60 protein-coding genes and 2 tRNA genes (2 of these 62 running past the window's edge) are annotated in these 54,171 nt (G+C 63.5%); 29 read left to right on the top strand and 33 right to left on the bottom strand.

What is annotated here, in order from left to right; genetic code table 11:
- Positions 1 to 31, top strand: partial view of a hypothetical protein gene (locus LDH74_RS05160; protein ID WP_226041459.1) — the final stretch only. The gene continues 776 nt to the left of window position 1, outside the view; the window shows 31 of its 807 coding nt (coding positions 777-807); its start codon lies off the left edge, out of view; it ends in the stop codon at positions 29 to 31.
- Between the two features lie 28 nt (positions 32 to 59).
- On the opposite strand, the gene LDH74_RS05155 is transcribed toward LDH74_RS05160, so the two are convergent.
- Complete coding sequence (locus tag LDH74_RS05155) at positions 60 to 593, bottom strand: hypothetical protein (protein WP_226041458.1); 534 nt, start codon at positions 591 to 593, stop codon at positions 60 to 62.
- A gap of 139 nt (positions 594 to 732) precedes the next feature.
- Here LDH74_RS05155 and LDH74_RS05150 point away from each other — a divergent pair, with 139 nt between their 5' ends.
- From LDH74_RS05150 to LDH74_RS05140, 3 genes are all read left to right on the top strand, one after another.
- Positions 733 to 1,185, top strand: coding sequence for a hypothetical protein (locus LDH74_RS05150; protein ID WP_226041457.1), 453 nt, complete (start codon positions 733 to 735; stop codon positions 1,183 to 1,185).
- 77 nt (positions 1,186 to 1,262) lie between these two features.
- A complete protein-coding gene (locus LDH74_RS05145) occupies positions 1,263 to 4,919 on the top strand; it encodes a PAS domain S-box protein (RefSeq protein WP_226041456.1) in 3,657 nt (1,218 codons plus the stop codon).
- A gap of 88 nt (positions 4,920 to 5,007) precedes the next feature.
- On the top strand, positions 5,008 to 5,469 hold the full coding sequence (locus LDH74_RS05140; protein WP_226041455.1) for a hypothetical protein: 462 nt from the start codon (positions 5,008 to 5,010) through the stop codon (positions 5,467 to 5,469).
- Here the strand turns inward: LDH74_RS05140 and LDH74_RS05135 are convergent.
- Both LDH74_RS05135 and LDH74_RS05130 read right to left on the bottom strand, forming a co-directional pair.
- Positions 5,454 to 6,122 (bottom strand): O-methyltransferase, encoded by a 669-nt coding sequence (locus LDH74_RS05135; RefSeq protein WP_226041454.1) that lies wholly within the window; start codon positions 6,120 to 6,122, stop codon positions 5,454 to 5,456. The genes LDH74_RS05140 and LDH74_RS05135 overlap by 16 nt on opposite strands.
- A gap of 99 nt (positions 6,123 to 6,221) precedes the next feature.
- A complete protein-coding gene (locus LDH74_RS05130; RefSeq protein WP_226041453.1) occupies positions 6,222 to 7,175 on the bottom strand; it encodes a mechanosensitive ion channel domain-containing protein in 954 nt (317 codons plus the stop codon).
- 152 nt (positions 7,176 to 7,327) lie between these two features.
- Between LDH74_RS05130 and LDH74_RS05125 the strand changes: the two genes are divergently transcribed.
- On the top strand, positions 7,328 to 7,774 hold the full coding sequence (locus LDH74_RS05125; RefSeq protein WP_226041452.1) for a dCTP deaminase: 447 nt from the start codon (positions 7,328 to 7,330) through the stop codon (positions 7,772 to 7,774).
- Positions 7,775 to 8,076: 302 nt separating this feature from the next.
- Here LDH74_RS05125 and LDH74_RS05120 read toward each other — a convergent pair whose 3' ends face one another.
- The 5 genes from LDH74_RS05120 to LDH74_RS05100 all read right to left on the bottom strand — a co-directional run bounded on the left by LDH74_RS05120 (position 8,077) and on the right by LDH74_RS05100 (position 13,378).
- On the bottom strand, positions 8,077 to 9,171 hold the full coding sequence (locus LDH74_RS05120) for an ATP-binding protein (RefSeq protein ID WP_226041451.1): 1,095 nt from the start codon (positions 9,169 to 9,171) through the stop codon (positions 8,077 to 8,079).
- Between the two features lie 137 nt (positions 9,172 to 9,308).
- Entirely contained in the window at positions 9,309 to 10,109 is an 801-nt protein-coding gene (locus LDH74_RS05115) for an enoyl-CoA hydratase-related protein (RefSeq protein ID WP_226041450.1), read from the bottom strand.
- Positions 10,109 to 11,680: a long-chain fatty acid--CoA ligase gene (locus tag LDH74_RS05110; RefSeq protein WP_226041449.1), complete on the bottom strand. Its 1,572-nt coding sequence runs from the start codon at positions 11,678 to 11,680 to the stop codon at positions 10,109 to 10,111. Before LDH74_RS05110 ends, LDH74_RS05115 begins: the two co-directional genes overlap by 1 nt.
- Before the next feature lie 390 nt (positions 11,681 to 12,070).
- Positions 12,071 to 12,397 carry a DUF5518 domain-containing protein gene (locus LDH74_RS05105; protein ID WP_226041448.1) on the bottom strand — a complete coding sequence of 109 codons (327 nt, stop codon included), beginning with the start codon at positions 12,395 to 12,397 and terminating at the stop codon, positions 12,071 to 12,073.
- Between the two features lie 156 nt (positions 12,398 to 12,553).
- On the bottom strand, positions 12,554 to 13,378 hold the full coding sequence (locus LDH74_RS05100; RefSeq protein WP_226041447.1) for a DUF6159 family protein: 825 nt from the start codon (positions 13,376 to 13,378) through the stop codon (positions 12,554 to 12,556).
- A gap of 129 nt (positions 13,379 to 13,507) precedes the next feature.
- Here LDH74_RS05100 and LDH74_RS05095 point away from each other — a divergent pair, with 129 nt between their 5' ends.
- Positions 13,508 to 14,128, top strand: coding sequence for a universal stress protein (locus LDH74_RS05095; protein WP_226041446.1), 621 nt, complete (start codon positions 13,508 to 13,510; stop codon positions 14,126 to 14,128).
- Positions 14,129 to 14,372: 244 nt separating this feature from the next.
- Here the strand turns inward: LDH74_RS05095 and LDH74_RS05090 are convergent, their stop codons facing one another.
- Complete coding sequence (locus tag LDH74_RS05090; protein ID WP_226041445.1) at positions 14,373 to 14,855, bottom strand: universal stress protein; 483 nt, start codon at positions 14,853 to 14,855, stop codon at positions 14,373 to 14,375.
- On the opposite strand from LDH74_RS05090, the gene LDH74_RS05085 reads away from it, so the two are divergent.
- Positions 14,845 to 15,009 carry a hypothetical protein gene (locus tag LDH74_RS05085; RefSeq protein ID WP_226041444.1) on the top strand — a complete coding sequence of 55 codons (165 nt, stop codon included), beginning with the start codon at positions 14,845 to 14,847 and terminating at the stop codon, positions 15,007 to 15,009. The two genes, LDH74_RS05090 and LDH74_RS05085, sit on opposite strands and share 11 nt — an antisense overlap.
- 260 nt (positions 15,010 to 15,269) lie before the next feature.
- Here the strand turns inward: LDH74_RS05085 and LDH74_RS05080 are convergent.
- From LDH74_RS05080 to LDH74_RS05050, 7 genes are all read right to left on the bottom strand, one after another.
- Positions 15,270 to 15,343: transfer RNA gene (locus LDH74_RS05080), tRNA-Thr, on the bottom strand.
- 12 nt (positions 15,344 to 15,355) lie between these two features.
- Positions 15,356 to 15,871, bottom strand: a complete 516-nt coding sequence (locus LDH74_RS05075; protein ID WP_226041443.1) for a GNAT family N-acetyltransferase — start codon at positions 15,869 to 15,871, stop codon at positions 15,356 to 15,358.
- The gene (pgk, locus tag LDH74_RS05070; RefSeq protein WP_226041442.1) at positions 15,840 to 17,063 is read right to left on the bottom strand and encodes a phosphoglycerate kinase; all 1,224 of its coding nucleotides are present in this window, start codon (positions 17,061 to 17,063) and stop codon (positions 15,840 to 15,842) included. Before pgk ends, LDH74_RS05075 begins: the two co-directional genes overlap by 32 nt.
- Positions 17,064 to 17,164: 101 nt before the next feature.
- Positions 17,165 to 17,773: a CBS domain-containing protein gene (locus LDH74_RS05065; RefSeq protein WP_226041441.1), complete on the bottom strand. Its 609-nt coding sequence runs from the start codon at positions 17,771 to 17,773 to the stop codon at positions 17,165 to 17,167.
- An 84-nt stretch (positions 17,774 to 17,857) separates the two neighbouring features.
- Positions 17,858 to 18,628, bottom strand: a complete 771-nt coding sequence (locus LDH74_RS05060; protein ID WP_226041440.1) for a GTP cyclohydrolase III — start codon at positions 18,626 to 18,628, stop codon at positions 17,858 to 17,860.
- 76 nt (positions 18,629 to 18,704) lie between these two features.
- Positions 18,705 to 19,031, bottom strand: a complete 327-nt coding sequence (locus tag LDH74_RS05055; protein WP_226041439.1) for a DUF5785 family protein — start codon at positions 19,029 to 19,031, stop codon at positions 18,705 to 18,707.
- Between the two features lie 32 nt (positions 19,032 to 19,063).
- Complete coding sequence (locus tag LDH74_RS05050) at positions 19,064 to 21,280, bottom strand: PAS domain S-box protein (RefSeq protein WP_226041438.1); 2,217 nt, start codon at positions 21,278 to 21,280, stop codon at positions 19,064 to 19,066.
- A 509-nt stretch (positions 21,281 to 21,789) separates the two neighbouring features.
- Between LDH74_RS05050 and LDH74_RS05045 the strand changes: the two genes are divergently transcribed.
- The 5 genes from LDH74_RS05045 (at position 21,790) to LDH74_RS05025 (ending at position 25,317) form a co-directional block, all read left to right on the top strand.
- Positions 21,790 to 21,987, top strand: a complete 198-nt coding sequence (locus tag LDH74_RS05045; protein WP_226041437.1) for a hypothetical protein — start codon at positions 21,790 to 21,792, stop codon at positions 21,985 to 21,987.
- A gap of 534 nt (positions 21,988 to 22,521) precedes the next feature.
- Positions 22,522 to 23,166, top strand: a complete 645-nt coding sequence (locus tag LDH74_RS05040) for a helix-turn-helix domain-containing protein (protein ID WP_226041436.1) — start codon at positions 22,522 to 22,524, stop codon at positions 23,164 to 23,166.
- Between the two features lie 75 nt (positions 23,167 to 23,241).
- Positions 23,242 to 23,634, top strand: a complete 393-nt coding sequence (locus LDH74_RS05035) for a HalOD1 output domain-containing protein (RefSeq protein ID WP_226041435.1) — start codon at positions 23,242 to 23,244, stop codon at positions 23,632 to 23,634.
- Between the two features lie 556 nt (positions 23,635 to 24,190).
- A complete protein-coding gene (locus tag LDH74_RS05030; RefSeq protein WP_226041434.1) occupies positions 24,191 to 24,361 on the top strand; it encodes a hypothetical protein in 171 nt (56 codons plus the stop codon).
- Positions 24,362 to 24,762: 401 nt separating this feature from the next.
- On the top strand, positions 24,763 to 25,317 hold the full coding sequence (locus LDH74_RS05025) for a DoxX family protein (protein ID WP_226041433.1): 555 nt from the start codon (positions 24,763 to 24,765) through the stop codon (positions 25,315 to 25,317).
- Between the two features lie 164 nt (positions 25,318 to 25,481).
- On the opposite strand, the gene mct is transcribed toward LDH74_RS05025, so the two are convergent.
- Positions 25,482 to 26,657: a succinyl-CoA:mesaconate CoA-transferase gene (gene mct, locus LDH74_RS05020; protein ID WP_226041432.1), complete on the bottom strand. Its 1,176-nt coding sequence runs from the start codon at positions 26,655 to 26,657 to the stop codon at positions 25,482 to 25,484.
- A gap of 162 nt (positions 26,658 to 26,819) precedes the next feature.
- On the opposite strand from mct, the gene glmS reads away from it, so the two are divergent.
- The 7 genes from glmS to LDH74_RS04985 all read left to right on the top strand — a co-directional run bounded on the left by glmS (position 26,820) and on the right by LDH74_RS04985 (position 34,296).
- A complete protein-coding gene (glmS, locus tag LDH74_RS05015) occupies positions 26,820 to 27,275 on the top strand; it encodes a methylaspartate mutase subunit S (protein WP_226041431.1) in 456 nt (151 codons plus the stop codon).
- 8 nt (positions 27,276 to 27,283) lie between these two features.
- A complete protein-coding gene (locus LDH74_RS05010) occupies positions 27,284 to 28,723 on the top strand; it encodes a methylaspartate mutase subunit E (protein ID WP_226041430.1) in 1,440 nt (479 codons plus the stop codon).
- On the top strand, positions 28,720 to 30,003 hold the full coding sequence (locus LDH74_RS05005; protein WP_226041429.1) for a methylaspartate ammonia-lyase: 1,284 nt from the start codon (positions 28,720 to 28,722) through the stop codon (positions 30,001 to 30,003). Before LDH74_RS05010 ends, LDH74_RS05005 begins: the two co-directional genes overlap by 4 nt.
- The gene (gene mch, locus LDH74_RS05000; protein ID WP_226041428.1) at positions 29,996 to 31,063 is read left to right on the top strand and encodes a 2-methylfumaryl-CoA hydratase; all 1,068 of its coding nucleotides are present in this window, start codon (positions 29,996 to 29,998) and stop codon (positions 31,061 to 31,063) included. The genes LDH74_RS05005 and mch overlap by 8 nt, the downstream gene beginning before the upstream one ends.
- Before the next feature lie 54 nt (positions 31,064 to 31,117).
- Complete coding sequence (gene citE / locus LDH74_RS04995; protein ID WP_226041427.1) at positions 31,118 to 32,161, top strand: L-malyl-CoA/beta-methylmalyl-CoA lyase; 1,044 nt, start codon at positions 31,118 to 31,120, stop codon at positions 32,159 to 32,161.
- 266 nt (positions 32,162 to 32,427) lie between these two features.
- The gene (locus tag LDH74_RS04990) at positions 32,428 to 33,840 is read left to right on the top strand and encodes an SLC13 family permease (protein WP_226041426.1); all 1,413 of its coding nucleotides are present in this window, start codon (positions 32,428 to 32,430) and stop codon (positions 33,838 to 33,840) included.
- A 186-nt stretch (positions 33,841 to 34,026) separates the two neighbouring features.
- Positions 34,027 to 34,296, top strand: coding sequence for a hypothetical protein (locus LDH74_RS04985; protein ID WP_226041425.1), 270 nt, complete (start codon positions 34,027 to 34,029; stop codon positions 34,294 to 34,296).
- Positions 34,297 to 34,692: 396 nt separating this feature from the next.
- Here the strand turns inward: LDH74_RS04985 and LDH74_RS04980 are convergent, their stop codons facing one another.
- The 4 genes from LDH74_RS04980 to LDH74_RS04965 all read right to left on the bottom strand — a co-directional run bounded on the left by LDH74_RS04980 (position 34,693) and on the right by LDH74_RS04965 (position 37,142).
- Positions 34,693 to 35,688: a hypothetical protein gene (locus LDH74_RS04980; protein ID WP_226041424.1), complete on the bottom strand. Its 996-nt coding sequence runs from the start codon at positions 35,686 to 35,688 to the stop codon at positions 34,693 to 34,695.
- Positions 35,681 to 35,878: a DUF4177 domain-containing protein gene (locus LDH74_RS04975; protein ID WP_226041423.1), complete on the bottom strand. Its 198-nt coding sequence runs from the start codon at positions 35,876 to 35,878 to the stop codon at positions 35,681 to 35,683. The genes LDH74_RS04980 and LDH74_RS04975 overlap by 8 nt, the downstream gene beginning before the upstream one ends.
- A 398-nt stretch (positions 35,879 to 36,276) precedes the next feature.
- A tRNA-Ser gene (locus LDH74_RS04970) sits at positions 36,277 to 36,360 on the bottom strand.
- 41 nt (positions 36,361 to 36,401) lie between these two features.
- Positions 36,402 to 37,142 carry a hypothetical protein gene (locus LDH74_RS04965; protein WP_226041422.1) on the bottom strand — a complete coding sequence of 247 codons (741 nt, stop codon included), beginning with the start codon at positions 37,140 to 37,142 and terminating at the stop codon, positions 36,402 to 36,404.
- A 110-nt stretch (positions 37,143 to 37,252) separates the two neighbouring features.
- On the opposite strand from LDH74_RS04965, the gene LDH74_RS04960 reads away from it, so the two are divergent.
- Complete coding sequence (locus LDH74_RS04960; RefSeq protein ID WP_226041421.1) at positions 37,253 to 37,471, top strand: hypothetical protein; 219 nt, start codon at positions 37,253 to 37,255, stop codon at positions 37,469 to 37,471.
- A 136-nt stretch (positions 37,472 to 37,607) separates the two neighbouring features.
- On the opposite strand, the gene LDH74_RS04955 is transcribed toward LDH74_RS04960, so the two are convergent.
- The 5 genes from LDH74_RS04955 to LDH74_RS04935 all read right to left on the bottom strand — a co-directional run bounded on the left by LDH74_RS04955 (position 37,608) and on the right by LDH74_RS04935 (position 41,774).
- Positions 37,608 to 38,210 (bottom strand): uracil-DNA glycosylase, encoded by a 603-nt coding sequence (locus LDH74_RS04955; protein ID WP_226042503.1) that lies wholly within the window; start codon positions 38,208 to 38,210, stop codon positions 37,608 to 37,610.
- A 218-nt stretch (positions 38,211 to 38,428) separates the two neighbouring features.
- A complete protein-coding gene (locus tag LDH74_RS04950) occupies positions 38,429 to 39,433 on the bottom strand; it encodes a helix-hairpin-helix domain-containing protein (protein WP_226041420.1) in 1,005 nt (334 codons plus the stop codon).
- Positions 39,434 to 39,744: 311 nt separating this feature from the next.
- On the bottom strand, positions 39,745 to 40,035 hold the full coding sequence (locus LDH74_RS04945; RefSeq protein WP_226041419.1) for a hypothetical protein: 291 nt from the start codon (positions 40,033 to 40,035) through the stop codon (positions 39,745 to 39,747).
- On the bottom strand, positions 40,032 to 41,108 hold the full coding sequence (locus LDH74_RS04940) for an Mrp/NBP35 family ATP-binding protein (RefSeq protein ID WP_226041418.1): 1,077 nt from the start codon (positions 41,106 to 41,108) through the stop codon (positions 40,032 to 40,034). Before LDH74_RS04940 ends, LDH74_RS04945 begins: the two co-directional genes overlap by 4 nt.
- Before the next feature lie 342 nt (positions 41,109 to 41,450).
- Complete coding sequence (locus LDH74_RS04935) at positions 41,451 to 41,774, bottom strand: hypothetical protein (RefSeq protein WP_226041417.1); 324 nt, start codon at positions 41,772 to 41,774, stop codon at positions 41,451 to 41,453.
- Between the two features lie 128 nt (positions 41,775 to 41,902).
- Here LDH74_RS04935 and LDH74_RS04930 point away from each other — a divergent pair, with 128 nt between their 5' ends.
- From LDH74_RS04930 to LDH74_RS04920, 3 genes are all read left to right on the top strand, one after another.
- Positions 41,903 to 42,226 carry a DUF5783 family protein gene (locus LDH74_RS04930; protein WP_226041416.1) on the top strand — a complete coding sequence of 108 codons (324 nt, stop codon included), beginning with the start codon at positions 41,903 to 41,905 and terminating at the stop codon, positions 42,224 to 42,226.
- Between the two features lie 81 nt (positions 42,227 to 42,307).
- Positions 42,308 to 43,159 carry a translation initiation factor eIF-2B gene (locus LDH74_RS04925; protein ID WP_226041415.1) on the top strand — a complete coding sequence of 284 codons (852 nt, stop codon included), beginning with the start codon at positions 42,308 to 42,310 and terminating at the stop codon, positions 43,157 to 43,159.
- 143 nt (positions 43,160 to 43,302) lie between these two features.
- Positions 43,303 to 44,595, top strand: a complete 1,293-nt coding sequence (locus LDH74_RS04920; RefSeq protein WP_226041414.1) for a TIGR00341 family protein — start codon at positions 43,303 to 43,305, stop codon at positions 44,593 to 44,595.
- 13 nt (positions 44,596 to 44,608) lie between these two features.
- On the opposite strand, the gene LDH74_RS04915 is transcribed toward LDH74_RS04920, so the two are convergent.
- On the bottom strand, positions 44,609 to 45,304 hold the full coding sequence (locus LDH74_RS04915; RefSeq protein WP_226041413.1) for a ThuA domain-containing protein: 696 nt from the start codon (positions 45,302 to 45,304) through the stop codon (positions 44,609 to 44,611).
- A 372-nt stretch (positions 45,305 to 45,676) separates the two neighbouring features.
- Here LDH74_RS04915 and LDH74_RS04910 point away from each other — a divergent pair, with 372 nt between their 5' ends.
- Positions 45,677 to 46,801 (top strand): Gfo/Idh/MocA family oxidoreductase, encoded by a 1,125-nt coding sequence (locus LDH74_RS04910; RefSeq protein WP_226041412.1) that lies wholly within the window; start codon positions 45,677 to 45,679, stop codon positions 46,799 to 46,801.
- A gap of 147 nt (positions 46,802 to 46,948) precedes the next feature.
- Here LDH74_RS04910 and psmB read toward each other — a convergent pair whose 3' ends face one another.
- The gene (psmB, locus tag LDH74_RS04905; RefSeq protein WP_226041411.1) at positions 46,949 to 47,680 is read right to left on the bottom strand and encodes an archaeal proteasome endopeptidase complex subunit beta; all 732 of its coding nucleotides are present in this window, start codon (positions 47,678 to 47,680) and stop codon (positions 46,949 to 46,951) included.
- Between the two features lie 205 nt (positions 47,681 to 47,885).
- Positions 47,886 to 48,056 carry a hypothetical protein gene (locus LDH74_RS04900; protein WP_226041410.1) on the bottom strand — a complete coding sequence of 57 codons (171 nt, stop codon included), beginning with the start codon at positions 48,054 to 48,056 and terminating at the stop codon, positions 47,886 to 47,888.
- 330 nt (positions 48,057 to 48,386) lie between these two features.
- Between LDH74_RS04900 and LDH74_RS04895 the strand changes: the two genes are divergently transcribed.
- Together LDH74_RS04895 and LDH74_RS04890 are read left to right on the top strand one after the other, a co-directional pair.
- Positions 48,387 to 48,743, top strand: a complete 357-nt coding sequence (locus tag LDH74_RS04895) for a DUF555 domain-containing protein (RefSeq protein ID WP_226041409.1) — start codon at positions 48,387 to 48,389, stop codon at positions 48,741 to 48,743.
- Between the two features lie 70 nt (positions 48,744 to 48,813).
- Positions 48,814 to 49,353 (top strand): CBS domain-containing protein, encoded by a 540-nt coding sequence (locus tag LDH74_RS04890; RefSeq protein ID WP_098723762.1) that lies wholly within the window; start codon positions 48,814 to 48,816, stop codon positions 49,351 to 49,353.
- 65 nt (positions 49,354 to 49,418) lie between these two features.
- On the opposite strand, the gene LDH74_RS04885 is transcribed toward LDH74_RS04890, so the two are convergent.
- Positions 49,419 to 49,832 (bottom strand): MarR family winged helix-turn-helix transcriptional regulator, encoded by a 414-nt coding sequence (locus LDH74_RS04885; RefSeq protein ID WP_098723763.1) that lies wholly within the window; start codon positions 49,830 to 49,832, stop codon positions 49,419 to 49,421.
- Positions 49,833 to 49,973: 141 nt separating this feature from the next.
- Between LDH74_RS04885 and LDH74_RS04880 the strand changes: the two genes are divergently transcribed.
- Together LDH74_RS04880 and LDH74_RS04875 are read left to right on the top strand one after the other, a co-directional pair.
- Positions 49,974 to 50,522: a hypothetical protein gene (locus LDH74_RS04880; RefSeq protein WP_226041408.1), complete on the top strand. Its 549-nt coding sequence runs from the start codon at positions 49,974 to 49,976 to the stop codon at positions 50,520 to 50,522.
- A gap of 268 nt (positions 50,523 to 50,790) precedes the next feature.
- Positions 50,791 to 51,366, top strand: a complete 576-nt coding sequence (locus tag LDH74_RS04875) for a hypothetical protein (RefSeq protein ID WP_226041407.1) — start codon at positions 50,791 to 50,793, stop codon at positions 51,364 to 51,366.
- Between the two features lie 239 nt (positions 51,367 to 51,605).
- Here LDH74_RS04875 and LDH74_RS04870 read toward each other — a convergent pair whose 3' ends face one another.
- Positions 51,606 to 52,262, bottom strand: coding sequence for a helix-turn-helix domain-containing protein (locus LDH74_RS04870; protein ID WP_226041406.1), 657 nt, complete (start codon positions 52,260 to 52,262; stop codon positions 51,606 to 51,608).
- Between the two features lie 145 nt (positions 52,263 to 52,407).
- On the opposite strand from LDH74_RS04870, the gene LDH74_RS04865 reads away from it, so the two are divergent.
- A complete protein-coding gene (locus tag LDH74_RS04865) occupies positions 52,408 to 52,632 on the top strand; it encodes a DUF2892 domain-containing protein (protein ID WP_226041405.1) in 225 nt (74 codons plus the stop codon).
- A gap of 74 nt (positions 52,633 to 52,706) precedes the next feature.
- Here the strand turns inward: LDH74_RS04865 and LDH74_RS04860 are convergent, their stop codons facing one another.
- Entirely contained in the window at positions 52,707 to 53,681 is a 975-nt protein-coding gene (locus tag LDH74_RS04860) for an aldo/keto reductase (protein WP_226041404.1), read from the bottom strand.
- Positions 53,682 to 53,768: 87 nt separating this feature from the next.
- Positions 53,769 to 54,171, bottom strand: the 3' portion of a protein-coding gene (locus LDH74_RS04855; protein WP_226041403.1) for a formate/nitrite transporter family protein. The gene runs 1,469 nt beyond the window's last position; the window shows 403 of its 1,872 coding nt (coding positions 1,470-1,872); its start codon lies off the right edge, out of view; the stop codon is at positions 53,769 to 53,771.

The raw sequence follows: 54,171 nt of genomic DNA, 5'->3' as shown, positions 1-54,171 counted from the left end.
ATCCGAGCCCGGTCCGGGCGACGACGACTGAGCACACGCGCCGAATCGCGCTACGGCGGTCAGTCGGCTTCGATCCCGGTCGCGGCTCGAGCGCCCTCCTGATCAGCGGTCTCGTCGCGCGGAAACAGCGGCTTGACCGGCACGATCACGTGGGCTCGCACGAGCCGTCCGTCGTTCCGTCGCCACTTTTTCAGATGAGCGATCGAGTGTGAGCCGCTGTACCCGTCCTCGATGCGCTCACAGATCGCGTCGAACTCGGTCTCGTCGAACAGTTCGGCCGAGACCCTGTCCGTCTCGACCGCGATGCTCCCGCGACGGGCGTAGACGTCGAGGCGGCCCTCGAACGCGTACTCGAGATCCTCGATCCAGCCGTGGACCTCGCCGACCGACGGGCGGTCCGGGGCGGTCGGAAAGGTGATCGACGCGCGATACTGGTCGGGACGCTCCCGGACGTGGCGCTGCCAGAGTCGTCCGAGACGCCCTGCGATTCCGGCACCGGGCAATCCCGATGCGACGTCGGTGAGTCTCTTGGCTGCAGCCGACGAGTACCGGCGGAGGAGTGTCCCGGCGTCGGCGCCATCGCGTTCCCTCATTCGTTCTCACGTTCGAGTTGCGGGCATCGGTAATACGTCCTTTGTTGTCGGAGACGATCAGCTGCCGAGACTGTCACTTGGTCGAGGTGATCGGTGCTTCGCGAGAGTTTTGTACAATCCGCGACTACCGCAGGACAGAATGCCTCGAACAGGCCGCAGCCGCTCGATTCCGTTCCTCGCCGGCTCCATCGCGATCGTCGCCCTCGGCGTCGCGGGTAATATCGGCTTTGACTCCCCCCGCCGAACGGTTCCCGCGCTCCTCTTGATCGCGCTCGGCGTCGCCGGCGTCACCAGTACGACCCGGGAGTACAGCACGACACAGCTCCGCCATACGGCGAAGCGATGGTGGCTGCTCGCGTTCGCGACGTTTCTCCCGTACGCGCTGGCGACCGCCCCCGACAGCGAGGCGGCGGCCGCCGTCGGCGACGCGTTCGCCGGTCCGGTCGCCGGCCTCGTCCTCGAGTCGGTCGCCGGCGCGACGGTCTGCTGTGCGGTGTCGATGACGGTGCTGTACGGCTTCGCCCGGTACGGTATCCATCCGGGACGGCCCACGCCGGAGGAGCGCGTCCTCGCCGACGGCGGCGAAGAGTAGAGTCCCCGGACGATCGATCCGTCCTCGAGACCGGCGGCAGCGCTGGACTTATCCGTTCGAGCGGCATCATTCGTCTAATGACCGAACGGGTCGAATCGGCCGATCCTGCACCCCGATTCGATGGCGGCGACGGGGCGGGGTTTCAGTGGTACCGGACGCTCGTCGACACGGTCGCGGAGGGAGTCTTCCAGCTCGACGCCGACGATCGAATCGTCGCGGTAGACGAGACCCTCCTCGAGCTGACCGGCTACGGCCGCGAGGCGATCCGCGGCGAGCACGTCTCGCAACTCGTCGACGGGTTCGAAACCGAGGCGCTCGGGGGCGATGAGAGCGGTGCGGGTGGCGATGGGGACGCGGATGGCGATCCGGGTGCGGATGGCGACGGGGACGCAGATACCGATGGGAACGCAGGTACCGACAGGGACGAAGGGAGGGACGGAACAGCGAGCGATGACGAGGGTGGCGTCACCTCGACCGAGGGAGTGATCCGGACGGCCGCTGGCACCGAAATTCCCTGCGAACTACGCCTCGGGACGGTGCCTGCCGACGACGGCCGGCGGGGGACGGTCGGCGTCGTTCGCGACCTCGAGTCGCGACCGTCCGAGGGCGCGTTGCCGGCGGAATCGGAGACGACCGAGAGCGCGGATCGGCCGGTCGAGCCGGCCGCGGCGTCCGAACCGGGCTCGTTTCGCTCGTTCGAATCGATTACTGCAGTGCTCGAGGGGGCCGACGTGGGCGTTTTCGTCCTCGACGAGGAGTTCGACGTCGCGTGGGTCAACGACGCGATCGAGCGATACTTCGGCCTCGACTCGACGGCGGTCGTCGGCCGGGACAAACGCGAGCTACTGGACGAGATCATCGCCGAGCGAGTCAGCGATCCGGATCGGTTCGTCGACACGCTCAGTGCGACCTACGATGACAACAGCGACACCGAACGGTTCGACTGTCACGTGACGCCGAGCGAGAACCGCGAGGAACGCTGGCTCGAGCACCGGAGTAAACCGATCGAATCCGGCCCGTACGCGGGTGGACGCGTCGAACTCTACTACGACGTCACCGAACAGCACCGACGCACCTACCAGCTCCGCCGGCTGAACGAGGCCGTTCGCGAGTGGCTCGAGACCGGGACGCGCGAAGCGGTCGCCGAGCAGGCCTGTCAGCACCTGTACGACATCCTCGACCTCGAAATCAACGGCGTCTTCCTCTACGAACCGGAGCGAGCGGCGCTCGAGCCCGTCGCCTGGTCCCAGCCGGCGGCGTCCCTGTTCGAGGAAATGCCGACGTTCGCGGCCGGTGAGGGGATCGCCTGGCAGGTCTACGATACCGGCGAACCGGCGATCTACGACGACGTGACGACGGATTCGAACGTCTACAATCCCGAGACGCCGATCCGGAGCGAGATCTGCCTCCCCATCGGGGTCCACGGCGTCGTCATCATCGGCTCCGAGGAGCGGACCGCGTTCGACGAGACCGACCTCTCGCTCGCGAAGATCGTCGCCTCGAGTCTCGAGGCGACCCTCGACCGGATCGGCCGCGAACGGACGCTCGAACGCGAGCGAAGCCAGACCGAAACGCTCCTCCAGACCGCACCGGTCGCGATCTCGGTCGAAGACGCCGACGGCGAGACCGTGCTGGCGAACCGTCACGCGCAGACCGAGCTCGGACTCGGCGACCGCGATCCTCTCGGCGAGACCGAGTTGCTCGCCGCGCTGGACGTCTTCGATGCGGACGGCGAGCCGTTCGATCCCGAGAACGGTCCCTCCGCGCGCGTCAGAGCGACCGGCGAGCCGGTACGTGACGAGGAGTTCGTCGTCGAGGACTCGACCGGTGACCGAACGTGGTTCTCCGTCACCGCCGTTCCCGTCTTCGGGCCGGACGGCTCGCTCGAGCAAGTCATCTCCGCCGGCGAAGATATCACGACGCTCAAAGAACAGGAACGCCGCCTCGAGCGGCGCAAGCACGAACTCGAGACCGAACTGAGTGAGATCCTCGGGCGCGTCTCGGACGCGTTCTACGCGCTCGACGACGAGTGGCGCTTCACCCACGTCAACGATCGCGCCGCGGAACTGCTGGGCCACGCGAAGACTGAGCTCCTCGGTGAGACCATCTGGGAGGCGTTCCCTAGCGCGACGAGCTCCGATCTCGGCGACCGGTATCGCGAGGCGATGGAGACCCAACGATCGGTCTCGTGGGAGCGGTACTCCGACTCACTCGACATCTGGATGGAAATTCAGGCGTATCCCTCCGAGACGGGGCTGTCGGTGTACTTCCGAGACGTTACCGATCGGAAACGTCGCGAGCGCCAACTCGAACAGTACGAACGGATCATCGAAACCGTCGAGGACGGGATCTACGTGCTCGACGGGGACGGACGGTTCACCATGGTAAACGACGCGTACGTGGCGCTCACAGGCTACGATCGCGACGAGTTGATCGGAAGCCACGCTTCGCTCGTCGTCGACGAACGGGTGATGGATCACGCCCGGACGGTCGCGGAAGACGAGAGCGACGCGCCGACCGTCGAGACGGATCTCGAGACCGAGTCCGGCGATCGACGGCCGGTCGAGGCGACGGTCGCGTCGATCACCACCGCCGAGTCCGGGTCCGAACGGATCGGCGTCGTCCGGGACATCACCGAACGGAAGGAACGCCAGCGCAGGCTCGAGGAGAGCGAGCAGCGCTACCGCACGCTCGCCGAGAACTTCCCGAACGGCGTCGTCGCCCTGTTCAACGAGGAGCTACGGTACACGGCCGCGGGCGGACAGCTCCTCGACGACCTCGACATCGATCGAGCGGCCGAACTCGAGCAGACGATCTACGAACGATACCCCGACGAACTGGTCGCGGAGATCGAGCCCCACTTTCGGGCCGCTCTCGACGGCGACGAACGCTCCTTCGAGGTGACCTATCGCGGTCGAACCCTCCGTGCGACGACGCTGCCGGTTCAGACCGGTGGCGAGGTCGCAAGCGGCATGCTCGTCGTCCAGGACATCACCGATCGAACGGAGTATCGACGCAAACTCGAGGAGTCGAACGAGCGGCTGGAACAGTTCGCCTACGCCGCCTCCCACGACCTCCAGGAACCGCTTCGAATGATCACGAGCTACCTTCAACTGATCGAACACCGCTACGCCGACGACCTCGACGCGGACGGCCGCGAATTCATCGAGTACGCCGTCGACGGTGCCGAGCGGATGGCCGAGATGATCGACGGCCTCCTGGAGTATTCCAGAGTCGAGTCGCAGGGCGATCCCCTCGAGCCGGTCGATCTCGACGACGTTCTCGCTGATGTCCGCGAAGATCTGGCGGTCAGTATCGAGGAGCGAGACGCCGAGATCACGACGGAGCCGCTTCCCGTCGTCGCGGGCGACGCGAGCCAGCTCCGGCAGGTGTTCCAGAACCTCCTGTCGAACGCGATCGAGTATAGCGGGGACGAGCCCCCGCGGATCCACGTCAGCGCCGATCGGAGCGGCAGCGAGTGGGAGATTTCGGTCCGCGACGAGGGGATCGGCATCGATCCGTCGGCCCAGGATCGGATCTTCCAGGTGTTCCAGCGCCTCCACAGCCACGAGGAGCACGAGGGGACCGGGATCGGCCTCGCGCTCTGTCACCGGATCGTGGAGCGCCACGGCGGCGAGATCCGCGTTGACTCCGAACCCGGCGAGGGGTCGACGTTCTCGCTGATTCTGCCCGCTGGCGACGACGGTTCCGTCTCGTCGCCGGCGTCGGAATAGCCGTCACAGCGATTCGAGCGATCGATTCGAGTCGACTGCAGTCAGTCAACAGCTATATATTCGAGCACCGACTCGACCCGTCAAAGCGGTGCACGACGTGATTCCGACAATACGCGGTTCGGATGGATCCCTGCTCGCTGCCTCGCTCGCCTGTTTCGCCGTCGCCGGCGTCGCGACCGCCGCCGGTATCGACGGGCTCGGACTATCACTTGGAGCGACCGGGCTCGCCGTCGTCGGCGTCTATTGCGTCGCTCGCTACGCCCAGTCCGTCTCCCGACGGACGCTCGCCGTCACGGCGCTGGCGCTGTGGCTCTCGTTTCTCGGGGTAGCCGGCGCTCACGCCGTCGGCCTCGAGTCGATCGGCTCCGTCGCACCGGGCCCCGCTGAGGCGACGACCGTCGCGCTCACCGCGGTCACGTGGGCGACGCTGCTCGCCGCCGCCGCGTCGACGATCTTTCTCGGCTTCCGCGAGTACGGCTCTCCGGCTCCAGCAGCGGAACCCGACGATCAGGTGTTTGACGGCGACGCGTCCGATTACTCGACACGATAGCTGACGGCGATTCCTTCTCCCAGCGGGACGATGACCGTCTCGAAGGCCGGATCGGTACGAACCGTCTCGAGGTAGTCGATAACCCCCTGCGTGTGTTCGGTACAGTTGACGGGAGCGTCGCCCTCGGCCCACTCGAGCAGGGCCTCGAAGTCGAGGACGCTCGCCGTGATCGCGTTGTCGGCGACGACGATGCCGCCGACCGGAATCTTCGAGCGGACGGCCTCGAACGCGTCCGCGTACCGGTCCTTCTGGTGGTCGATCAGGACGACGTCGAAGGGGCCGTCGGAGCGATCGATCGTTTCCATCGCGTCGCCGAGCTCGTAGCGCGCGACCCCGTCGTAGCCGCCCGCGGCCATGTACTCGCGGGCGAGCGCGAGTTCGTCCTCGTCGACCTCGGTGAGGACGAGCTCGCCGTCCGCGGGGAGGGCATCGGCGAACCAGTAGGCGGAGTAGCCGTAGCCCGACCCGAACTCGAAGATGCGCTCGGCGTCGCTCAGGCGGGCGACGAACCGGAGGAATGCGCCGACCTCGGGGCCGACGTGGGGGAACCCCTCGGCGGCGGCGTACTCGTCCATCTCGATCAGGGTTTCGTCGGGATCCGGCCCGACGGCGCGAACGAAGCGGGCGATCTCGTCCGTGAGGACATCGGTCATACGCGAGCGTACGACCGCCAGCCTATAGGGTTCGGGGAGCCGGAAACGGTCGTTCCGTCCCACTCGTCCCGTCATCCGCGTTCCGCACCCGACGGATCCCTACCGGTTCCGACTCACGGGGAACGAGACGCGATCGGGATGCTCGTTGAACCGCTCGAGGACCCGTTCGTAGAGGTCGTTTTTCACCCGCTGTCCGCGCCGCGGGTGGACGAGATACCGCAGCCGAAGTTCGACCCACGACTCCTGCTGGACGACGTTGACCGATGGACCGTCCCGAACCTCGAGTTCGACCGGCGTCTCCTCTAACAGTTCGCGGTAGCGGGCGATGTTCTCGGCCATGCGCTCCCCCAGATACTCGTCTGCGACGTCGGTCAGTTCCTGACGGGCGAACGCCAGATCGGTCTCGTAGGAGAGCTGAATCGAGATTTCGTTCCAGACGTACGGGAACTTGTCCCAGGAGAAGTTGTACACCTCCGAAGAGAGGACCGTGCTGTTCGGAAGGGTGACGACGCGCCCCGAGGGCTGGTTCGAGGAGACGAGTTCGCCGTTGATCTCCCAGAGGGTCGTGACGAGGAAATCGACCTCGATCACGTCGCCCTTGGCGTTCCCGATCCGAATCCGGTCGCCGACCTGATAGGGCCGTTTGACCATGATGTAGATCCAGCCCATCAGCGAGAACAGCGGCTGTTGCAGCGCGAAGGTAATCGCGAAGCCGACGACGCCCAGCGAGAAGAGCACGCCCACCCACTGCTCCGTCAGGACGCCGAGCAGTCCGATAACGGCGACTGCACCGAGGCCGAACCGGAGCACGTTTCGTGCGTCGTGTGCCCGCCGTTTGTTCGCGATCCGCTGAACCAGTAGGTGCCGCACCAGTTGATAGAGCCCGTAGGTTCCGGCGAGGACGGCGACCGCCAGCAGAGCCTTCTGCGCGATTATTGCGCCGGCGACATCGCCGACCGAGAGCCACGTCAGATCCAGCGCCGGCACCGCGTTTGCAGCGACGGTGGCGACGAACGCAACTGCCAGCGAGCCGAACCCGAGGAGCCTGTTCACTCGAACGGATTTACAGGCTCGCGTGAAAACGATTGTGTTGATCCTGTCAGCCGTCGGCGTTGCCGATCTCTGTGGGCCGCTGTCGGAACCGCGAACCACCTGTGAGCAGCGAGGATACCCTTTTTGTGCTCGAGACCGTCTACCAACCCGATATGTCCGCCGAACACCCCCTCGCCGACTCCGTCGACAATCTGGTGTACGAGCCGGTACAGGTTCACGAACACGGGATCGACCTGACCGTCGGTGCGATCTACGAGGTCGCCGCTCCCGGTCGAATCGACTTCGGCGGTGACGAACTCGCGGACGCCGACCTCGAGCCGGTGCCGACCGAACAGGAGAGCCCCCACGACGAGTACGGCTGGTGGTACCTCGAGGGGGGCCAGTACGTGATCCAGCACAACGAGTTTCTGACGGGCCTCGAGGGAGCGGCACAGCTCCAGCCGCGCAACGAGCTGTTGGCTCGAGGCGGGTCCCATCCCTCGATGCACGTCCGAGACCACCTGCCACTGCTGCCGCTGTCGGTGGCCGACGGCGGGCTTCGACTGAAGGAGAACGCGCGGGTGTCGACGCTGATGGAACTCAACAGCAATTCTCAGTAACCCCGCAGTCGGTTTCGGTCACCGGCCACTAATTGTGTCGCGATTCTGCGGTTCGGTGAATACCCTTCTCAGTAGACGTATGAACGGTGCAGCGGGTTCTGAATGGATTCGTGTAAGGAAGTGTCCTGCTATCGTGGCAACAGGGAATCGCCACGCCCTCCCCAACCGATTCACTCAGTAACTCCGTTCCTTCGCTCATCCCTCGCGCAATGTTTTCAGCCGCCCTCACTTCCGTTCGGTCGGCTTCAAGCGCGCGCCACCGCAGGCCGGTTGGCCGGTCCGGAGCGAAACGCGGTTTCCCTTCATTCAGCGTGACCGCGCGCAGCAGGGAGCGTGAACGAAATCGTCGTTCCATCAGTCGGTTCGGAATCGATCCAAATCTCGCCGCCGTGGCGTTCGACGATGCGCCGACAGAGCGCGAGACCGATCCCGGTCCCCTCGTGTTCCTCGTGGCTGTGGAGGCGCTGGAACACCTCGAACACGCGGTCTTCGTCCGCCGGATCGATACCGATCCCCTCGTCGCTGACCGAAACGATCCACGCATCACCGTCGCGCACGGCGGAAATCATCACTCGAGGCGCTCGCTCGCCGCTATACTCGATCGCGTTCGACAGGAGGTTCTGGAACACCTGCCGGAGCTGGCTCGCATCACCGGAGACGGTCGGCAACGGTTCCCTAGAAATTTCGGCGTCGGCGTCCGCAATCTGTCGCTCGAGATCCCGGAGGACGTCGTCCAGTACCGCCTCGAGGTCGATCGGCTCGAGCGGCTCCCCTTGCGTATCGACTCTGGAATACTCCAGGAGGCCGTCGATCATCTCGGCCATCCGCTCGGCACCGTCGACGGCGTACTCGATGAACTCTCGCCCGTCCGCGTCGAGGTCGTCGGCGTAGCGGTGCTCGATCAATTGGAGATAACTCGTGACCATTCGAAGCGGTTCCTGGAGGTCGTGGGAGGCGACGGAAGCGAACTGTTCCAGTCGCTCGTTCGACTCCTCGAGTCTGCGCCGGTACTCGTGACGCTCGGTGATATCGAAATGGGCGACGGCGACGTACCTCCGATCGCCGTCCGTAAAGGGTGCTGCCCGCATGAGAAACCATCGCTGTTCGTCCGGCGAGTGGCACGGATACTCGAATTCGAATAGCTCTCGGTCGCCCGAGAGAATCTCGGACAACCCGGCGGCGACAGTCCGTGCGGTCTCCGTCTCCGCCCGGGCGGTGATCTCGAGATAGTTGGTGCCGACCGTATCCGGCCGGAGTTCGATATCGTTTTGCTCGCCGAACTCCCGCCACGCGCGATTCGTATGCAGGATCGTCCCCTCCTCGTCGAGAATCGCGAAATTGATCGGAAGCGTGTCAACCGCGGCTGGAACGAGTGCCTCCGGCTCCCGAGCGTTCATACCTACTATCCGTCGATCGACGGAGAAAACGTTGTCCCCGTCGGGGGAAACAGAAACGGCTCGCGGACTCGGGAGCGTCTCCTGCCATCGGCCGCAACTCCGAAAAAAGAAAACGGTATTGAACCCGGTGAGCGATACTACTGCCCGTCGTATTCGGGCTCGCGATCCTCGAGGAAGGCGTTGACGCCCTCCGCGTGGTCCTCCGTGTCGAAGACGATCCCCTGTGCGACGGCTTCGTCGGTCAGGGCCTGGTCGAGCGATTTCCCGAGGCCTTCGCCGACCAGTCGGTTCGCGTGTCGGAGAGCGATCGGCGGCCCGGAAACGACCTTCTCGACGAACGCGTCGACCTGGTCGTCGAACTCCTCGGTGTCGTAGACGTGATTGACGAGGCGGAGATCCTTCGCGCGGTCAGCGCCGAAGATGTCGCCGGTCAGGACCAGTTCCTTGGCGACGTTCTCGCCGACGATGCGGGGCAGCAGGTAGGAGGTGCCGGCGTCGACGCTCAGCCCGACCTGCCGGAAGACGAAGCCGAAGGCGGCCCGGTCGCTGGCCAGTTGCACGTCGCAAGCGATCGCGAGGTTCGCGCCCGCCCCGACGGCGGCCCCGTCGATCGCCGCGATCGTCGGGATCGGATAGTCGACCAGCGTGGTCATCATATCGTTCGTCGAGCGCTCGAGGCTGCGCACCCGATCATCGGCCGGCATGTCGTCCTCGAGGGCGTCGGTCATCCGCTGGATGTCGCCGCCGGCGGAGAACGAACCGCCAGCGCCCTCGATGACGACGCAGCGGGCGTCGCTGTCCTGAATCTCCTCGAGGGCCTCGAGGAGGCCGTCGCTGATCTCGTCGGAAAGGGCGTTGCGCCGATCAGGCTGGTTGAGCGTGATCGTCGCGGGTCCGTCGTCCTCGATCTCGAGGAGGACTGCATCGCCGAGTGCCATTATTCGCCACCTCCTTTCTCTTCACGGAGCTTAAATTTTTGGACCTTTCCGGTGGTCGTCCGCGGCAGTTCTTGGACGAACTCGACCTCACGCGGGTGCTTGTACTCCGCCATGTTGGTCAGACAGTACTCCTTGATCTCCTCTTCGGTCACGTCGCCGTCCGGCGTGCGGACGATGAAGGCCTTCACGGTCTCGCCGCGGCGTTCGTCGGGAATTCCGGCGACGGCGGCGTCGGCCACGTCGGGGTGCTCGAAGAGGAGCTCTTCGACTTCACGCGGGTAGACGTTGTAGCCGCCCGTGACGATCATGTGCTTCTCGCGGTCGACGACGTAGAAGAAGCCGTCCTCGTCCTCGTAGCCGATGTCGCCGGTGTGGAACCAGCGCCGGCCGCCCTCCTCGGTGAAGGCCTCCTCGTTGGCCTCGGGCAAGCCGTAGTAGCCCTTCATCACGTTCGGCCCGGCGATGACGATCTCGCCGGTGATCTCCCGGAGGTCGGCCTCCTCTTCGTCGATCGGCCCCTCCTCGACCGGGGAAACCTCGTTGAAGTCCTCGTCGACGACCTTCGAGTCGACGCCGGGGACGGTCTTGCCCACGCTGCCGACGCGACGGCCGTCGATCGGGCTGTTGAAGTGGGTGATCGGGCTGGTCTCGGTCAGGCCGTATCCCTCGTAGATCTTCGGCTCGTAGAGCTCCTCGAACTGTCGGAGGACCTCGACCGGGATCCCGGAGCCGCCGACGCCGCAGAGCCGCAGCGACGACATGTCGAACGACTCGGCGTCGGGCTGGTTGATCACGTCGTTGTACATCGCCGGCACACCGTGCATGATGGTCAACTCCTCGTCCTCGATGAGCGAGATCGCCTCCTGTGCGTCCCACGAGGCCATCGGATAGTACGCAGCGCCGTTGAACAGCGCCGCGTTCATCGTCACTGTCATCCCGTAGATGTGGAACAGCGGGAGGACACCGAGTCCCTTGTCGTCGGGGCGAATGCCATCGGGGATGAGCTCCGCCGCCGCGTTCGCGTTCGATGCGAGGTTTCCGTGGGTGAGCTGGACCCCCTTCGGCTGGCCGGTCGTCCCCGAGGTGTAGGGCTGGACCGCGTCGTCGTCGTCATCGCGGTCGGCGATGGCCGGGTCGCCGGGCTCGAGGAACTCCCCGAACGCAGTGGCGCCCTCGGCGTCGCCGCCGACGCTGACGACGTGTTCGACGTCCGTTTCGTCCTGTACTTCCGTCACGAACGGGACGAGGTCGGCCAGCGCGACGACCACCTTGGCCTCGCTGTCCTCGAGCAGGTGGCCGATCTCGCGGGCCTTGTACTGCGGGTTCATCGGAACGACGACCCCGCCGGCGCGAAGCGTACCGTGGAACGAGATCACGAACTGCGGTAAGTTAGGGAGATAGAGTGCGACGCGGTCGTCTGCGCCTATTCCGCGCTCCTCGAGCGCGGTCGCGAACGCACCCGTTTGCCCCCAGAACTCCTCGTAGCTCGTCTCGGACCCCTGAAAACCGATCGCGGTGTTGTCGCCGTGTTCCCCGACGGCGTCCGCGACGTTAGTGACAAGATTTGTCATAGTCCGTGCAATACGTTTCCGTGTATCGTAAAAAAGATTATTAAAGACGATGCCAGCTGTCGATCAGCGAACGACCGCGACGTGGATCGGTGAGTCACGCTTTCCGTACCGAGGAGTAGCGCTCTGGAGCGGCTAACGACGCATAGAACGGCCGTCGAACCGCCGATCCGTTAGTGGATCTCGCGTCGTTGAAGACGGCCTCGGGCGCAGAAAATCTGAGATGGGCGGTGAACGGCGCGACGTACTGTAGATCGTGTCGGCTGTTTCGTCTTGAGTAGACCATAGTGGAGGATGGCGATGCCGATCGCCCTGTAGGTGGTTTTACCGACGGTGAGATTCACCATCGGATAGACCGGGAAAAATACGAAGAGCGGACGATTCCGGTCTGCTTCACGAGCGTTTCCTCGATAGCCACTGTCCACCAAAGGCCCCTATACCGCCGAAGAGCGAACCCATACCGATCATAAATGGATATACTAGTAGGAACCCGAATACGTATTGGAGAGCGATAGACCCTAGCGGGAGAGCAGCCGATTGAGTACCGATGCGAAGAATAAGGGCCACTGGGCCTAGAACGAGAATCGGTAGTCCGCCGGCATACCCACCGGCTTTCAAAGCGTCTCGCCGTGTCCCGTTATGAAGGAAGCCAGCAACGAATCCTCCGACGAGTTGGCCAGATCCAGCCGATGGAGCAGATGGGGCAAACAATGCAGCCATATTATATTTTAGCTCTACAATATTTATAAATAAACAGAGTAAGGCGCCACAGAAGATGGGGGCCGAAAATCGCCTGCTAAATAGCGACTCAGGTATCAAATCCCTCATTCTATGTGTCATAGTTCATAAACACACGGCCTGACGAGGCGCCGCCGGTCACTCCGAGAAGATATCGTCCGGCGAGAAGGCCTCGAGCGGGCCGACCGGTTCGCCGGTGGTCGCATACCGGTAGAGGGCGGCGCGAACGATCATGCCGAGGACCTGCGTGACGACGATCGTCGCGACGAGCAGCAGGCCACCGATCGTGCCCATAACGTACGCGGCAATGCCCGTTGCAGACAGGTACGCGACGGCGAGGAGGCAGACACCGACGAGCGCGACCGGGAGTAGCGCCAGCCCGATCCCGAGCGTCACGGTCACGCTCTCGCCCCACGTTCGAGCGAAGGCGTTCCCGCTCCGTCGCAGATCCGACCGGAGCGTATCGCTCCGGTCAGTGACGATCACCGGGACGACGAAAAACGTCAGAAGCCCCCACGTCAGGTCGAGGATCGACCGGGTGAGCGTTCCGACACCGGGTACGTTGTCGGACAAGACGGAGAGGAGAGTGCCGACGGTCGCGGACAGCAGCCCCCACTTCGCGATCCGACCGCGGACCGCCCACGCGGCGGCCAACCCGTCGCGGACGGTCGGCTCCTCGCCGGCGAACTGTCGGGTGGCACAGTGGACCACCGCGGCGTTGAAGAAGATGCCGACGCTCGAGGAGACGGCGAGGCCGGCGAAGATGACGCCGTACTTGACGAGCCGGTTCGTGAACACCTCGTCGACGAGTCCGTAATGAAGTACCGCGACGCCGCCGACTGCATACGCAGTTCCGACGACCACGAGACTCAACAGCGGAAGAACCGCGAGCCGGGGCCGCTCCCGGAACACGTCGAGGCTGGCGTCGGTGACCGTAACCGCGCGCCGGAATCGTCCTGACATATTCACAACTACTCTTCCGGAATATATATTCTTGTCGTTCAGTTGACTACCGTTGGCTCGAACCCTCGAGGCCGGACGGAGACGGACTCGAGGGTATTTACGGCCGCGTTGCCTAGCCTCGCGGTATCGATGTACCAGGACATCCTCGTTCCGACGGACGGGAGCGACGGAACCCGTCGGTCGCTCACGCACGGACTGGCGATCGCGGAGCGATTCGACGCGACGATTCACGCGCTGTCGATCGTCCCCGAGGGGCCGCTGGGGACGCTCCAGACCGACGAAGCGATCCCCGCCGCGGAGCGGGCGGTCGAGCGGATCGAGGCCGAAGCGACGCGGGAGGGCGTCGACGTCGTGACGGCAGTCGAGCAGGGTGTCCCCCACGAGGAGATCCTCGCGTACGCCGACGATCACGGAATCGACATGATCGTCATGGGAACGCAGGGCCGGACCGGACTCGATCGGGTGCTCGTCGGCAGCGTCACCGAACGGATCGTCCGAATGGCCGACGTCCCGGTCGTCACCGTCCGCCTAAACGACGAGATACGGATCGAAGACACTGACGAAGCCGCAGAGATCGCCCGAAAAACCGCCAAACAGGAGGGGTACGACGAGGTCAGCCTCTCGGAGGGTCCCCACCGAACCAGCGCCTCCTGGATCGTCCCCCTCGAGACCGAGTCGGGACCGGTCCACGTCCACGTTGACGCCGTGACGAGCGAGGCCCGGGTCGCCAAGGGAACCGACACCGAGTAGGACCGTCCGCGACGCACTCGAGTTTACGTGTCGGACGGCGTCCTCCTTTCCACCGAGTCCTCGCACGTGATCGTCGCGAGCCCGACGACGTAACTGGCCCAGATTCGCTCGTGGCCGTTGGGCACCTCGAATCGGTCACCACAGTCCCATAGTGAGAAAGAAGCGGAATATTCTACTACACGACTATTGCTGAAGGAGTTGTGAAATCAGGAAGAGTGTGGCAAATACTATAGTTGAAGACGTTTCAATTGACAACCGTAACCTTGGCAGGGGTCTGCTCTCTGAGATAGGATCCTACATCTGGATTGTTGCCAAAAATTCTACTCAAAACCCGCTTCCATGTCGGATTTTTATTCTCCCCGATCACAATAATGTCTGCCCCGATATCTATTGCTTCAGTTGCGATTAATTTTTCAACAAGAAATCCGTTTCGGGTGACCACAGTGGGATTGCAATCCTCAAAGAAGGGGCTAATAGCGCGGCTTATCTCATAGCGGTTGTAATTTTCACCGTTCTGGAATATGTTTATGTGGAGAACATAAACCTCACTTATATCCTCTGACTTAACAAGATCATTCGCATGTTCAAGTGTACGGATACTTGTACCTGTAAGCGGGTATCTAATTGGGACCATACATATTGGACTTTCTGATATCATGTGAATTGGGAGTGCTTGGACGTTTGTGATGATGGAATAGATATATAGATAGTGGCCAATGGAAATCATAGCAACAGCCGGAGAGTTGGTTGACGAAAAGGCACTTCCGCGATACTCAGCTAAGTCCAAGATGTTTGACCACTACGATGGTGACGAGAACAACCACTGCCTCGTTGAGACGCTCTTCCCAGACCGCTTTAGACATGGCGAAACCACCTCGTGAGCGTCAAATATCAGGCGAAAGTGGGAACACTCACGACGTGTTGGATCGTTATCGAGCCGCGTCGGCTCGCCAAGGAACCGACCGCATTCCGGACACGACGGGAGCTGGTCGAAGTAGTCACTCCCGGTGCTCATGTCGCGACACCGCCGGTTACGTCCCGATGAGAATGGACTTTGAACCTCGGGTTCGGACTACTGGTAGACGGACTTCTACGGAAAGTCCCGAGACCTGCAGGTAGGGGATTTGAACTTACTGATTCAAGCCAGAGCAGGGATTTGAACCCCGGGAGTCTCGATTACAAGTCGAGTGCATGAACCACCCATGCTCCCCTGGCGCAGGCCGTAGGTTAGCCGTCCTCCTTTGAATGTGTATCGTTTTCGCCCCGGTCCTCGAGCGAGCGTGACATCGTGACCCGAAACTCGTCGTATCCCTCGCGACGGTAAAAGCGGCGAGCTGCCTCGTTGTCCGCCATCACCTCGAGTAGCAGTTCGTCGGCTCCCCGCTCGGCGACCGACTCCTCGGCCGCCTCGAGCAGTGCGGTGCCGATTCCGCGACCGCGATAGGCCGGTTCGACGTAGATGTTCGAGAGCATCCCGCGATTGCTGTCGAGTTCGAGGGTACCGCGTTCGATCGAGACCGACGCGAAGCCGACGATGTCGCCCTCGAGGCGGGCGACGAGCAGCCCGTCGGCGACCTGGTAGGCACCGAGCGTCTCGCGCATCGTCTCGCGGTTCGCGTCGGCGCGGACGGCCGACTCGTACCGGCGCTGATCGCGGGCGAGTCGGACCCACAGGTCCGCGAGCGGCTCGAGGTCGTCGCGGGAGGCGAGTTCAATCGTCGGCTGCGGGTCGTTCGGGGGCATTCTCGAGTGCCGTGACGGCGGGGAGCGATTCGGCGGTGAGCATCCGCAACGCGGCACCGCCGCCGGTACTGACGTGGGAGAACCCGTCCACGCCGAGTTTGCGCAGCGCGGAGGCGGTGTCGCCGCCGCCGACGATGCTCATCGGACTGTCCGTCGCGGCGTCGTAGAGCTGTCGGGTCCCCGATTGGAAGCGCTCGTCTTCGAAGACGCCGGCGGGACCGTTGAGGATCACCGTTTCCGCGTCGGCGAGGATCCGCCGGTAGTAGTCCAGCGTCGACTCGCCGATATCCATTGCGGACTCGCCGTCCCCGGGCGGGAGAGCGTTGACGCCGAGTTCGTGGCGCTCGTCGTTCCGGGCGACGGCGACGTCACGGGGCAGTGCGATCCGGTCGCCGTACGCGTCGAGCAGATCGGCGGCACGGTCGATCTCGTCCCAGTAGCCCTGATCGTAGATGAAGTCGGAACTGGCGTCGCCGAGATCGACGCCGTCCGCGATGAGAAAGACGTTGCCGACGACGCCCGCGGTGAGGACGTGATCGGCCAGCCCCTTCTCGAGGACGGACCAGGCGACGTCGATCGAGTCGGGCACCTTCGCGCCGCCGAGGACGTAGACGCGGGGTTCGGGCGTCTCCTCGATGGAGCCCAGCACGTCGAGTTCGGACTCCATGACGCGGCCGGCGTAGCTCGGCAGGATAGTCGGCAGGCCGACCAGCGAGGGCTGTGAGCGGTGGGCCGCGGCGAAGGCGTCGTTGACGTAGGCGTCCAGCACCGATTCGAGCCCTTCGACGAGGTGCGTTCGGGCGGCCCGTTCGGGCTCGAACTCCATGTACTCCTCGCTGTAAAAGCGGGTGTTCTCGAGGACGAGGCAGTCGCCGTTCGAGAGGTCCCTGACGGCCTCGCGGGCGGCGTCGGTGAAGGTCGCGTCAACGTAGTCGACGGGGTGGCCGAGCAGTTCCGAGAGGCGGTCGGCGTGAGATTCGAGGGAGACGAAATCGTCGCTGCCGGGCCGACCCTGATGGGCGAGGACGGCGACCCGCCCGTCGCGCTCTAAGAGTTCCGAGAGGGTATCGACGTGAGCGCGCAGTCGGGCGTCGTCTGCGAGCGTGCCATCATCGCCGATCGGACTATTGACGTCGACGCGAACACCGACGGTAGTCCCTTCGACGTCCAGGTCGTCGAGGGTCGCGATCATTATCGATCCGTGCACCGCGGCCCCCGAAAGGTCTTTCTATCGGAGAGATAGGGCTCGGCGACCGGTGACACGGATCACGCCGCCGTCCGTCCGGTTCCCGGTCACACCGACCGGCAGTCCGCACAGACGAGTTGGCCGTTGGCGTCCCACAGCGCGTCCGCGAGCGAGCCGCAGGCCTCGCAAATACCCTGGGTGGTGTACTCGTCGCCGCCGTTGGGGAGCACTCTGGTGTCGCCCGCCGCGCTCGCGCGGGCGGCTACGGGATCCGCGAGTTCGCGACCCCGATCGATCGACGGCTCGCTCGAGCGGGTGGGGGTCATCGTCGCCTGGAACGAACTCGCGGCGGCGATGACGTCGCGCTGGGTGACCAGGCCGACGATCCCGTCGTCGTTTTCGACGATGACGTTGCGAATGTTCTGGCGAGCCATCGTCGTGGCGACGTCGGTGAGCGACCGGTCGGGGCCGACCGTGATGACCGGGGTCGTCATCGCCTCGTCGACGGTCGTTGTTGCGGGATCGCGCTCGTCGGCGACGAGGCCGAGCACGTCCCACTCGGTGACGATACCGACCGGCTCCGAACCGCGAACGACCAGCGCACAGCTCGTCCGTTCGTCTCGCATGAGGGGGACGACGTCGAGAACGGTGTCTGACTCGCTGACTCCGACGTAGTCGGTCGTCAGGACTTCTCTAACTGACAGTTCCGATTCCATATGCGAATGGATGACACAGACGGGCTAAAAGCTACCCCCGCCACACTTAAGCAAACCGGCGGTGAAGCTCTCTACTTCCGGGATTCAGGCCGTCTCCCACTCGAGTTCGACTCTGGTTCCGTCGGCCCGGCAGGTCTCGAGCGCGTGTTTCGCGTCGTAACCCGCCTCGTGGGCGCTCTTCCCGCGACCGACGCCGACCTGCATCTCGACGTCGACGGCCTCGGCGACGTGAGCGGCCGCCTCCTCGTAGTCGGCCCGCTCGAGGTCGGGACAGACGACGATGACGTTGTCGCCGCCGACGAAAAAGGAGAGGCTGTCGTGGGCGTAGCGCATGTGCCGCATGAGTTCCGCGTAGCCCTGTTCGATCTCGATGAACGTGTCGAAGGCGTTGAGTTCGTCGGTGTAGTTGCCGGTCGCGTTGATCACGTCGAAGTGTGCGATCTGGACGTCCCCGTCGGTCCGGTAGCCGTCCTCGATCACGCGGCCCTCGAGACACTCGCGGCGATTCTTGTCCTGTGCGCTACCGGCGTCCTGCAGGCGTTCGGTCGCGTCCGAAAGGGCCTGCACGGGGCTCGTCCCGGTCGCGACGCCGAGGCTGAGGCTCACGGGGTATCGGTTACCGACCGATTCCTGCAGGAGGGCGTGATCCTCGAGCGAACAGCCGTTCGTGACGGCGATCATGTTGTCGAAGCGAGTGAAGAAGGTGTAGCCGCCGCGGTTGCCGACGAACTGGGAGATATCTGCGAACAGTCGGGACTGCATCGTCTGGAGATCCGCCTCCCGTCGGGGCTCCGGCGTCACGGTCCACGGCCCGTAGTTGTCGATCTGAACGAGCGTCACCTGCGTGTTAGTCACTGTGGCCGATTCTTTCGAACGCCGTCGTATAAGTGATACGTAATCCAGATTCGTGACGCGACTCGGAAACCGTGCCTCAGGCGGGCTTCTTCTCGGGGTTTTTGCCCTGCGGGTGGTACTTCCAGAAGCCACCGGCGCGCATCGCCGCGCCGATAGCCTTGTGCATATCGACCATCGTCTCGAACTCCGCGGGTTCGACGTACTCGAAGATTTCGCTCATCGGAACGACGGTCTCGTAGTTGATCCGGATCGGATACTCTCCGTACTCAGCGACGAACTCGTCGCGGTCCATCGGGAAGTCCTCCTCCTCGTCGACCTTGTCCGCGATGATCCGCATGTCGAACTTGCGCATCCCCTCGCTGCCCTCCTCGCCGTCGGGATCGACCGGCCAGTTGCTGCTCATACCCGACCGTGTGCAGGGGACCCGCAAAAGGATTACTCTCCGTCGCCGTCGGCTCGTCGCCGATCCGCCCGCTCGACGCCGGTCAGTTCGAACCGCGTCCCGCCGTCGTCCCCGTCCGTGACGGTCACGGTCCAGCCGTGGGCCTCGGCGATCCGGTCGACGATCGAGAGTCCGAAGCCGGTCCCACCCTCGGCGCTCGAGTAGCCGCTCTCGAAGACACGGTCGCGTTCGTCCGCCGGGATACCGAGGCCGTCGTCCACGATGGAGAAGCCGCTGCCAGCCGCTTCTCCGAGGTCGTCGACGGTGATCGTGACGCGCTGGCCGCCGTGTTCGACCGCATTGCGGATCAGATTCTCCAGGAGTTGTGCGAGTCGAGCCCGGTCGGCGCGAACGACGGCGTCCGTCTCGATTCGTAACGCGGCGTTGGCCGTCTCGACGTGGTTCCAGCAGTCCTCGGCGAGCGCCGCGAGGTCGACCGATTCGACGTCCAGCGACGGATCGCGTTCCCGTGCGACCGTCAAGATGTTCTCGATCAGGACCGACATCCGGTCGTGCGCCCACGCGACGGCCTCGAGGTCATCGACGGCGCAGTCACAGGTCTCGCGGGCCATCTCGAGTCGCCCCTGCGCGATGTTCAGTGGGTTCCGGAGATCGTGGGAGACGATGCCGGCGAAGCGATCGAGTCGTTCGTTCTGCGCTTTCAGTTCGCGCTCGCGCGCTTTGCGCTCGGTTATATCGCGCAAGACGCCGACGGTTCCCTGGATGCGGCCGTCCTCGTTCCGTGGGAGAAGTGCGATATGGTTTTCGTTGGGCACGCGTTCGCCGTCCGCCGTGATCGTCTCCATTTCGAACGAAGCGTGTTCGCGGCCGTCCGACTGTATCAGTGCACGAATCTCCGCCTCGGCGGTGGCGATATCCTCGTCGCCCATGATGATCGAGACGTGTTCGCCGACCAGTTCCTCGGGCCGGTACCCCGTCGTCGTCACCTCGGCGTTGATCGGCGGGACGACCTTTGTGACGTACCCCTCGTCGTCGAGCGCGTACACCTCGTCGGGGATCGTCTCGAGGATCGTCTCGTCGCGCTCGAGTTCCCGTTCGCGGGCCGTGCGCTCGGTGATATCACGAACAACGCCGGCGACGCCGCGGTACCGGCCGTCCTCGAGGGGCAGTAGAGAGAGGTGATCCTCGCATCGGATCGGTTCGCCGTCGCTCGTTTCGACGGTGATCTCGTAGGTGCGCTTGCGTTCAGCCGTCTCATCGGAGAGCAGCGATCGGACGCAGTCGGTGCCGCGTTCGACGGACGGCTCATCGAGCAGGAACGAGACGTGTTGGCCGACGATTTCGTCCTTCTCGTAGCCGGTCATTTCGGCGTAGGCGTCGTTGACGAACGCGTACCGGCCCGCGGAATCGACCGTGTAGACGGGATCGCCGAGAGCGCCGATAATCGTCTCGTAGCGCTCGAGATCGCGCTCGCGTTCCTTTTTGTCCGTTACGTCCTGGACCGTACAGATCAGATCGCCGTCGCCGGTCGTCGACAGCGAGTGGGCTTCGACGAAGGTGCTGCCGTCCGCCCGGAGGCCCGTCGTCTCGCCGCACCAGTCGCCCTCGGCATTCACCGTCGGGATGATCACGTCGCGGACGTGCTCGGTCTCGTCGTCCGGATACAATCGGTCCCAGTGCTCGCCGATCAGGTCGGCGGGCTCGTAGCCGTAGAGATCAGCGTACGCCCGATTGACGTAGACGAATCGGCCGTCGGCGTCGAGCAGGCTAATACCTTCCCGTGCGGTTTCGATGGCGCGGAGCTGGCGTTGTTGTTGTTGCGGGCGGCTTCGCGTCGTCTCGACGGCGTTCATAACCCGCTCGGCGATGGCAGCGCGGCCGTCCGCCGAGTCGTCTTTCCGGACGTAGTCCGTGACCCCGGCCGAAATCGCCTCGCTGGCGATCGCCTCCGAGCCCACCCCCGTAAACAGAATAAACGGCAGCTCCTCGTCCCGCGCCCGAACGGCATCCAGTAACGCGAGGCCGTCCATATCGGGCAGGTCGTACTCCGAGACGACGCAGTCGATCGCCGTCTCAGCCAGGCGGTCGAGGGCCTCGCTCGCGGTGGTCACAGTGAGCGTTTCGATGGCGATGTCCGCCCGCTCGTGGAACGCGGTCATCGCTGCATCCGTCTGCCCGTTGTCCACGTACAGGACGCAGATCGACCCCATCGAGACGCTCCCGTGGGGGGACTCGTCTCGAGTGCACATACCCCACTACTCGGGTCACGAGAGGGATATACATTTGGGCCCGGTCCGATTGCGGCTGTCGCGCTCCCCCTCGAGTGCGGGCGCAGCCGCCGGCTGAGACGATCCAGCGGTCGGTATCGTCGGCTAAAGTTGTCGGCGACGGTCGAGCGGTTCGGGCCACCCCGCCCGCGAGCGGTCGTCGCAATTCGTCCGGCCGTTCGATGCCGCTCGTCAGCGGTGCTGGGCTTCGAGGACAGGTTCGCACTCGAGGCCGAGATCTATTCCGATCGAGTAACAGTAGATATAAGTCACGACAGGTCAACAATCCAAACGGAAGCCACTCATAGAGAACAGGGGCTGCATCGAAATGCCCCGGGTGAAGCAAGCACCCGAGACGTGGCTTCCAAGCCGGAAGGCTTCGAAAGCCATGATTACGTTGATTCTACCGGGATATAAACATCCCGCACGACAACAGAACCACCCGACTCAAGTACTGTCGATTCTGCACGGACGATCGATGGGGGGTCGCGATGAGTCGTAACACCGGGGAGAGCGATGGTGGCTCATCGCCGCGTCTCGAGGAGAGCGACGGCAACCTATCGTCGCGCCCCGATTGCCCGCGCTGCGGTACCCCGGTCGGTTTCGTCACCGTCACCGGCCCGCTGACGGCGTCGGCCAGTCCCTGTGGCTGTTCGGTGCCGCCGAACCTCGTCCAGCGCGACGAGTAGCTCGGGACTCGAGCCTCGACGATCGACAGGTCGGTCGGCGGGTCCGATCGAAATCACCGCACACCACCCGTCGACATCGCTCGCTGGCCGGCCGGTTCGGAACCGGGGCCTCGAGTCCGGGTACCGATAGACGCGGCCTATCGGAATCCTGGTTCGCAGTTCAGGCTCGTTCGTCGTAGATCGTAGCGCGGTTCCCTCATCGAGAATGCGCTGTGAAACCGGCGGTAAGTACAGGTGAAGTTGTTACCACGACCGCTGGGATGCAATCAGGCGCATTTATATCTATAGCTTGTTATGTAACTGCGTGCGTATTCTACGGGCAGATGCACGATCCGGCTACTCGATGAGAGTCAGTCACTCATATTATCACATCCTAATTGCATCGGGGAGAAATTGAATAAATCTCATTTCCGTAGTCTACCCAGCCGCCTGTTGAGATGAATATCTCATGGACACATGGAGTAATATACCTCTGAACGCCGTCATACAGTGCTGGAGATGCCCGGTCGTGTGGACGTTGGAGAGAACGTATAAATGGCGACCGTAGCTGAATTCACGTTGGCAGCCGATGAGTTTCCCCTGGGAACCGTGTTTGCGACATTACCAGATGTAACCGTTCAACTTGAACGGGTTATCCCGGATACAAACGGCGTCGTCCCATATTTTTGGGTGCGAGGGACGGAAAGTGATACGATCGTAAAGCAGTTCTCGGATCATCCCGGCGTACGAGATATTCGTGTCGTCGATAGCACTGATGGCGAGACTCTTATGCGATGTGCATGGGTTCCAGAGTATGATGGCGTACTCGACGCGCTAATCACTCCAGAAGTGGTTCTGTTATCGGCTATCGGGACTGAGAAGCAATGGACGTTTGAGCTTCGCGGTGAAAGTCGAAAGGCGATTGCGGAGTTCCGCGAATACTGCCACGACCACGGTATCCCAGTCAGTTTGACAGAACTCCACGCACTCCGCCCGCTCGATGTGAAGCAGAACCTCACGGACTCACAACGTGATGCGCTTATTCTGGCGTATGAACGTGGGTACTTCGATTCGCCGCGGGGTACGACATTGAAGGAGATCGCCGATGACCTTGAAATTTCACAGCAGGCACTCGGTGCTCGATTGCGACGTGGCAACCGCCGTCTCATAGAACAAACGCTGACCGAATTCCGTCCGTAAACGAACGACGCTTAAATACTCCATTGTGCAGGAAACGGCCAGAGTCACCTCGGTTAAGCGATTAAAGATGAAGTGATGACTGACACTGACTCCCAATCTCCGGATAGCCGAAAAGCTCTCGAGGTATCACTGCTAGAACAATCAGGAACTTTCGACGTCGAAGAAGACTACTGTGAGCTCGAGTCGGTTGAATACGACGCCGATGAAGGGGTTTATCGAGCGATTTATCGCTTCAATGACGCGTCCCCGAGTATCGCCGTTGTAAATGCAGTTGCGGCCGTCTCTAATATGGATCCACTCAATATGGAACCGCTATATTCGACAGTTGATCCGGATGCACTTGATTCAGTTACCACGCCATCAGAGACTACTGGAGATGATTTTCGCGTCGTGTTCGAGTTTCACGACTGCGAAGTCGCGGTAAGCAGCACTGGCAGTCTCAAAGTTCAGATACCGGAGTCCAAGTAGTCCGACACACGCCGAAGAAGAGCGCACGAACGCGCTATTTCGCTCACTGAGGATCGAATCCACTACTCTACACAAAATCCGCAGCACGTGTGCACACGCACTTATCGAACCGTCGGCTCATACTGGTACCGTGCGGTGGCGCGCGTTGGAGATCACGTCCGAGCGATGCGATGGGCGGACGAAGTGAGTGCATCGCAAAGCGAGCGAGGACCGATCGATGCCTCGTACGATACCACCGTCGCGCTCTCGAGCGGACTCGAGCGTCGGTGGTTCGGGGTTCAGGGTGGCTCGAGGCGGACTCTCTTTCTCCGCAGTAACAATAGATATAAGTCACAATAGGTCAACAATCCAAACGGAAGCCAGTCTCTAAACGCACGAGCGAGGGGCTGCATCGAAATGCCCCGGGTGCTGGAACCACCCGAGACGTGGCTTCCAAAGCGGAACGCTTCGGTTGCCATGATTGCGTTCATTCTACCGGGATATAAACGTCCCGCACGACCGTCGAATCGCCCGACACGAGTAGCGTCCTCGCCGCACCGACCGAGGCGCGGTCGCGATGGATAGCCCTTCGGACGCGAGCGACGACGACGAGTCGCCGTTCCCCGACTGTCCGCGCTGTGGCGACCCCGTGTTGTTCTCGACCGCCACCGGGCCCTACACCGGCTCCGTCGCTCCCTGCGGCTGTTCGGTCCCGCCGGACCTCTTTCCGAGCCTTCGCGAGGAGTAGGTCGGGGGGACTCGAGCCCCGACGATCAGCCGGCCGGTCGGCGGGTCCGATCGAACCACCACACACCACCTGCCGACATCACTCGTCGGGCGGCCGGTTCGGAACCGGGGACTCGAGTGTATCCAATCTTTGCGAGCCAAATGCTTTTACGAATTGTCCGGCAACCCCATGATACCTGCCACCTCGAATCGTCACAGTAAGAAACTGCTGGTAGCGGGGGCCACTCGAGTCGCCGCCCCACGATGACGGAGTCGGTCCCCGACTGGATTCCGGTAGCTGACGCTCGAGCGCCACCGCATCGTTCGGGACGGTGAAGTCGTGACCGCTGCACGACGACGGCTCACGACTCAGAATCTGTAACGGGAGGGAGGTTTAACAACCATTCCTGTGATATAAACCTGATGTCAACTCGAGAAATAGAACTTCGAAGTACGGTCGGCGGGCTCACGGCGGAAGGGAAACTCCACACGCTGAGCGTGTGGTTCATTCTTGCACTCCGGCTGATGATTGGACTCGCGTTTTTCCAGAGCGGCGCCGACAAGGTCCTCTCGGGCGAGTTCTCCGCGAGCGGCTATCTACAGAACGCACCGGCGGCGAACGGCAGTCCCGTCGCGGACCTCTTCGTTTCGATGGGGAACATACCCTGGTTCGTCGACTTCGTTAACATCGCCGTGCCGTGGGGCGAGGTCCTCATCGGACTCGGGGTGCTCCTCGGTACGATGACTCGACTCGCGGCGTTCTTCGGCGCGTTCATGATGTTGCTGTTCTATCTCGGGAACTGGGACGTCACCCACGGATACATCAACGGCGACTTCGCGTACATGCTCGTGTTCCTCTCCGTTGCCGCCTTCGGCGCCGGCCGAATATTCGGACTCGATCGGTACATCGAATCGTACGAGATCGACGGACAGCCCCTCGTCGAGCGGTATCCGCGGATTCGGTACCTCCTCGGATAACGCCGGTCCCGGACACCACGCCACGGACGACGGCGAACATTAGTGGTTAATTCAACTCGAGTCGCCGAGCGACGGGTGTCGGTACGAGTCGGTGCGCCGGATGCAAACGAGACACCAGAAAGGCAGACCGTACCGTCGCAAACGGAACCGGAGAAGGTTCGTCCTCAGTCGTCGGCCGTCTCGGCGTCGGCGTCCTCGCCCAGCAGTTCCTCGCGGTGCTCGTCGAGCAGCGGCGCGCGACCGCGGGGCTCGGGATTCGTCTCGCTCATCTTGATTGGGTTGCCCGCGATCTCGACGTCCCTGTCGGCGCCGGGCTGTTCGACCGGCACGAGCATATCCCGCGCGTAAACGTGCGGATCGTCGAAGATCTCCTCGGTCGTCTGCACCGGGGCGGCGGGGACGCGACCCTCGAGCTTGCCGACGAGTTCGTCGTTGGTCAGATCGGCGGCCCACTCGGCGAGTTCGGCGCGGAGCGCGTCGCGGTTCTCGAGTCGCTCCGGCGTCGTCGGGTACGCCTCGGCGAGGTCCTCGCGGTCCATCACGTCGCAGAGTTCCGCCCAGTGGTTGTTGTTGAACGCGGCGATGACGGCGTAGCCGTCGTCGGTCTCGAATGCGTTGTAGGGAAAGAGCGTGGGGTGGGAGTTGCCCCGACGGGTGGGGGCCTCGCCCGTGTACGACTGCTGGTAGACGGCGCGCTCGGTGAAGCTGAGCATCGAGTCGTACATGGCGGTGTCGACGTACTGACCCTCGCCGGTCTGCTCGCGGTGGTTGACCGCCGCCAGAATGCCGATGCAGTTCAGCGTCGCCGTAAAGAGGTCGCCGACGCCGGGCCCGGTCTTCGTCGGCGGGCCGTCGGGTTGGCCGGTGGTCTCCATGACGCCGCCCAGCGCCTGCGCGATGAGGTCGAAGGAGGGCTGGCCCTGCCGCTCCGTCTCGCCGGTCCGCGGGTCGCCGAAGCCGCGGATCGAGGAGTAGATGAGATCGGGGTTGTGCTCTTTGAGCGTCTCGTAGCCCAGATCGTACTTCTCCATCGTCCCCGAGCGGTAGTTCTCGACGACGACGTCGGCCTCCTCGACGAGCGAGAGGAAGTCCGCGCGGTCCTCGTCGTCGCCGAGGTTCAGTTCGATGCTCTTCTTGCCGCGGTTGACGCTCTGGAAGTAGCCCCCGTAGGCTTCTTCTTCGGGATCGTCGACGAACGGCGGGTTCGAGCGGATCATGTCGCCGCCGGGTCGTTCGATCTTGACGACGTCCGCGCCCAGGTCCGCGAGCAACATCGTACAGTACGGCCCGGCGAGCACCTGGGTCAGATCCACGACGCGAAGGTTCGAGAGTGCTCCCATGTCTGTACGCCTCCTTTCCAAACCAGTACCAAAACCCTTACCATCGATCATGTAGTTGTTTCCCGGTACCACCTGCCATGTGAATACCAGCCATAGAGACGCTGTTAGGATCCTTAAGGAATATTATCATGGAAGATCATTAGGTTTATAGGCCGGTCCATCATGGTTTCGAGTACGATGTCCCAAACGGTCGTCCTCGGCGTGATCGGCTCCGATGCCCACGTCGTTGGCATCACAATCTTAGAGCAAGCCTTCAGTGCAGCCGGCTTCGATGTCGTGAACCTCGGCGTCCAGACCTCTCAGGAGGACTTTGCCGAGGCCGCAGTAGCGCACGACGCGGAGGCCGTACTGGTCTCCTCGCTCTACGGCCACGCCGAGCAGGACTGCCAGGGATTCCACAGCGTCCTCGAGGACGCGGACGTCGACGCGGTCAGCTACATCGGCGGCAACCTCGCCGTCGGACAGGACGAGTTCGAACAGACCCGGAAAACGTTCCGGGAGCTCGGATTCGACCGCGTCTTCGATTCCGAAACCGATCCCGAAGACGCGATCGCCGCGCTCCGCGAAGATCTCCAGATCAAACCGACGGAGTCGGAACGGGCGACTATCAGTTCGTAGATGTCTAGATGATACGAGACGAACGCATTCCATCCGACGAGCTACGGCGTATCGACGAAGAGATCCGATCCGGCTGGCACACGGGCGAAGACGTCGACTTCGAGGACGCAATCGCGTACCACGAGTCGCTGCCCGACCACAAGCGATTCGCCGACGTCCTCGAGTCAGCCGACAAACCCCTTCTCCAGCCGCGAGCCGGGGTGCCCCGGCTCGACGACCAGATCGAACTCCTGCGATACCTCCTCGAGGAGGGCCAGGCGGATCTCCTCCCGACCACGATCGACTCGTACACGCGTGACAACGAATACGAGAAGGCCCAGCAGGGCCTCGACAAGGCCCTCGAGACGGGCGACGACACCCTGAACGGCTTCCCGGCCGTCAATCACGGAGTCGACGGCTGTCGCGAACTGATCGACGCGGTCGACGCGCCGATCGAGGTGCGCCACGGCACCCCGGACGCCCGGCTGCTCGCGGCGATCACCTTTGCCGGCGGTTTCCAGAGCTTCGAGGGGGGCCCGATCTCCTACAACATTCCGTACACGAAACGCCACGGCCTCGAGGAGACCATCGAGAAGTGGCAGTTCGTCGACCGGCTGGCGGGAGCCTACACCGAACGCGGCGTGCGGATCAACCGCGAGCCGTTCGGGCCGCTCACCGGTACCCTCGTCCCGCCCTCGATCGCGATCGCGATCATGCTCGTCGAGGGGAAGTTAGCGGCGACCCAGGGCGTGCGCTCGATCACGCTCGGCTACGGTCAGGTCGGCAACATCGTCCAGGACGTTGCCGCCCTGCACGCGCTCAAGAAGCTGGGCAACGAGTATCTGCCCGACGAGGTCGTCGTGACCACCGTCTTCCACGAGTGGATGGGCGGCTTCCCGCCGGACGAGGCCCGCGCGAACGGCGTCATCAGCTTCGGCGGCATGACCGCCGCCATCGCCCAGCCGGACAAGGTCATCACCAAGTCGCCCCAGGAGTTCCAGGGGGTGCCGACCATGGAGGCCAACTCGGCCGGCCTGCGCACGACGCGCCAGGTCATCGACATGGCGATCGAACAGCAGATCGACATCGACGGCATCGAAGAGGAACAGGACCTCATCGAGCGCGAAACCCGCTGTCTGATGGACACCATCTTCGAGCACGGCGACGGCGACGTCGTCCAGGGAACGCTCAAGGCCTTCGACTCCGGTGCGCTCGACGTCCCCTTCGCACCCAGCGACAGCGCGGCAGGTGCCGTCCTGCCCGCGCGAGACGACGACGGTCGCGTCCGCATCTTCGAGTGGGCCGACCTCGAGATGGACGAGGACATCAAGGAGATTCACCGCGCCCGACTGTCCCAGCGCGCGGACACCGAAGGGCGCGAGCAGTCGTTCCGGATGGTCGCGGACGACGTCGACGCGATCAGCGATGGCAAGCTCATCGGCCGACCGCAGGGTGACGCATCACCATGAACATTACAGGAATATACGCAACGCCCGGCTACTCCGGGTTCTTCTTCGACGACCAGCGCGCGATCAAGCAAGGAGCGGAACACGACGGCTTCACCTACGAGGGCGAGCCGGTCACCGACGGCTTCGACGAGATTCGCCAGGCCGGCGAAACGATCATCGTCGACATCGAACTCGCCGACGGCACCGTGGTCCGAGGCGACTGCGCCGCGGTCCAGTACTCCGGTGCCGGCGGGCGCGACCCGCTGTTCAAAGCCGAGGAGTACGCCCCCGTCATCGAGGGCCCCGTCGCCGACGAACTCGAGGGCCGAGATGCGACCGAGTTCCTCGACAACGCGGAGCTGCTCGAGGAGTTGCAGGTGGATGGCGACCGACTCCACACGGCGATCCGCTACGGCGTCTCGCAGGCGCTTCTCGCCGCGGCTGCTGAAGCCGAGAAGACGACGCAGACGGACGTCATGGCAGACGCGCTGGGTACCGAGCCCGCGACGGAGCCGGTGCCGGTCTTCGGCCAGTCCGGCGACGACCGCTACAACAACACGGAGAAGATGTTCGTCAAGGGCGTCCCGGTCCTGCCCCACGCGCTGATCAACAGCGTCGAGAAGATCGGCGAGAACGGCGAGGTCCTCCTCGAGTACGTCGAATGGCTCGTCGAGCGCTCTCAGGAACTGGGCCCCGAGGGGTACGAGCCCCGCTTCCACATCGACGTCTACGGCATGATCGGCGAGATCTTCGGCGCACCCTACGATCGCGACGAAGTGGTCGACTACTTCGCCGCGCTCGAGGAAGCCGCGGCCCCCTACCCGATTCAGATCGAGGGGCCGATGGACGTCGGCGACCGGGCCGACCAGATCGACGCGATGGTCGAACTCCGCGAGGGGCTCGACGCTGCCAACGTCGGCGTCGACATCGTGGCCGACGAGTGGTGTAACACCTTCGAGGACGTGCAGGCGTTCGTCGACGCGGGCGCGGCAGACCTCGTGCAGGTCAAAACGCCCGACCTGGGCGGGATCCACCGCAGCGGACAGGCGGTCCGCTACTGCGATGGGACAGATACCCGCGCCTACCTCGGAGGCACCTGTAACGAGACGGAGACCTCCGCACGCGCCTGCGCTCACGTCGCGCTCGCGACGAACGCCGCGCAGGTGCTCGCGAAGCCCGGCATGGGCTTCGACGAGGGCTATATGATCGTCGAAAACGAGATGCGACGGACGGTCGCTCGACGCAAACGAGAACAGTTACCAACTGACGCGGAGACGGACGAGGTGACTGCAGATGACTGATTGGACCGATCCGGACACGTTCGCACAGGTACTCGAGGATGTCGAGACCAAGGAGAAGGGTAACTGCTTCGAGGACTTCGAGGAGGGGGACGTCATCGAACACGACCCCGGCCTCACGCTCACCCAGTTCGGCAACGAGTCCTGGATGAGCCAGACCCTGAACCACGACCCCGCCTACTGGCGGCGCGACGCCGCCGCGGAACGCGGCTTCGACGAACCGCCGGTTCACCCGGACTATCTCACCGCAGCCACCCTCGGCATCACCGTCGAAGATCTCAGCGAGAAGGGCGGCTACTTCCTCGGACGTACCGACGTCCGGTTCCCCACTGCCCCGGTCTACACGGGCACCGAACTCCACGTTGAGAGCGAGGTCGTCAACCGCGCGACCTCGAGTTCCCGACCCGAGTACGGCATCGTCTCCTGGCGCACCCGCGGGAAAGACGCCGAAACCGGCGACGTGCTCTGTTCCTACGAGCGGACGAACATGATCCCGCGCCGGGAACCCCTCGCGACGGACGGAAGCGGTGCCGCAACCGCCGAGGACGACGCCGACGACGGCCCCGAACTCCCCGAGGAGTTCATCGCGCCCGAGGGCGGCTACTTCGAGGACTTCGTCGACGCCCTCGAGGAAGCCGACGGCGAGAACGCCGCCGTCGCTTATCGCCACGAGCGCGGCCGGACGCAGGACGACGTGACCGTCGCCTCGCTACCGCTTTCGACGCTCAACACGGCTAAACAGCACCACAACGTCGACGTGATGAGCGACTCGCCGTCGGGCAGTATCGTCACCTACGGCGACGTGACTCGATCGACCGCGCTGGGCCACGCCCGCTCGGACGAAGAAACGTGGCGCGAGGTCGGCTTCGACGACGAATCGTTCCACACGTTCGTCGCCGTCGGCGACACCGTCTACGCCTTCACGCGTGTTCTCGAGGCCGAGGCGGACGCCTCGAGCGACGAGGCGGGCACCGTCACCTTCGAGCACATTGCGTTCAACCAGGACGACGAACCCGTCTACTCCGGGACCCGAACCGCGGAGATTCGAAAGCGTTCTAACTAACACGAACGACCATCATAAACGCCCGCAGACAACCGCGAATTCAGACAGATACACATGACTGACGACATCCGACTCTGCCGTACGTTCCAGACCGCACCGGCCGCCGTTCCGAAAGACGACTCGGCGAAGTACCTCGTCTCCGCCCTCGAGGCGGAGGGGTTCCAGGCCCCCGACTGGCTCGTCCCCGACATGGAAGACGGGACGGCACCGGACATGAAAGCCGAGGGCCTCGAGAACACCATCGAGAAGGTTCCCCAGTACGACTTCCCCGGCGAGATCTGGCCCCGCGTCGAGTGGAGCTACGAGGACGAGGAGTACTGTGACAAGGGGCGCAACCAGATCGATCGCCTCGTCGGCGAAATCGGCGACGAGATCGACGGCGTCGTCGTCCCCAAGGTCGGCCGCCTCGAGGACGTCAAGCGCGCCGCCGAGGTCGTCGCCGAAGCCGAGGCCGAACACGGCTACGACGACGGCTCGATCGGCCTCTCGATCATCATCGAGACCGGCCGCGCGCGCTCCGATCTGCGCGAAATTTCCAAGTTCGGCGAGGACTCCCGGCTCACCGCGCTCGTCTTCGGGCCCGTCGACTACGCCGCCGAACTCGGCGGTCGCGACCTCGGCGACGGCATGCCCCGCTGGGACGGCCTGCTCGAAGCCCTCTCGAACGAGTCCAGCGCCGCGGGCCTGCTCTCGATCGGCGGCCCCTTCGACGACCTGTTCAAGGAGCGTGCTGGCTTAACCTACTACAACGCGGACGCCTACGCGGATCAGGTCGAACACGAGGCCCAGCTCGGTCTCGACGGCTCCTGGTCGCTGTACCCCAAGCAGACGATTCAGGCCAACACCGTCCACATGCCCACGCCCGAGGAACTCGAGCGCGACGTCCACAAGATCGAGCGCTTCAACGAGGCCAAGCGCGAGGGCACCGGCGCGGTCACCATCGACGGCCAGATGGTCGACGAGGCCACCTTCAAGAACTTCCGCAACACGGTCCAGCAGGTCCGTGCGATCGACGGCATTCGACCCGCACAGACCGAGGACTACTACGACGCGGAGCTACTCGATCGAGCGCGCGAACTCGAACTGTCGTATCGCTGAGGGGCGCGTGAGCGCCTGAACCGGGTAACTGACTGAGTTCGATTTTTCCTTCGGAGAATCGTCGGCTGCCGTTTTCCGCTGCCCCGCAGGCGAGAGACGAGGCTCAGAGAGCGCTTCCAGCGAGCGCTGGATGCGCCGGTAGACCGTCTCACCGACGCATCGAACGCCACGCACGGTATTCAGTTATTGGGTGGCAATCTGCTGATAATTATTTACTATCTTCGTAAGTACTAACAACGGCAATATATTCCATACGAGCCACACCTATGGCGTACGTGCCGCTACAGGCGGTCGAGTTCGCGCATAGCCCGTTGATCACGTTCATCGTCGGTCTCGTCGCAGTCGTCGCGTTGCTGGTGTGGCTCGACCTCCCGGCGTTCATCGGATTGATTATCGCGGCGTTCACCGTCGGCGTCGTCAACACGGTCTTCGTCGCCGACTTCAGCGCGGCCGATGCCGGCTCTCGAGTTGCGACCGCGTTCGGAGAGAACATGGCTGGAATCGGGATCCCGATCCTGATGGCAGCAGTCATCGGCAAATCGATGCTCGAGAGCGGGGCGGCCCAGCGGATCATCCGGGGCTTTCAGAACATCCTCGGCGAGTCCAACTCGGACATCTCCCTGCTCGGGAGCAGTTCCTTCCTGGCCGTGCCCGTCTTCTTCGACAGCGTCTTCTACCTCATGGCGCCCCTCGCACGCTCGATGCGCGCCCGCGTGGGTCGGGATTATACATTGTTCATCGTCGTCGTGGGAGCCGGTGCGGCGACGACGCACGTCTTCGTCCCTCCGACGCCGGGACCGCTGGCCGTCGCAGCGGAGTTGGGGACGGATCTGGGAGCAACGATCGCCATCGGAATCGCGACCGCGATCCCGGCGGCGATCCTCGCCGGGCTCGTCTACGGCCGGTGGATCAACGCCAGGCTCGACATCCCGCTTCGCGACACGATGTCGACGACGACCGAGGAGCTAGAGGACGTCGCCGAGAAGCCGACCAGCGCCCTGCCGGGCATGCTCGAGGCCTCGGCACCGATCATCCTGGCGGTCGTCCTCATCGCGTCACTGACCGTCGTCGACGGGTTCGGAGACGTCGTGCCGTCGCTCGAAACCATTCGACCGGTCGCCGCCTTCCTCGGGAACAAGAACGTCGCGCTCACGGTCGCCGCCCTCGCCGCGGCGTACTCCTTCATGCGACACAACGACCTCTCCCGTGACGAGTGGGCCGACGAACTCACGGAAGCGCTGAAAAGCGGCGGGAACATTGCGGCCATCACCGCCGCCGGCGGCGCGTTCGGGGCCCTCCTCGCGGCCTCGGGGATCGGGAGCTATCTCGCAGGCGGCCTCCAGGACATCGGTATCGGCCTGCTGGTCACCGCCTGGCTCATCGCCGCGATCGTTCGTATCGCACAGGGCTCGGCGACGGCCGCGATGCTGACGGCCGCCGGGATCATGGCACCCCTTACCGGCCAGCTCGAGGTCCACACCGCCTACCTCGTGATGGCGATCGGTGCGGGCGCCAACATCTTCTCGTGGTACAACGACTCCGGCTTCTGGCTGGTGAAGGAAATCGGCGGGCTCACGCTGGGCGAGACGCTCCAGACGTGGACCGTCCTGACGACGATTATCTCCGTCTCCGGGCTACTCACGAGCTTACTACTCTCGACGATCTTCCCGTTCGCATAACTCCGGAGCGGATTCTGGAATTTCGTCATCGGAGAGCTGGAACGCGCCGGCCAGGGGCCGGCAACAGTTCGAAAGAGACGGTATTCACCCTGACCCCAATACGTTTACCTAGACTACAGTGCGTCCGTCCGTCGCTCACGGAGACAGATATTTATGGTATGGTAACATGGACCGATGTGTATCGCTATGAAACCGTGCCACAGCTGTCAGGCGGTCATCGACGAGTACCTCTTGGATAAACAACTCGAACCCCTGCGCGACCTCACAGTTGACGACTTCAATGTCTGCGCGGACTGTGCGACTATCGTTGCGGATGCGTGCATAAAATGCGGCAGCGCGGTGTACGTCCCTCGAAGCGAATCCGTCACCCCCGATTACTGCCCAGCGTGTCGTGCCGACCTCATCGACCGCACCGGTCACGATCCCGGCTGGAATTGTGACCTGACGTCTCCCTGAACGGCATCCCACCCCTCAGACGATATTTCTCCGGACAGCCGCCCAACAGGCAGCTAGCGTTATCGGGAAATGTATTCGAGGCTCTGGTGAATCACTAGACTGCGTCGACTTCTATGGGTTAGAGATAGGTTCTTGAAGCGCTACTTGGGGACGGTTCTAACCACGACCTTGAAAGACTCCATGAGAAGAGAGCGATTAGCTCAATCATCGTCCCTCCAAGATCTCACAACCCCACGCCGTATGACGATTCACCAAATCCCTTTTTCCAACCCCATCCAACTGAACTCACTGTTAGATAACTGGATATTCGGAGCGTGCTTCGTGCGTTCGAACTCCGAGCCCCTTCGCGGACTACGTAGGCGACCTGCGTAGTACGCGTTCGAATCTGGTAGTCGGTTAGCTAAGCATGAGCGGTCCCATTGAGAGAGTCTGTTTGGCGAGCGTCGCGAGCCGCAGGATGTAGGATGTGAACAGGAGAAATGGCAGCACTGAGATGGCAAACGCGGCGCTAACAACCCAGAGAACGCTCTCGATGCCGAGGAACGTGCCGGAGAACGTTGTCAGGTCGACGAAGACGACCATCCCCCCAGAGACGGTGAGTGCAATCACTGCGGCGTACAGGATGGCTCGTGAGAGTTTCACCAGCGCCCACTGGATGTAGAGATCCTTGATGTATTCGCGGACCACCCCGTACATCGTGAGCGCCTCGAGCAAATCTCTGAACGCGCTTCGTTCCTCGTCGGTGAGGGAGTCTTCGTACTCCATCCCGAGCCGGCGAACGTTGTGTATCTTCCGATCGTAGTTGTAATCGAGCGCGGGCGAGACGACGCCGAAGGTGCCGAAATCCGCGTCTTCGAGGTGGTTGCGTGCGTGGTCGGCGTTCTCCAACAGGTCGTCGACGTACTCGTCCACCTTCTTGTAGACCTCCTGGTTTTCAGTCTCGGAGAGTGTGTCTCGCAGTGTCCTCGCTCGCTGTTCGCTCGTTTCGATAAGCGCATGGAGGTAGGCCGCTGGGTCGGCGGGCGTCGTCATCCCGAGGAGGGTGTCGGTGTTCTGGCGGAAATCCACCGTCGTGTCCATCCGACTACGCTGGCTCCCGAGCGAACCGATCTCCTGGGAGAGGACGAGCTGATTGATCGAGACGACGAGCGTCGTTCCCGTGATGATCGCGCCGACGAGACCGGCGAATACCGTCTCGACCATGTCGCTCGACTGCATGGTCGAGTGCAACGACACCGGCTTCATCACGCCCCAGGTCATGAACACGAGGAAGATCAGTAAAGCGAGCCCACCGGCGACGACCCACCGGTTGGCTCCGATTAGCAACCAGAACCAGTACTTGTTGACGTCCGTCCGCTCACGTAGCGTGTCGTCCGTCGAGAGCTCACTCATGAGAGACTGGGCGTTTGAACAGCAGTAGTTTCGTGCCGCCACGGTCGTAGCTGATCGTCTCTGCGAGTTCCCAGCCCTCTGCACCGAGGCGGTTGAGTTCGTCAGTTGGATCGACCGTCTCTCGCTTGGTCAATCCCTTTGGCGGCTCGAGTGTCTTGTATTCCCATTGCTGGTGCGTTTCGGTACCCATGAGTTGTTTTCGGCTCTCACGGTGATGACTCTGCTGACAGGTGTTTCCCGTCGTGTAATGATTGAGAACCGAGCAGTGTGCTCGTGCGTCGTCTATCGCAATCATGATCGAGATTATCCCTGGGTCGCCAGTGCTGCGTTCGCCACCTCAAACCGACCGATTCTCCGGTTTACTTCGCGCATCCTGCGGCTCACGACCCTCGCCAAACAGACTCTCCGATGGGACCGCTCATCCTCAACTGAGTCGACTCTGGTATTCGAGACTCGGGACGAGAACAATAGAGTACGGTGGGGATGGGATTTGAACCACGGTCGTTCCACTCCCTGATTCAAATCCCACCGTTTCGTTTTCCGCTCTAGAGACTCCTCACTACGTTCGTCGTATTCTCTCACGGAAAACGGTGGGGATGGGATTTGAACCCATGAGGCTTGGAGGCCACCTGCTCTCAAGGCAGGCGCGTTAGGCCGCTCTGCCACCCCACCTCGCTCTCCGTTTTACCGCACGTTCCAAAAGGGTTGTCGGTCTATTCGCGCTCGAGCCCGCCGTCCTCCCCGACTCGAATTCCGAGTTCGTCCACGAGCGTCGCCGTCGCCTCTGCACCCGGCCGCTCGGCGGCCCGCCGAGCCTCGAGCCCCGCAACGGTCGCCCGAAACCCAGCAGCCGTCGCGACGGTGGGAAGCATCGGGGCGAAACCGACGCTAAGCCCGCCGTCGGCCGCGCGTCGGGCCAGCGTCGACAGTTCGGGCGTCGCGTACGCGTCGGCGAAGTCGATCGGCTCCGAAAAGCCCGCGAAGTACGTGCTGCCCTCATCGGACGGCCCGAGCACGACCTCGTGACGGCGCAAGGACATCGCCGCCCCGTCGATCTCCGTTCGGGCCACCAGCGGCACCGTCGGCTCGAGCACCCCCGCGCTCTGGACCCCTTCGCGCTCGAGGAGGTGCGTGACGGTGTTGCCGATCCGGGCCGAGCGGCTCGAGCCGACCTGTCGTTCGAACCGGACCGCCGCGTCCTCCCCGAGCGCATCGAGAGCGAGCGCTCGGACCTCCGCTTCGGGGTCACCGTCGGCGTGTGCCTCGGGCAGAGTCGCTTCGTCGCGGTAGTTGACCAGGAGGTCGCCGCCGCTCGAGGTGACGCTCCAGCAGACGTCGGCAACGGCGGCCTCGTAGAGCGAGACTGCCTCGGCGTCGGAGAGCGGCGACTCCTCGACGAGCGACGAGAGGACGAGTCCCTCCCGCGGCGGATCGACCGGGACGACGACTATCATGTGTCGGACTCCGAGCGCGCGGTCCTTGAACGCGGCGCTTCCGTCGATCGCGTCCGGAGTCGGCTCCGCAATGGAGACGAATTATAGTGTCGGAGCGTTTTCGAGCCGGTATGGACGAACGATCGATCGCCGGACTGTTCGGGACGCTCGTAATCGCGGCGCTGGCAGTCCTCGGCATCGTCGGGTTCGGAAACGGCTATCTGACCGACACGACCGGCCAGTACTTCGTGCCGACAATGGGTGCGCTCGTTGTCGGCGTCATCGCCGTGGGGACACTGATCGCCCTGGGCGTCGGCTCGAGACGCTGGCGCGAAAATCCGTACTGGTAGCGAACGCCGTCAACCCAGATAGCATCGCTCTCGGCTCGTTTCTGCCGCCCCCGCCGGGCCGTTTCTCTCGTCTCTCGTCTCGTTCTGGCCCCGCCGTATCGTTCTGACCCTGCCGTATCGCTCCCGTTCTCCCCGCCTAGCGTCCCTGCCGCCCTTTCGTCTGCCGATAGTCCGAGGCCATCAGCGACGCGAAGGCCTCGAGCCACGCCTGCGTCTGCTCGTCGGTCTGCTCCTGGGGCTCGATCATCGGGACGAGTTCGAAGCCGCGACCGCGAATCCGCGTCGCGTGATCGTCGGGGAGGGCGAGTTCGTCGGCCGGGGTCGTCGTGTACTCCACCCCGAGTTCCGCCAGCGCGCGCTCGCCGACGGGGATGAGTATTTCCGGGTTGATCATCCGAATTTCCGCGTTGAGATAGGGCTCACAGTTGCCGATTTCCTCGTCGGTCGGCCGACGATCGGGGTCGCGACAGCGAGTCAGGTTCGTCAGATAGACGTTCTCGAGTCCGGGTTCGTCTGCGGGCGAGTCGATGGCACATAGTCCGAGGCGCTCGAGCATCCGTCGCAGCCCGCCGTCACCGTTGCTGCCGCCCTCGCCGGCGAACGGAACGCCCACTTCGTCCGCGTACGCTGTCGGTCGCTCCCCAACGAAGAGGAAGTCAGCGCCGACGTCGCCGTAGCCGTGGACGATCTGCGTGCGCGTCTCACAGAGCGCCGGACAGTTCCGACACTCCTCGTCCATGCCGTACGGGTTCGCTCGAGACCGTTGATTCGCGTCCACACTCCCGTTTCGGAAGCGACAACTAAAAGCGACGCGTCTAGCTTGGGGGCGTCACGCGGGGACGAAATCGACGGGCGATACTCGTCTCCGCCGGGGACGGCTCCGCGCCGGCAAAACGGACCGCAGTAACCGAACTGTCGGTTGCGGATTCCCGCTATCCGGTGCGATTCGACGGTCGATTATGCGTGAGACTGGGCGGCTTGAATCCACTCAGCTGCACGGGCCTGCGAGATCTCTGCGGCCTCCGCGACGGTGTTCGCTTCCGTTCTGGCGAGGTCCGCGAGGGTTTCGATGCCCGCTTCGGCGAGCCGATCGGCGTAGGTCTGGCCGACGCCGTCGATGGCTTGCAGGTTCTGCTCCGCAGCGCCTTCTCCCTGCTCGGACGCGGTTTCGATCGCGTCGGTGGTATCGACTGCTAGATCTTCGGTCGTTGCGGCTTCATCGATAGTGGCTTCGGCGCTCTTTCGGGTCGTCTCGGCGACCGATTCGGCCTCTTCCTGAGCCGTCCGCATGGTGGCTTCGGTCTCCTGCTGGATGGTTTCGGCAACCTCTTCGGTCTGGCGCTGGACGGTTCCGACGGTTTCCTCGGCCCGGCCGACGACCTCGATCGTCTGCTGTTCCGTCTCCTCTTGGGCGTCGATGACCGAGTCGATCGACCCCGCGAGCACCCGCCGTTGCTGGTCGGTGAGATCTTCGACCGTGTGGAGGAACTTCGTCTCGAACTCGTCCCAGATGTCGTCCTGACTCTGCTCAAACTCGTCGAACTGCCGATCGACGGTCGATCGGATATCTCCCCCGTTTGCCTCCAGCGCTGATTCCAGCGCGTCGAACTGTGCGTGCAGCAGTTGCTGGAACATTTTCGTCCCCTGCTCGAATCCCTCGTTGAGCAGCTGTTGGGTCTGTTCCGTTCCCTCTTCGAATTCCTCGTCGATAGTCGATCGGATGTCGTACCCGTTCTCGTCGAGGGCCGACTCCATCGCCTCGAGTTGCGCGTCGAAGAGCTGCCGAGCGAGTTCGGTTCCCTGACGCTGGACGCTTCGTTGCATCGCCATGCTGTTCTGCAGGAACGCTTCCGCGGCGTTCTCCTGGAACTCGAGTCCCTGCTGGAACAGCTGCTGACTCCGTTTGATCGACTGGCGCTGCATCTCGAACGTGCTTTCGATGGGTGATGTCGTGTCTGTCATAGAGTATGGTACCAGTACCGAGGCGAACCGATGCCCCGCCACTGTTTCCTAGTCGGACGGACAGCAGCCAGACGAATAAGCAACACCCCTAAATGGTTTTAGAAGACATTTGATGCCACAGAGGGGCGTGGGGTATCGGCGCGGCGATGTCTCGTGGTTTTACGTCCACATCTCATCACGGGAACAGGGACAACCCTCGCTGGTCGGTACTGGCCGAAGAGGGGTCTCGAGCGAGTCACTCCGACGATCGACTCGGGGCGCGCTCGACACTCCGAGAAGACGTCGGTTCACTCACAGCACTCGAGACGAGATCAGCGCTCGAGACCGCCTCGCTCGGTGACCTCAAGGATGAACTTCACGTTGCGGACGATCTCCTCGGGAGATGTTTCCTCGCCCTCGTCGTAGAGATCGCTGGTTCGATAGAGGATGTTAGCGAGCTGTTTGCGCTCGCTCGTGTCGCCGCGAACGTCGTCGGCGACTTCGCGGAGGAACTCGACGCGCTCGGGATCGGGATCGAACTCGTTGGCAGCGGCAGTGTCCACCTCACTCTCGTCGCCAGCGGCAGTCTTCTCCCTACTCCCGTCGTCACCGCCGGCTGTCATCGATCCGGAGAGGCTGCCTCGTTGCGTCGGCTCTGGGAGATGGCCTGCCGGTGAACGATCCCAGTGTTGTTGGCGACGTTCTCGGTAATCGTCCGCAGGGCGTCGCTGGTCTCGTCGCCGTCTTTCAGGACCGTCGGCTTCCCGCCGTCACCGCCTTCGCGGACGGCCGGATCGAGCGGGATCGAACCCAGGAAGGGGAGCTCGTGTTCCTCGGCGAACGCCTCGCCGCCGCCGGAGCCGAAGATATCGTGTTCGCCGCCGCAGTCGGGGCAGGCGAACGTCGACATGTTCTCGGCGATGCCGAGCACGACGGTGTCGTGTTTGGCGAACATCTCGAGGCCCTTCCGGGCGTCGTCCAGCGCCACGTCCTGCGGGGTCGTGACGATGACCGCGCCGGTGACGGGCATGGTCTGGAGCATCGTCAGCTGGGTGTCGCCGGTGCCCGGCGGGAGGTCGACGACGAGGTAGTCGAGGTGACCCCACTCCACGTCCTCCGTCAACTGGGTGATGACCTTGTGGACCATCGGACCGCGCCAGATAACGGGGTCGTCCTCGCCGGTGAGGAAGGCCATGCTCATCAGCTTCACGCCGTACTTCTCGGGCGGAACGAGGGTCTCGTCCTCGGTGGCCATCGGCGGCTCGTCTGCGTCGACCATCCGCGGCACATTTGGCCCGTAGACGTCGGCGTCGAAGAGGCCGACCCGGGCACCGAGCTGTGAGAGGCCGGCGGCGAGGTTGACCGCGACGGTCGACTTGCCGACGCCACCTTTCCCGGAGGCGACGGCGATGACGTTTTTGACGTTCGGCAGTACCTGTTCCTCGCTGGTGAGGTCGTCGCGATCGGGCACGCTCGCGGTGAGGTCCGCCTCGAGGCCCTCGGCGGTGAGCACCTCGCGGACATCGGCAGCGATGTCGCTCTCGCTCGGTGAGTAGGGGGCGCCCAGTGCGAGATCGATGGCGACCTGATCGCCGTCGACGGTGATGTCGTTGACCAGCCCGAGCGACACGATATCGTCGCCGAGTTCCGGATCTTCGACCGTCCGGAGGCGGTCGCGAACGGCGGCTTCGTCCATGCCACTAGGTACTTCCCGGCGTCGAAAAGGGTTGTGTTCCCACCTTTTTGCTGCGGGTTGCTGAGAAATCGGAGATTTCTCGCATCAAGCGAAACCGTCGGTTTCGAACGACCTCGCTCATGGTTCGAGAGAGCGGAGCTCTCTCGTCATCACGAAAGGTGCTTTGCGCCTTTCGAACGACTTCGTTCGCTCGAACCGCTTGCAAAAATCTGTCTGGCGAGAGCGAAGCTCTCGCTGACCTTTGCTCAGTTCGTTCGCAAAGAGGCCGAAGCGGCCGCTCGCTCCCGCTGGTCGCTCGCGGGTGCATCGCTTACACTCGAACCGCCGCAGATATCACCGTTACTACGCGTTGAAGTCGAACCGCGGCCCGCCGTAGGTCGGCGGATCGGGCTCGAGTTCCACGCCCTGCTCGTAGCGCACGAAGTTGAGGTAGAACGGACGACCACAGCCCTCGACGGGCTCTCCCTCGGGGTCGGTAACGGGACCGTCCTCGCCACAGAGCATTTCGATCCCATCGGCCGACTCCCGGTCGGGATCGTCCGGGCTCGCGTACTCCCAGCCCGGCTGGCGGACCGTCGTGACCGATCGGTCCGCCAGATCCGGCGGCCGCTCGAGGCTGACCACGGCGTTGCAGTGGGGACAGGTGTACCGGACGGTGACGGTCATCGGCGGCTCTAGGGGCCTCGAGGACGTAAGCCTGCGGGCATCGGTGGGACGTTCGGGTGCTTGGCCGGAGGGCCGATCCCGGTATGGAGTCCCGAACCGTTTACCCGATAGCGTCCGCACGGACGGCTATGACCGAGTTCGACCCCGAAAAGTTCGAGGAGAAGTACGTTCACTACTTCGAGGAACTCGAGGAGGCGTACTCCGCGGCCTACCAGCAGTTACACGGCCAGTATGACTCGGCGGTACTTCGTGCCATCGACCGGCAGGTGCTGAGCGAGAGCGAACCCTTCTACGAAGGTAATGGCGAGTTCCGCGTCGAACTCCCGGCCGAGCCGGCGGCTCGTGTCGGCGCGGTGGCCGACCACGAACAGTTCGAGCCCGTCCTCGAGGCGTTCGTCGACCGAATCGAGGACGAACTTCAGCGGATTTTCGAGTTCGACGAGACCGCGTGACGGCGCACCTTCGAACGACCGGCGACGGGACGGTTGCGGGCACCCGGAACACCTTTTGCGCTGACGGGAAACCGTGTAGGTATGATCGACGAGACGGCCGAGGAAATTCGGGAGATGCAGACGCACAGCTCCTCGGTGGTCGCTGTCCGCGCGGCCAAGGCCCTCGAGGAGCTTGTCGAGCGCGAGTTCGCGACCGTCGAGGAGTACGTCCGCGCGCTCGAGCGAAACGGCTCCGTGTTGCGACGGGCGAACCCTTCGCACGCCTCGTTACAAAACGCCGTCCGGGAGGTCGTCGACGACGTGGCCGACGCCGAGCCCGACAGCGTCGAGGACGCTCACCGACTCACGAGCGAGAAGATCGACGAGGTCGTCTCGCGGATCGAGTCCGGCAAGCGGCTGGCCGCCGAAAACGCCGTCGATCACCTCCCGGACGGCGCGACGCTGCTGACACACGACTACTCTTCGACGGTGATCCAGGCCCTCGAGCAGGCGACCGCGGCCGGTAAGACGTTCGAGGTCTACGTCACCGAGGCCCGACCGCGCTATCTCGGACGCAAGACCGCACGGACGCTCGCCGAGATGGACCGCGTTGAAACGACGCTTCTCACCGACAGCGCCCACGGGATCTACCTCGAGGAGTGCGACCGGGTCATCGTCGGCATGGACTGCATCGTCGACGAGACGCTCTACAATCGCGTCGGCACCTTCCCGATCGCGTCGACGGCAGCCCGACTGGACGTGCCGGTGACCGTCCTCGGCTCGGCCTCGAAGATCGTCAGCGAAGGGTTCGTCTTCGAAAACGAGTTTCGGCCGGGCAGCGAGGTCATGGCCGAACCCGCCGACGGCTTCGACGTGGAGAACCCCGCCTACGACGCGACGCCGGTCGAGTTGCTCGAGAGCGTCATTACGGACGAGGGACGGGAACAGTTCTGAGCGATCGACCGGCCTCGCCCCCTTCGGTACCGCTCCGTCGATACGGCTCGAGGCGGTGACCGGGACCGTCCGAACGGTCGCGACTTCGAGACAGTCCGTCACGGGTGGCAACGATCTATCCACGTCGCTCCCGTATCGGTCGTATGCGTCTCGTACAGGTGTTCGTTCCCCGAGACGAACTGGATCTCGTCGTCGAGACGGCGGAGGAAGCCGGCGTCGACTACACCGTCTCTCGAGACACGGATCGCGGCGAATTCGAGGCGCTCGTTTCGATCCCTGTCCCGCCGCCGGCCGTCGAGCCGCTGTTAGAGGCCCTTCGAGCCGCGGGTCTCGACGAGCGATCGTACACGGTCGTCACGGCCGCGGAAACGATCGTCTCGAAGCGAACCGACGAGTTGACCGGCCGGTTTTCGGGAACCAGAATCTCTCGCGAGGAACTCCGGGCTCGAGCGGCCGATCTCGCACCGGCAGCGTCGACCTATTTTGGCCTGCTAATCGTGAGTACGGCGATCGCGACGGCCGGATTGTTGCTCGACTCGGCAGCGACGATCATCGGTGCGATGGTCGTCGCGCCGCTGATGGGACCGGCGCTGGCGGCCAGCGTAGGGGTAATCGTCGACGACGAGGCGCTCGCGTCGCGCGGTATCGCGTTACAGGTGATCGGCCTCGCGGCCGCCGTCCTCACGGCAGCGGTGATGGGCTGGGCGCTCAGAGGGACCGTGTTGCTTCCGCCGGGGTTCGAGATCACGACGGTCCCGCAGATCCGCGAGCGGATCACGCCTGACTTTCTCGCCCTGTTTCTCGCGCTGGGTTCCGGCGTCGCTGCGGTCATCAGTCTCACGCGAAACGTCGGATCGGTGCTCGTCGGCGTCGCGATCGCCGTCGCGCTCGTTCCGCCCGCGGCCACCGCCGGCCTCGGGATCGCCTGGAGAGATCCGACGGTCGTCCTCACCGCGGGCACGCTCGTCCTCGTCAATATGCTCTCGATCAATCTCACCGCGTTGCTCCTGTTATGGCTGTCCGGCTATCGGCCGGAACGAACGGAGTCCGTCGAACGCGTGTACGGGCGGCTCCGCTCGCGCGTCGCGGTGCTCCTCGTCGCCATCGTCGTCCTCTCGGTCGTTCTCGGCGGCATCACCTACGGCACGTACCGCACCGCCGCGGTCGAACACGACGTCAAAACGGAACTCGAGACGATGAGCGAGGCGGAACTCGCGGCCGGCTCCGAACTGCAGTTCCGGGAGACCGCGATCGACTACGAACTCATTGACGTCTACACCGGCGAACGGCCGACGATCACCGTTCACGTCGACCGACCGCCCGGCGAGGGGCTCCCGAACGACTTCGCCGACGGCGTGCGCGACCGCCTCGAATCGGCGGCCGGCGTCGATCTCGAGGTGATCGTCGAACTGGCGACGACTCTCCGCAGCGGTTGAGCCGGGTGAGATGCTACTCCCGCTTTCCGAACGACCGCGGCGACCCCTCGGTCGGGCTGGCCCAGACGACCGCGTTCCGGAGTACCCGCCGAATCGCCTCGTTCTCGTAGATCGGATACGTCTCGTGGCCGGGCCGGAAGTAGAATATTCGCCCGTTTCCGCGACGGTAACAGCAGCCGCTGCGGAACACCTCGCCCCCCTCGAACCAGCTGACGAACACCTGCCGGTCGGGTTCGGGGACGTCGAACGGCTCGCCGTACATCTCCGTTTCGGGGAGTTCGATCGCTTCGTCCAGGCCGTCCGCGATCGGATGGCCGGGATCGACGACCCAGAGCCGCTCGGTGCCGCCGTCCTCGCGGTACTGCAGGCTACAGGAGGTTCCCATAAGGCGCTTGAAAGGCTTCGCGTAGTGGCTCGAGTGCAGCGGGATGAATCCCATCCCCTCGAGGACGCGCTCGTGGACGCGATCGACGATTTCGTCCGCGACCTCGTCGTGCGCCTCGTGGCCCCACCAGAGCAGGACGTCCGTCGACTCGAGGACGTCGTCGGTGAGACCGTGGTCGGGCTCGTCGAGCGTCGCGGTCCGAACCTCGTGGTCGTCGGCGAGCGCGTCTGCGATGGTCTCGTGAATGCCGTCGGGGTAGACGGCCGCGACTGCGTCGTCCTCGCGTTCGTGGCGAAATTCGTTCCAGATCGTGACTACGACCATGACCGATCGGTCTGCTGTCCGGAGCCTTATACTGTCGGTCGTACTGACGAGCCATCGTCGCGGCCGATCTCGACGAAACGGATCGAGCGACTGCCATCATAGTGGCTCCCGGCGGACGGTATCGGCCGGGAGACCGACGAGTGAAACAGCATCCTGGAATACTAGAAACAGTCACTATATGTTACCTATACTGCCGTAATAGTATAATAATACGTGAAATACGAAAGGCCTGTACGTATTAATCGGTCACAACCCTTATTTCGATAGCCGACTGCCACACTCTATGGACCAGGATCGAACGCAAATGATCTCGAAATGGTTGGTTTCTCACTGCCCTTCCATTGCTGCTGAGACGAAATCGGAGGTCTGGATATGATTGGCGACGGAATCGGGGTCGGCATCGTCGGCCTCGGTGGCATGGGAAATCTCCACGCGCGGAGCATTCGAGAACTCGGCGCTGACGTCGTTGCTGGCGCGGACCTCGTCCCGGAGCAACGAGACCAGTTCGCCCGGGAATTCGGTTCGCGGACCTACGAGACGCACGACGAACTCGTCGTCGACGACGCGGTCGACGCCGTCATCGTAACGACGCCCAACCGGTTTCACGAGCCGATCGCCGTCGCGGCCCTCGAGGCGGGGCTGGACGTCCTCGTCGAGAAACCGCTCGCCCACACCCTCGAGAGCGCCGAACGGATCGCGGAGACGGCGGCACGCTCGCCGGGGATTTGTATGGTCGGATTCCATAACCGCCACGCGGCGTCGATGTCCATGTTCGACGAACAACACGCCCGCGGCCGCTTCGGCGATCTGACCCACGTCGAGGCCGACTACGTCCGACGGCGCGGCGTCCCCGGCCCCGGGTCGTGGTTCACCGATCCCGAACTCGCCGGCGGCGGTGCCTTGCTCGATATCGGCGTCCACGCCCTCGACCTCGCACTCTACGCGCTCGACTTCCCCGAAATCGTCGAAGTCAGCGGTGTCACGCGGACGACGTTCGGAACCAGTGAGGAGTACGCCGACCCGGACGGCTTCGGCGACAACTGGGACGCCGAAGCCGAGACCTACGAGGTCGACGATTCCGTCAGCGCCTTCATTCGCTGTGCGAACGGCGAGACGATTTCGCTCGAGGCCGCGTGGGCGACCAACCGCGAACAGAGCATGGACTTCAGAGTCCGCGGCACGCAGGCGGGCGCGCAGTTCGATATCGGCGACACCGATCTCCACATTCTCGAGGCCGGGACGGCCGGCGGCGATCACTACGCCGATATCGATATGACCGGTGACGCCGCCGTGACGGGCTACAGCGAACAGGACGAGCAGTTCCTCGCGACTATCGCCGCGGGCACAGCGCCGGAGACCAACACAGTCGAGGAAGCGCTGACCGTCCAGCGAACCATCGACGCGATCTACCGCTCGAGCGAGTCGGGACGGGCGACCGAACTCGCCGACTCCCGCGTGTCCGAACACCAGCTCGAGCAGGCGACGCGACTCGACTAGTCGATCGTCACTTTTCGACGCCGTTTCGGCGCGTTTTCACTTGCAGCAAGCGGAAGCGACGCACGACGGAAAGGGTGCTCTTTGCGATGACCGGAGCCATCACTACTCCCACGAGAGAAAATCGGAGAATCAACCGTGTCGGCCGTGTTAGAGGACTTCGTCGAAGTCGTGATGGCCGTGGATGTCGACGCCCTCGTCGGTGATCTCACAGAGGAAGACGCCGTTACCGGAGCCGGTGTCGCGCTCGACGGCGGACTTGATGCTCCGTGCGGCGACCGTCTTCGCTTCCTCGGTGGACATGTCCGGTTCGTAGGCCTGCTCGAGGTGACCGTATGCGAGTTGCATCCCGCTGCCGGTGACGGTATAGTCGTCCTCCATGACCCCGCCGGCGGGGTCGATGCTGTAGACGTGGCTGCCCTCCTCGTCGACGCCGCCCAGAATCGGGTGGATGGCGAAGAACGGGCCGCCGCGAGCGAAATTCCCCGCGAGCGTCGCGAGGGCGTCGATGCTCATGTTCTCGCCGCGACGGGCCTCGTAGAGGTTGACCTCGGCGCGGAGGCTCGAGATGAACGACTGTGCGCCGCCGACCGAGCCGACGAGCGTGAGCGCGCCGGTCGGGTGGATCTGTTTGACCTTCTGGACGTTCTTGTTCGAGACGAAGCGCCCGCCGAGACTGGCGCGCATGTCCGTCGCGATCACGACGCCGTCGGCGGTGGAGATGCCGATCGTCGTCGTGCCGGTCTTGTTGACGTTGTCCAGGTCCGCTCGCGTGAGATCGTTCTGGGGCATCGAACCGATCTCCGGCTCGTAGGGGTTCGGATCGTCGGCCAACTGGTCGACCGTCCGGGAGAAGTCGGAGTCGTCTGTAGGCGTATGCATTGCTGGAACGATACGGCCGGGACGGTATAAAACACCGGCGGTCACCACTGTCGTTTCCGCTTCCACCGACCGAGCAAATCAGTGGCCTCGAGGGGGCCGAAGGGCCGTCTAGAGGGCGGCTGAACGGGACAAGCGAGTGATCGATGCTGAGAGAGCCGGCGGTTCGGCGGTCGACGAGCAGGAGAATCGGTCTCGGTTCAGTTGATTAGCGCCGTGCGTTTTCGTAGGCCGCTTCGACGGTGGCGAGGATGCGGTGGATCGGCAGGCTGAATCCGGCCTGACGGGCGGCGATCGCGAGTGGCATGGCAGCGATACCGATCACAATGCACAGCTGATACAGGACGAACAGCGTCGCGTGGTACGCTCGGGATATCATCGGCGTTCAGCCGTGCTCAGACGGAGGGAATATATAAGTCTTTGTGAGACCCATTCGCTGGCACGGTCGTGTTCTCGCAAATTGGGTCGCCGCCTGCTTGCGATTCAATTCTAGTTTCATCGCATACAACTACAGGCGTACTCGAGGCGATGTACGGCTATGCAGGTGGGAGTTCACACCGTGTTTTCTCGTAACTTATGGGAACGATTCTGTTCGCGTGCGCGCCGCCCAGCGACGACGGAAGCGAGTGGACCCGAGTCAAATTAACCCGCTCGGAGACGGCCGCCGACGAACCGCAAGACAGGAAACCCCCCAGACCGACCACGACGTATGGGAAACTATCTCGTCGCGATGGAAGCGGCATGGCTCGTTCGTGACGTCGACGCGATCGACGACGCGATCGGCGTGGCCGTCAGCGAAGCCGGGAAACGACTCAACAGCGAAGACATGGACTACGTCGAGGTCGAGGTCGGCGCGACGGGCTGTCCGGCCTGCGGGGAACCGTTCGACTCCGCCTTTATCGCGGCCGACACCGCGCTCGTCGGCCTCGGGCTCGAGATGGAGGTCTTCAACGCCGACGGCGAGGAACACGCCTCTCGCATCGCGAAGAGCGAGGTCGGCGGCGCGCTACGGGACGTCCCACTCTCGGTGGTCGAAATCGTCGAGACCGAAGCGGACGACGAGTAGCCGACGAGCGCAGCGGCGGGAACGGAGACTCACCCAAAGCTCTTTCTATAACCCGTGGTTATGGTTTCGTATGGAACTCCCGACGCCCGCGGACCTCCGACAGCGCCGTACCGAACTCGGGCTCACGCAGAGCGAACTCGCGGAGACGGCCGACGTCTCCCAGCCGCTGATCGCCCGGATCGAAGGCGGCGACGTCGACCCGCGTCTGTCGACGCTCCGCCGGATCGTCAACGCCCTCGAGAAGGCCGAGAGCGACGTCATTCGCGCCGACGATCTGATGAACGAGGCGGTCGTGAACGTCGCTCCCGGCGATTCCGTCAGCGAGGCCGCTCGGAAGATGGAGGAGGAAGCGTACTCCCAACTGGCGGTCATTCAGGACGGGATTCCGGTCGGCTCGATCAGCCAGACCGACCTCGTCCACCTCGATTCGGAGGACCGCGACGAACCCGTCGAGGAACACATGAGCGAGAGCTTCCCGACCGTCTCGAAGGACGCCACCCTCGACGAGATCAGCAACCTGCTCGAGCACTACAAAGCCGTGATGATTACGCAGGCCGGCGAAACTGTCGGTATCATCACTGAGGCCGACATCGCCGCGCGCCTCTCCTGAGCGGCGGCCGGCGCGTCCGAATCGGACCGTCGACCCGAGTGACTCGTTTCGCCGCCTCGAGCGACCTACTCGATGTCGGGCCGGGGCGCGTTCTCGTATTTCACCATCTTCTCGGGTTTATCGGAAATCGTCTCGTAGATGCGTTTGAGGGTCTCCTCGGCCGCCAGCAGATTGTGCTCCGCGAGGAACGCACGCCCCTCGTCTGTCAGCCGATAGAACTTCCAGGGATAGCCCTGCTGGCGCTCGTCATCCGGGAGCGCGACCGCTTCGACCACGCCGGCGTCGATCAGCTTCTGGACGTGCTTGTAGACGGTCGCCTCGCTTACGCTCGGGTTTAGCCGCTCGAGTTCGTACATCGACGGCAGTCCCTCGGGGTGTTGGAGAATGTTCGCCAGCAACGCGAACCGCGTCTCCTGGGTCACGAAGTGGACGAGTTCGCGCGCGTTCGCCCCCTCGGGAGCCCCCACGTCGGTACTCATGCGGCCATCTACGGAGCGCGTCACCAAGTAGTTTACCCTGGAGTGAATCACTGTGGCGTAACTCACCCGGCGACGGTATCGAGAATCGGAAACGGAAACGACACGGTAACTACTATCCCTAATTCGAGCAAATCACCGCGTATGACAGATGACGATCCGCCGGTTCCCGACGAGGTACTCACGAGCGCGACGGAGCGACTCGAGGCCGCGGAGCTCTCGCTCGCGGACAACGAGGAACTCCTCCACGCGCTGAGCGAACTCCAGCCGGTCTACGAGAGCGAGCGCTCGTACTTCGTGCTCGGTAACTACGACCGCGAGCCGATCCGACGCCTGAATCTGGTCGTCGATCGGCTGAATCGCCGCTCGGACGCCTACGCGTTTCGCATGGTCGACGTTCGCGGCGACTGGGACAACGGCATCCAGAAGTTCTGCCTCGTCGCGGATCTGGTCACTCACATCGTCGGCGTCGCCGAGGCGGAGCCGAGTGGCTTCCTCGTTGAACAGGGCTTGCTCGCGGGTACGTCCGACTACTTCGAGAAGAGCCACGTCCTCAAGCGGGAGTACCCGGGCGACGACCGGGCGTTCGACTGGATGCAGGACAGCGTTTTCGACCTGCTCGAGGACGAGGGGCGGCTATATCGGTGGGAAACCGAGGCGGATCTCGTCGAGGCCGCCGACACGCTGCCGTGATCTACGGTTCGGTGGCCGCCGGCTGAGCCCGATATCTAACGACCACAACGACGTCTCTTCGATCTACGACGAAACGGACGACGTCGCACACCCGACCGGATATATGTTACGGACTCAAGAGTTCGTTACCGCACCAAGTAGTACGCTTCCATTCCACAATCCGAGTCTGTTCGAGGCGAAGACGGATTATGATTGCGTGATCGGTGAAACGGTCTTTGTCCTTATTGGGCGACCGATGCGCTAGTCGTCAATTGTAGAGGTCACTACTATGGATCACGAGACACTCCCGACCACGGACAGCGAGGAATCGACACGTCGGACGTTCATGAAACAAGGCGCTACAGCGACGGCCGGTCTGGCACTCGTCGGCGCAGGGGCGGGTACGGCGACGGCGCAGGACGGAATCCTTGACGATGGGTGGGAAGCGCTCATCTTCGCCAATAACTTCCATCCCGACGCGCGGTTCACGTTCGTCTCTGGCGTCGTCGAGTGGACCCCGAACTATGGAGACGTTCAGGACAGTTGGTTCTCGGACTATAACACGTACCAGATCCGGTGGCTCAACACCGGTGAGGTCGTTTCTCTGTTCGTCTCCGAGGACGCCGAGATCGGCCAGTACAACGAAAACTTCGGCTACATCCCGGAACCGGAGGAAGGGCAGAACAGACCGCAGGTGTTCGAGGTGAACCAAGAGTGGACGCCGTTCAGCGACAACCAGCAACTCATCACGATCAACGTCAATCCGGCGGATGATGAGGTCGCGGAGTCCATTCTCGAAAACGACGACTGGTGGCACCCGATGGGGAACAGCGGCGGTAGCAACAATACGACGGCCGGTAACTAGCCGTCGGACGGACGGTCGAATGGAGGGAGAGCGGTGTCGTCCGGGCGGGACCGAGAAGACCGGATAGCTCCGGTTTTGAACGCCGGTTGCGATAGCGACTCGTGCATCGAGTCGCGTACAGTCGGCATCACGCAGATTCGTCAGTGCTCGAGTGGCTCGAGCCACCGATCTGATGGCGGGCCATCGAACGAGTCGGTGATCCGTGAGAGAGCCAGCGGCTCCGTTAGTGAGAACACCACTCATCCATCGAACAGGGACGCGAACACCGTCGACTCGGCTTTCTGGAGGTGCTCCGCCGCGGTCGCCGTCGCACATCCCAGTTCGGCGGCGACATCCGCAGTCGTCCCAGTCCGCGGCACGTCGTAATAGCCCAGTTCGAGGGCGGCCTCGGCCGCATCCCGCTGCCGGTCGGACAGCCGGCCGACGGCGCTGTCGGCGGCGACCCGCTTCCCGCCGACCTGTTCGACAGTGACGCCGACGCCGTCGGGAACGCCGTCGACCGCGGCCTGGATATCGTGCTCCGTTCCGACGATGGTGAACGTGTTGGTCCCGTCGTCGTTGCACTCGATCGGCGGCACGGTCATCAGGCTCCCACGGGTGAAGTTCTCGAACAACGAGCGGGCGGCCGACGACACCGCTCCCTCGAGAAAACAGTAACACGCTCGATCCGTGATCGGAAGCACCGCGTAATCGGCGACCATCAGACTGTCCGCGAGTTCGCGTTCGAAGCGCCGGTAGTCGCCCTCGAGCCGGAACAGAAATCCCGTCGGCGGATTCGAGACGTTCCAGTTGACGATTCGCGCTCGCTCGAGGTAGTCGGCCCCGCCTGCCAGTCGTTTGTAGATCGGCGGCGCGTAGGCACCCCGTGGACGGAGCGTGATACGGACGCGTTTCATACGTCAATCGTTCGAAGAGTGACTCAAAAACTGTTACTCCGCAATGCGGGTCGTCGTCGATCGCGAATGCGAGTGGCGGTAGCTTATAAACGTGCCCGAAAAGTTCGGCCGTACCGATTTCTTCCCGTAATCCGTTTGAGCGAGTATGCAGCGAAACGTCGGCGGACTCGATCGAATCGTCAGGGCTGTCCTGGGAATCTGGCTGCTCGCGGTCGCCGGTGCAGCGGTACTGACTGATCGGCGCGCTATCGCCGTCACGACAGCGATCGCCGCAGCCGGTTTGCTGCTCAACGCGACGACCCGCTTTTGCGGCGGGAACTACCTGTTGGGGATCGACACGACCGAGACTGTGTCATGTTCGCTGGAGTGACGCCGACAAAAGCGGAGTGTTCTGCGAATTTTGTTTCGAATTAGCCGTTGTTCGGAACCAGCCGTCGAACCGACTCACCGGTGACCGGACACCGGAACCGGCTCGTAGGGCTCCTCGAGGTACTCCATGTCCGACTCGGACAGCGATATCTCGAGCGCTTCGACGGCCTGCTCCAGATGCTCGACGCTGGTCGTGCCGACGATCGGGGCGTCGACCCAGTCCTTGTGGAGTAACCACGAGAGGGCGATCTGGGCCATCGTCGCGCCCTTGTCGTCCGCCAGGTCCGCGACCCGCTCGTTAATCTCCTGGCCGCCGCCCTCCCGGTAGGGGTGTTCGTACAGGTACTCCTCGGTCTCGCCGCGGGTCGTGGCATCGATCTCTTCGTGCGGTCGGGTCAGGTACCCTCGAGCTAGCGGCGACCACGGCATGACGCCGACCCCCTCGTTCTCGCAGAGCGGGAGCATCTCGCGCTCCTCCTCACGGTAGACGAGGTTGTAGTGGTTCTGCATCGTGGCGAAGCACTCGAGTCCCAGCGACTCGCTCGTGTGCAGCGAGTCGGCGAACTGGTGGGCCCACATCGACGAGGCGCCGATATAGCGGACGTGCCCGCGCCGAACGGCGTCGTCGAGCGCGCGGAGCGTCGTCTCGACCGGCGTGTTGTGATCCCAGCGGTGGGGCTGGTAGAGGTCGACCGTGTCCATCCCCAGTCGGTCGCGGCTCGCTGCGAGTTCCTGCTCGATCGCCTTTCGAGAGAGACCGCCCGAGTTCGGGTCGTCGTCGCGCATCCGGAAGAAGCCCTTCGTCGCGACCACCGACTCCTCGCGGTGGCCCTCGAGCGCCTCGCCCAGGATTCGCTCGGACTCGCCTCTCGAGTACATGTTCGCGGTGTCGAAGAAATTGATCCCGAGGTCGATCGCGCGGTCGATGATCGCTTTGCTCTCCTCGTCGTCGAGCACCCACTCACGCCAGTCGCTCGAGCCGAAGCTCATACAGCCCAGACAGAGCCGACTAACCTGCATCCCGGTCGAACCGAGCGTCGTGTACTCCATACCGGGCGTACGCAAACCGGGGAGAAAACAGTACGTGGTGCGGCAATCAATCGCACACGGCCAGTTCCCGGGCGAAATCTCGAGTGGCTACCGGCCCAACAGTCGGCGAATGGCGTTTCGTTTGCTGGGTCGCTCGGCGAGCAGGACCGAACTGTCGACCTCGTTGACGACGTCCATGTGGAGGGAGTCGCTCACCAGCCGCGAGAGGAGTCCCGCTTCCGTCGCGCCGATGATCACGAGCGAGTGATCGGCGGCTTCGCGACAGATCGCCCCCTCGATATCGCCCGAGTCGTCGATCGTGAGGTCGGCGTCCTCGAGATCGTGCTCGGAGGCCCAGTTCGCGAGGAACGTCCGACCGGCCGCGCGCTCCTCGGCGTCGTCGACGACGTGCAGGAGTGAGACGTCCGATCCATCCGCTTGCACGAGCGTTCGAGCGACTTCGGCGCTGAGGTCCGAGTCCGGACCGCCGGCAGTGGGCAGGAGGATCCGC

It is taken from the genome of Natrinema sp. DC36 (assembly GCF_020405225.1).
Lineage (GTDB): Archaea > Halobacteriota > Halobacteria > Halobacteriales > Natrialbaceae > Natrinema.
Note: the sequence above shows the minus strand (reverse complement) of the source record. Positions and strands in the feature narration are given on the sequence as shown.

Excerpts from the sequence above, each read along its gene's own strand:
- LDH74_RS05155 (WP_226041458.1), bottom strand. The coding sequence starts at position 593 with ATGAGGGAACGCGATGGCGCCGACGCCGGGACACTCCTCCGCCGGTAC.
- LDH74_RS05150 (WP_226041457.1), top strand. The coding sequence starts at position 733 with ATGCCTCGAACAGGCCGCAGCCGCTCGATTCCGTTCCTCGCCGGCTCC.
- LDH74_RS05145 (WP_226041456.1), top strand. The coding sequence starts at position 1,263 with ATGACCGAACGGGTCGAATCGGCCGATCCTGCACCCCGATTCGATGGC.
- LDH74_RS05135 (WP_226041454.1), bottom strand. The coding sequence starts at position 6,122 with ATGACCGATGTCCTCACGGACGAGATCGCCCGCTTCGTTCGCGCCGTC.
- LDH74_RS05125 (WP_226041452.1), top strand. The coding sequence starts at position 7,328 with ATGTCCGCCGAACACCCCCTCGCCGACTCCGTCGACAATCTGGTGTAC.
- LDH74_RS05120 (WP_226041451.1), bottom strand. The coding sequence starts at position 9,171 with ATGAACGCTCGGGAGCCGGAGGCACTCGTTCCAGCCGCGGTTGACACG.
- LDH74_RS05115 (WP_226041450.1), bottom strand. The coding sequence starts at position 10,109 with ATGGCACTCGGCGATGCAGTCCTCCTCGAGATCGAGGACGACGGACCC.
- LDH74_RS05110 (WP_226041449.1), bottom strand. The coding sequence starts at position 11,680 with ATGACAAATCTTGTCACTAACGTCGCGGACGCCGTCGGGGAACACGGC.
- LDH74_RS05105 (WP_226041448.1), bottom strand. The coding sequence starts at position 12,397 with ATGGCTGCATTGTTTGCCCCATCTGCTCCATCGGCTGGATCTGGCCAA.
- LDH74_RS05100 (WP_226041447.1), bottom strand. The coding sequence starts at position 13,378 with ATGTCAGGACGATTCCGGCGCGCGGTTACGGTCACCGACGCCAGCCTC.
- LDH74_RS05095 (WP_226041446.1), top strand. The coding sequence starts at position 13,508 with ATGTACCAGGACATCCTCGTTCCGACGGACGGGAGCGACGGAACCCGT.
- LDH74_RS05085 (WP_226041444.1), top strand. The coding sequence starts at position 14,845 with ATGGAAATCATAGCAACAGCCGGAGAGTTGGTTGACGAAAAGGCACTT.
- LDH74_RS05090 (WP_226041445.1), bottom strand. The coding sequence starts at position 14,855 with ATGATTTCCATTGGCCACTATCTATATATCTATTCCATCATCACAAAC.
- LDH74_RS05075 (WP_226041443.1), bottom strand. The coding sequence starts at position 15,871 with ATGCCCCCGAACGACCCGCAGCCGACGATTGAACTCGCCTCCCGCGAC.
- pgk (WP_226041442.1), bottom strand. The coding sequence starts at position 17,063 with ATGATCGCGACCCTCGACGACCTGGACGTCGAAGGGACTACCGTCGGT.
- LDH74_RS05065 (WP_226041441.1), bottom strand. The coding sequence starts at position 17,773 with ATGGAATCGGAACTGTCAGTTAGAGAAGTCCTGACGACCGACTACGTC.
- LDH74_RS05055 (WP_226041439.1), bottom strand. The coding sequence starts at position 19,031 with ATGAGCAGCAACTGGCCGGTCGATCCCGACGGCGAGGAGGGCAGCGAG.
- LDH74_RS05050 (WP_226041438.1), bottom strand. The coding sequence starts at position 21,280 with ATGTGCACTCGAGACGAGTCCCCCCACGGGAGCGTCTCGATGGGGTCG.
- LDH74_RS05045 (WP_226041437.1), top strand. The coding sequence starts at position 21,790 with ATGAGTCGTAACACCGGGGAGAGCGATGGTGGCTCATCGCCGCGTCTC.
- LDH74_RS05040 (WP_226041436.1), top strand. The coding sequence starts at position 22,522 with ATGGCGACCGTAGCTGAATTCACGTTGGCAGCCGATGAGTTTCCCCTG.
- LDH74_RS05035 (WP_226041435.1), top strand. The coding sequence starts at position 23,242 with ATGACTGACACTGACTCCCAATCTCCGGATAGCCGAAAAGCTCTCGAG.
- LDH74_RS05030 (WP_226041434.1), top strand. The coding sequence starts at position 24,191 with ATGGATAGCCCTTCGGACGCGAGCGACGACGACGAGTCGCCGTTCCCC.
- LDH74_RS05025 (WP_226041433.1), top strand. The coding sequence starts at position 24,763 with ATGTCAACTCGAGAAATAGAACTTCGAAGTACGGTCGGCGGGCTCACG.
- mct (WP_226041432.1), bottom strand. The coding sequence starts at position 26,657 with ATGGGAGCACTCTCGAACCTTCGCGTCGTGGATCTGACCCAGGTGCTC.
- glmS (WP_226041431.1), top strand. The coding sequence starts at position 26,820 with ATGGTTTCGAGTACGATGTCCCAAACGGTCGTCCTCGGCGTGATCGGC.
- LDH74_RS05010 (WP_226041430.1), top strand. The coding sequence starts at position 27,284 with ATGATACGAGACGAACGCATTCCATCCGACGAGCTACGGCGTATCGAC.
- LDH74_RS05005 (WP_226041429.1), top strand. The coding sequence starts at position 28,720 with ATGAACATTACAGGAATATACGCAACGCCCGGCTACTCCGGGTTCTTC.
- mch (WP_226041428.1), top strand. The coding sequence starts at position 29,996 with ATGACTGATTGGACCGATCCGGACACGTTCGCACAGGTACTCGAGGAT.
- citE (WP_226041427.1), top strand. The coding sequence starts at position 31,118 with ATGACTGACGACATCCGACTCTGCCGTACGTTCCAGACCGCACCGGCC.
- LDH74_RS04990 (WP_226041426.1), top strand. The coding sequence starts at position 32,428 with ATGGCGTACGTGCCGCTACAGGCGGTCGAGTTCGCGCATAGCCCGTTG.
- LDH74_RS04985 (WP_226041425.1), top strand. The coding sequence starts at position 34,027 with ATGAAACCGTGCCACAGCTGTCAGGCGGTCATCGACGAGTACCTCTTG.
- LDH74_RS04980 (WP_226041424.1), bottom strand. The coding sequence starts at position 35,688 with ATGAGTGAGCTCTCGACGGACGACACGCTACGTGAGCGGACGGACGTC.
- LDH74_RS04975 (WP_226041423.1), bottom strand. The coding sequence starts at position 35,878 with ATGGGTACCGAAACGCACCAGCAATGGGAATACAAGACACTCGAGCCG.
- LDH74_RS04965 (WP_226041422.1), bottom strand. The coding sequence starts at position 37,142 with ATGATAGTCGTCGTCCCGGTCGATCCGCCGCGGGAGGGACTCGTCCTC.
- LDH74_RS04960 (WP_226041421.1), top strand. The coding sequence starts at position 37,253 with ATGGACGAACGATCGATCGCCGGACTGTTCGGGACGCTCGTAATCGCG.
- LDH74_RS04955 (WP_226042503.1), bottom strand. The coding sequence starts at position 38,210 with ATGGACGAGGAGTGTCGGAACTGTCCGGCGCTCTGTGAGACGCGCACG.
- LDH74_RS04950 (WP_226041420.1), bottom strand. The coding sequence starts at position 39,433 with ATGACAGACACGACATCACCCATCGAAAGCACGTTCGAGATGCAGCGC.
- LDH74_RS04945 (WP_226041419.1), bottom strand. The coding sequence starts at position 40,035 with ATGACAGCCGGCGGTGACGACGGGAGTAGGGAGAAGACTGCCGCTGGC.
- LDH74_RS04940 (WP_226041418.1), bottom strand. The coding sequence starts at position 41,108 with ATGGACGAAGCCGCCGTTCGCGACCGCCTCCGGACGGTCGAAGATCCG.
- LDH74_RS04935 (WP_226041417.1), bottom strand. The coding sequence starts at position 41,774 with ATGACCGTCACCGTCCGGTACACCTGTCCCCACTGCAACGCCGTGGTC.
- LDH74_RS04930 (WP_226041416.1), top strand. The coding sequence starts at position 41,903 with ATGACCGAGTTCGACCCCGAAAAGTTCGAGGAGAAGTACGTTCACTAC.
- LDH74_RS04925 (WP_226041415.1), top strand. The coding sequence starts at position 42,308 with ATGATCGACGAGACGGCCGAGGAAATTCGGGAGATGCAGACGCACAGC.
- LDH74_RS04920 (WP_226041414.1), top strand. The coding sequence starts at position 43,303 with ATGCGTCTCGTACAGGTGTTCGTTCCCCGAGACGAACTGGATCTCGTC.
- LDH74_RS04915 (WP_226041413.1), bottom strand. The coding sequence starts at position 45,304 with ATGGTCGTAGTCACGATCTGGAACGAATTTCGCCACGAACGCGAGGAC.
- LDH74_RS04910 (WP_226041412.1), top strand. The coding sequence starts at position 45,677 with ATGATTGGCGACGGAATCGGGGTCGGCATCGTCGGCCTCGGTGGCATG.
- psmB (WP_226041411.1), bottom strand. The coding sequence starts at position 47,680 with ATGCATACGCCTACAGACGACTCCGACTTCTCCCGGACGGTCGACCAG.
- LDH74_RS04900 (WP_226041410.1), bottom strand. The coding sequence starts at position 48,056 with ATGATATCCCGAGCGTACCACGCGACGCTGTTCGTCCTGTATCAGCTG.
- LDH74_RS04895 (WP_226041409.1), top strand. The coding sequence starts at position 48,387 with ATGGGAAACTATCTCGTCGCGATGGAAGCGGCATGGCTCGTTCGTGAC.
- LDH74_RS04890 (WP_098723762.1), top strand. The coding sequence starts at position 48,814 with ATGGAACTCCCGACGCCCGCGGACCTCCGACAGCGCCGTACCGAACTC.
- LDH74_RS04885 (WP_098723763.1), bottom strand. The coding sequence starts at position 49,832 with ATGAGTACCGACGTGGGGGCTCCCGAGGGGGCGAACGCGCGCGAACTC.
- LDH74_RS04880 (WP_226041408.1), top strand. The coding sequence starts at position 49,974 with ATGACAGATGACGATCCGCCGGTTCCCGACGAGGTACTCACGAGCGCG.
- LDH74_RS04875 (WP_226041407.1), top strand. The coding sequence starts at position 50,791 with ATGGATCACGAGACACTCCCGACCACGGACAGCGAGGAATCGACACGT.
- LDH74_RS04870 (WP_226041406.1), bottom strand. The coding sequence starts at position 52,262 with ATGAAACGCGTCCGTATCACGCTCCGTCCACGGGGTGCCTACGCGCCG.
- LDH74_RS04865 (WP_226041405.1), top strand. The coding sequence starts at position 52,408 with ATGCAGCGAAACGTCGGCGGACTCGATCGAATCGTCAGGGCTGTCCTG.
- LDH74_RS04860 (WP_226041404.1), bottom strand. The coding sequence starts at position 53,681 with ATGGAGTACACGACGCTCGGTTCGACCGGGATGCAGGTTAGTCGGCTC.